Here is a 45,523-nt window from a genome sequence, read left to right on the forward strand (position 1 = left end):
GTGCTCACTGCCGCAGCCACCAGGGCGACGGGGATAAACTCATAAGGCTTGAGGCTCTCGGTCTTGCTGCTCACGGCGGTAATCGCCGCCCTTACCACGATCACTCCAGGGCCAGGGGCATTGGCCACGGGCAATGACTGAGCCAGCTCGCGCTTGAGCGCCTGGTTGTAATAGTCGTTGATTCCCCGCAACGTGCTCTCTGGAATGCGGGAAGTGGCCTGGGGCTTGGGGTAAAACTGGGTGGGCTCGATGTACACCGCCGTGTAACGGTTCAAATCCAGTTGTGGATCAACCCAGCGCATCACCTCAGCCCCCGAGGGTGACTTGGCCTCCTTGAGCTGGCTGTAGTTGGAAAGAAACCCTGAATACTCATTCGGTTGCACCACCTTGCTGGCGCAACCGGCCATACCGAGCGAAGCGACGCACAGTGTGCCGATCATTAGCCTTAATTTCATTATTGAACTCCCTGGCGAGCATCATCGTAAGAACGAGTGGTAGGTATAGCCAATGTTGAGGCATCGCACCTTAATTTAGCGCCGGGTATTGATCAGAAGTGATCGTTGATCAAGGTTATTTGAACTGCTCCGGTGAATTGGCTGGCAACTGCGTATGACTCATCCGCCTTCAATGGGTAAGGTGAAGCCACACTTTTTGTCCGGAGCACCACATGCGCACCATCGGCCTTATCGGCGGCATGAGCTGGGAGTCCAGCGCCGAGTATTACCGCCTTATCAACCAGCGTGTGCGCGACCAGCTCGGCCCGCTGCGGTCGGCGCAAGTGTTGATGTACAGCGTGGATTTCGGCCCGGTGGAACAGGCTCAGCATGCCGGGCGTTGGGACGATACCGCGCTGATCCTGGAAGATGCCGCGCGACGCTTGCAGGCCGGGGGGGCTGATTGTGTGGTGCTGTGTACCAACACCATGCATTTAGTGGCACCGCGCATTGAGGCGGCAGTGTCGATTCCCTTCCTGCATATTGCCGATGCCACGGCGGCTGCGGCCCTGGAGGCCGGGACCTTGACGGTAGGCTTGTTGGGTACCGCGTTCACCATGGAGCAGGATTTCCTTAAATCGCGCCTCGCCGGCCAGGGGCTCACCGTGCTGGTGCCAGACGCGGATGAACGCAAGGCGGTGCACCGAATCATCTATGAAGAGTTGTGCGTGGGCGTCATCAGCGACGCCTCGCGCCAGGTGTATCAGCAGGCGATCCAGACTCTCGCCGCACGCGGCGCTCAGGCGATTATTCTTGGCTGCACGGAAATCTGCCTGCTGATCCAGCCCGAACACAGCGCACTGCCGCTGCTGGACACCACCGCGTTGCACGCGCAGGCCGCGGTGGGGTTTGCCTTGCAGGGCATCTGTACCGGGCGCTGACTCTGTGGGCAATGCATGACCCGTGTGGGAGCTGGCTTGCCTGCGATAGCGGTGGTTCAGTTGAAGATTCAGTGACTGATACTCCGCCTTCGCGGGCAAGCCCGCTCCCACAGTTTTACAGGATCAAGCCGACGTGCGCAGGCGCGCCATGCTCAGGGTGTCGACAAACATACCGTCGCGCAGGGCGTAATCGCGCAGCCGCCCTTCCACTTCGAAGCCGAACTTGCGGTACAGGTTGTGCGCAGGCTCGTTGTCGGCGTAGACCGTCAGCTCCACACGGCGCAGGTTCATCCAGTTGTCGGCCACCTCCAGCGCGGCCGCCAACAGCCGCGAACCGACACCCTTGCCCTGCCACGCGGGCGCCACGCCCATACCCAACGAACCAACGTGGCTCTGGCGTACGCGCAGGTACTGCTCAAGCCCTAATTGGCCAATCACCTCACCGCCCTGCAACGCCACCAGTTGCAGGCGCCGCTCGTTATCCATCACCAGGCGCTTGCGCCACATCTCAACCGACTGAAAAGGCATTTGCAGCACCTGACGGCAAACAGCCGGCTCGTTGTATAGCGAGGCGACGCCCTCCAGGTGGGCCTCGGTAAAACGCTGGATCACGATAGACGGTTCAGGTGGGTGCATTGCATTTCATCCTTTGAAAGACAAGTGGCGGGCCAGTGTAGAGGCTAAGCGCCTGGCTGACGAGTCGGGCGTTTTCTTACCAGCCAACCAGCACCATCCTGCATCTGAACGATGGCGATCCCTATGCGCAGCGCCGATACTCAGCTCAGGCCCTGCCCCGTCAACCCGACACTTCGGCCTTCACCCTGTGACGAGAACAACAAAAAAAGTCCCACAGAGGAATACCCATGAGCCGTCTTGATTACTCGGGCCTGTTGCAGGCCTTCAGCACCCTGACCCTGGACCTGCAACGCTTGGCCCAACACAAGGACATCGAACACTTCCAGTGCCATGCCCTGGCACGCGTCAGCCAATTGCTGGCCTTCGACAGTGCCTGGTGGGGGCGCTCGGCTGTCATCAACGGTCTGCCGCAAGAGCACAACAGCTACCTCTACCAGTTGCCGCCCGACTACCTGGCGGACTGGCAGTCAATCCGCCATCTGGACGTGACCGTTGCACGGGTGCATGCCGCGCCTGGCGAGGCAGTAATTATCAATATGCGCGACCCCGCCAGCGGCAGCGCCTTGAACTGGCTAGCGCATCGCCACGGCCTAGGTGAATTGCTGTGTGTCATCCATATCGACCCGCAAACCCACCTCAGCCACCACCTGACGCTCTACCGCCAGCCCACTGCGCCCACGTTCAACGCGCAGGATTGCCAGTTGCTCAATAACCTGATGCTGCACCTGGTGGCGGCGGTCTCGGCAAACCAGATCCGCACCTTGGTGGCCATGCGTGAAACCCTGGCCAGCCCGCGCAATCTGGCCCTGGCGGTGTGCGACCCCCGGGGTGTGTTGCAATGCGCCGAGCGCGGTTTTGTCGACCTGCTGCTCAGCGAATGGCCGCAATGGTGTGGCCCCACCCTGCCGGTGCCGCTCGATGAGCGCGGGTATGACGGCAAGCGCATCCACATCCAGGCGTCCCCAGTGGGCGACCAATTGCTGTTGGCCGCGCGCCTCAACCGTGCCCTGCCCCAGCTCAGCCCACGGGAAAACGACGTGGCCCAAGGCTTCGGCGAGGGCAAGACCTACAAGGAAGTGGCCCGCGACCTTGGCCTTTCGCCCAATACCGTGCGCCACCATATTCGCGCCATCTACGCCAAGCTCGGCGTCAAGGACAAGGCGCGCATAGCGCACCTGGTGCACGCCCCGCCCGACTGACCCTGCCCGCTTCTCCCACGGTTTTGCCACGGTCGTTTTTTACGGTCACGGGCTGCTGTTGCCCATTTTCCGGCCTCCTCTAACACGAGACGCTTCGCCATGACTTTAACGCGCCTACGTAACCTGACAGTGCTGTGCGCCAGCCTGTTCAGCCTCGACAGCCAGGCTGCCGACCTCAACGCCCGCGATTTTTTCGCCGCCCCACCGGGCACCCGCCTGGGTGTGCTGTACCTGCCCGCCACCCGTGCCAGCGATTTCCATGGCCCCGCCGACAGCACCGGCAAGGCCGACCTCAGGGTCAACGCCGTGGCCTACCGTCAGGTGTATTTCACCGACGCCTGCGGCACGTTGTGCACGCCGCAATTCATCCTGCCCTTTGCCGACATCAGCGCACGCCTTCCCGGCGCCAACCAGCGCAGCCGCGAGCGCGGCCTGGGCGATCCACAGGTGGGCGGCACGCTGTTTTTCGTCAACGACCCGGTGACGCGCACTTACAGCGGCTTGTTGAGCCTGATCACTGTGCCGATAGGTGAGTACCACAGCCAAAACCCGGACGTGTCCCCCGGTGCCAATCGCTGGGGCGCCACCTTTGTCTACAACTACACCCACGGTATCGGTGAGAAATGGGTGCTGGAAGCCAACCTGGAAGCCCAGCTCTATGGCCGCAATGACGATTACTTCGGCAGCGAACTCAAGCAAGCCCCGCTGTATCGCCTGCAGGCTTTTGCCTCGTATGACTTCAGCTCCGCCACTTACGGCGCATTGCGCCTGATCCAGGCCGACGGTGGCGCCCTGCGCCTCAACAACCGTCGCCTCGACGATACCCACAAGCGCTACACCCAAGTCGGCTTCGAACTCGGGCACTGGCTCGACCGGCAGAACCAACTGATGGTCAGCCTTTCGCAACACGTTGCGGCTTCCAATGGTTATGCCGGCACCGAAGCGCTGTTGCGCCTCGTGCATGTGTTCTGACCCCTTTCCCTGGAGCTTGAAAATGCCCATTTCCAACCCTGCGATAACGGCACGGCTGGCGGCGATCGTACTGTTTGCCGCCATCACTCCGACCCTCCTGATGACTGCTCCCGCCGTGGCCGCGCAGTTGGCCAGCCAATGGCAACTGAGCCCGGCGCGGATTGGCGACTTGTTTTCCGTGGAACTGGGCGCCATGAGCCTGGCGACCTTGCCCGCCTGGTGGTGGCTCAAGCGGGTTGACTGGCGCACTGCCGCCCGGGTCGCCGCGCTGCTGTTCATTGCGGCCAACCTGCTGTCGATGCTCGCCGACACCTACGCCGTGCTGCTGGTGTTGCGCGGGGCCAGCGCCCTGGCCGGCGGTTCGTTGATGATCCTCTGCCTGGCCAGTGCCGCCACCACCGCCAATCCCAGCCGAGTCTATGGTTTGTGGGTGATGGGGCAGTTGATCGTCGGTGCCGTCGGCCTGGTGGTGCTGCCTGGTTTGTTCGAACGGTTTGGTTTGAATGCCTGCTACCTGATCCTGGCAGGGTTGATGGCTCTGCTGCTGCCATTGGCGCGGGCTTTTCCCGCCGGTAGCCGTGCGTTGCCCACCAGCCGCGCCCCGGTCTTGCCCGGTTCACGCTGGAAAGCCGCCCTGGGGGTTGGCGCGGTCCTGGCCTTTTATATCAGCTTGGGAGGCGTCTGGACCTTTATCGGTGCCTTGGGCGCCAGTGCCGGGATTTCGGCGCAGCACAGCGGCGACATCCTCGCCATCGCCACCGTGATGGGCATTGCCGGGGCCGCGAGCGCTTCACTGATCGGGACCCGCTTGCCGCGTGGAGTGCTGTTGTTGCTGGGCTACCTGTTGATGGCGGCAGCGGTGCTTCTGTTGTTCGGCCAGCCCGCATTGCTGCGATTTGCTTTGGCGGCGCTGCTGTTCAAATTCACCTGGACCTTCATTCTGCCGCTGATCCTGGCCTGCCTGGCCGACCTTGATCACAGCGGCAAGCTGATGAACGCCTCCAACCTGGTCATCGGCGGCGGCCTGGCCATCGGCCCGGCGCTCGCTGGCCGCCTGATCGAGGCCAGCGGCGGTTTCAGCCTGTTGCTGCTTGGTGCAGCCGCTATCACCTTGCTGTCTCTGGTGATGATCGTCGCCAGCCGTCCCCATTCCCCCACTGAACTGGAACCGGTATGAACCCAACCACCGCATTTTTTTTCGACGAAATGAGCCTGTGGCACAGCGCCGGCGCCCATGCGCTGACCCTGCCCGTGGGCGGCTGGGTGCAGCCGCCGGCCGGCAGCGGGCATGCCGAGTCACCGGAGACCAAGCGCCGCCTGAAAAGCCTGTTGGATGTCTCCGGACTGAGCCGCCAACTACAACTGCATAGCGCGCCGCCCGCCAGTGAAGAGGATCTGCTGCGGGTCCACAGCCGCGCTTACCTGCAGCGTTTCAAGGCCTTGAGCGATGCGGGTGGCGGTGAGCTTGGCCCCCAGGCACCGATTGGGCCGGGCAGCTTCGAAATTGCGCAACTGTCCGCCGGACTGACCCTGGCCGCCGTGGACATGGTGCTCAAGGGCCAGGCGCACAACGCCTATTCGCTGTCGCGGCCACCGGGTCATCACTGCCTGGCAGACAGTGCTATGGGCTTTTGTTTTCTGGCCAACATTGCCATTGCCATCGAGGCCGCCAAGGCCCGCAACGGTCTGGGCAAAGTCGCGGTGATCGACTGGGATGTGCACCACGGTAACGGCACGCAGTCGATCTTCGAAGAACGGGCCGATGTGTTGACGGTATCCTTGCACCAGGACGGCTGCTACCCGCCCGGTTACAGCGGCGAGCAGGATCGCGGCCGCGGGGCGGGCGTGGGGGCCAACATCAATATCCCCTTGCCGCCAGGCAGTGGCCACGCCACCTATCTACACGCCATGGAACGCATCGTAGTGCCCGCGCTGGAGCGCTTCGAGCCGGAGTTGATCATCGTCGCCTGTGGTTATGACGCCAACGCCGTCGACCCGTTGGCGCGCATGCTGTTGCACAGTGAATCGTTCCGGCTGCTGACCCGCGCCCTGCGCCTGGCCGCCGAGCGTCTGTGCCAGGGCCGCCTGGTGCTGGTACATGAAGGCGGCTACAGCGAAGCCTATGTGCCGTTCTGCGGCTTGGCGACCCTGGAGGAACTGAGCGGAGTGCGCACGGCGGTGCAAGACCCGATGCTTGAATTTGTGCAGTTGCAGCAACCCGGTGCGCAGCTACAGGGGTTTCAAGAGCAGTGGGTGGAGCGGCTGGCGCGCGGGGTCAGCGAGTAGCTGCCAGGCGCCATACCCGTGCAACGTCCGAGGCCCGCTCACGCAACAGGCGCGGCGCCTCGTGACAGGCTTGCTCCAGAGACATCGGCCCCGACGGCAAGGCGAACGCTGCATCCACACCGTGGGCGTACATCTGCTCGTAGCCGTCGCCCAAGGTGCCCGCGATCACGACCACCGGCACGCCGTGTCGCCGGGCAATGCGCGCCACGCCAAACGGAGTTTTTCCCCGCAGCGTCTGGGCGTCGAAGCGACCTTCACCGGTGATTACCAGGTCGGCGCCACGCACCGCTTCATCGAGGCCAACCAGTTCAGCGACTACCTCAACCCCTGGACGAAACTGGGCAGCGAGAAACGCCTTGGCAGCAAAGCCCAGGCCACCGGCGGCGCCGCTGCCAGGTTCGTCGCGCACATCCTTGGGCAGCACCTGAGCGCAATGGTCAGCGAAGTGCCCAAGGGCCGCGTCCAGGTGTGCCACTTGCTCGGGACTCGCGCCTTTTTGCGGGCCGAAAATCGACGAGGCACCGTGGGGGCCGCACAGGGGATTGTTGACGTCGGCGGCGATTTCAAAACGCACCTGCGCCAGGCGCGGGTCGAGTTGTTCAAGGCTGATATGGGCCAGGCGTGCCAATGCCAACCCACCCGCCGGCAGTGGCTGACGTTCGCTATCCAATAGCTGCACGCCAAGGGCCTGCATCGCTCCCGCCCCGCCATCGTTGGTGGCACTGCCGCCAATCGCCAGGATGATGCGCTGCGCCCCGGCATCCAGCGCGGCGCGGATCAACTCGCCGGTGCCATAGGTGGTACTGGAACAGGCGTCGCGCTGCCCCGGCGCGACGAGTTGCAGGCCGCTGGCCTCGGCCATCTCGATCATCGCGGTATGGCTGTCGGCCAACCAGCCCCAACGTGCTTCGACGCTGTCGCCCAGCGGGCCTCGGACTGTTTGCCGACGTAATTGCCCCTTACACGCGGCGAGCACCGCATCCACCGTGCCTTCACCGCCATCGGCCATCGGGCATTGAAGCACGTGCGCATCCGGCCAGACCTCGGCCCACCCCTCGGCAATCGCCTGGGCGACGCCTGCGGCACTCAGGCTGTCTTTGAACGAGTCAGGGGCGATCACGATTTTCATGGACGTTCTCCGGTTTTTATAACGCCCATGCTGCCAGTTGGCAGGGGCAATGACGCGGGGCCGATGCACAAGTGTGGGGCGGGATTGTTGTTCATTTCTACAATGCCCGTTGTAGGAGCGAGCTTGCTCGCGCCTACAGGGGGTGGGGCAGCAGTTGTACGCCCAGGTACAAGGCAAGCATCCCATCTAGCGTCAGCGGGTCTACGCCGCTGAGTTCGGCTATGCGTTCCATGCGGTAGCGCAGGCTGTTGCGGTGAATGCCCAAGGCGTCGGCACACGCCTGGCTTTGCCCGTCGTGCTCGCACCAACTGCGCAACGTGGCGAGCAGTTGCCCGTTGCTGTCCTTGGCCAACACCTTGCGCAACGGGTTGAGCAATTCGTCCAGGGCGTCGTCGTTGCGATGACGCCAAAGCATGACCGGCAGGCGATAACGGTTGAGGGTCAACAGGCGTGATTGCGGCAGGATATCGCGGCCATAAGCCAGCAGATCTCCTACCCGGCGGTAACAGCGGCGCAGCCCCGCCAAGCCCTCCGCTTGCCCGCCGATGGCAATGCGCTGGATGTTCCAACCCAGGCCCTCGAGCTTTTCCAGCAAGCGGGGGTTATCGACCTGCACCGCAGCAGGTCGACACCACAGCAAGGAGAACTGCGCAGAGCTGACGCACCAACTGTCCGGGTAGCGGCTGGCGAGCCAGGCGCTCAGGGCCTCCGCCGTTTGGCCCGGGCCCAATTCAAACAGGTACGGCGTGCGCGCCAGTTGTGGCTTGAGCCCCAATTGCTGGGCTTCGTCCACCAGGCGCGGGGAGTCGCTGCTGTCGGCCAACAGCAGGGCCAGCAGATCATCGCAACGCTGGCGCCGCCATTGTTGCTCGGCCTGCTGGTGGCGTTGGCTGACCAGCATTTCAGCGGTCATACGCACCAGTTCGGCGTAGGTGCGTAACCCATCTGGTTCTCCGGTGATACCCAGCACGCCAATCAGGCGCTGATCATGCAACAGCGGCAGGTTGATGCCGGGTTGCACACCCTTGAGATGCTTGGCGGTCTGCCCGTCGATTTCCACCACACGCCCATTGGCCAACACCAATTGCGCACCTTCATGGCGTGTGTTGATACGCTCCGGCTCGCCGCTGCCCAGGATCAAGCCCTGGCTGTCCATGACATTGACGTTATAGGGCAGGATTGCCATGGTGCGATCGACAATCTCCTGCGCCAGGGCATGATCCAGCTCGAACATGGGGCTAATTTCCTAAAAAAGGTTGTTCACCGGCACAGCGCAAAGGCAGCTTGACTGTGCGCCAGCACAAAGACAGCTGCCCGTCACGTCACCGAGACTGTCAGGGCGGTCAACGTTACCCTCGCACCGCGAAAAATCATAATAAAGAGAGAATCCCATGTCACAGAGCGCCACTGCCGCACTGGCCAGCGATGACGATAAGAACGCCATCTACAAGCGCATCACCCTGCGCCTGATCCCCTTCATCTTTATCTGCTATCTGTTCAATTACCTCGATCGGGTAAACGTTGGCTTTGCCAAGCTGCAGATGCTCGATGCGTTGAAATTCAGTGAAACCGTGTACGGCCTGGGGGCCGGGATTTTCTTTATCGGCTACGTGCTGTGCGGCGTGCCGAGTAACCTGGCGCTGACCCGGTTTGGCCCGCGGCGCTGGATCGCATTGATGATGATCGTGTGGGGTACGCTCTCCACATGCCTGCTGTTTGTGACCACACCCACGCATTTCTACGCCCTGCGCCTGCTCACCGGTGCCGCTGAAGCCGGCTTCTTCCCCGGTGTGGTGTTGTACCTTTCGCAGTGGTTCCCGACCTTCCGCCGTGGGCGAATCATGGCACTGTTCATGTCGGCGATCCCGGTGTCCGGTTTGCTCGGCAGCCCGTTTTCCGGCTGGATTCTCAATCACTTTGCCGCAGGCCAAGGTGGCTTGGCGGGCTGGCAGTGGATGTTCCTGCTGCAAGGCATCCCGACCGTGATCCTCGGCGCCCTCGCCTATTTCCTGCTCAGTGACAGTTTCGCCAACGCCAAGTGGCTCAAGCCCCATGAGCGTGCGGTACTGGAAGCTGACCAGGCCACAGACCTGGCAAACAAGCCGAAAACCACCAGCGACTCCCTGGCCCAAGTGTTCAAGAACCCGGCGATCTGGGCATTCGGCCTGATCTACTTCTGCATCCAGAGTGGCGTATATGCGATCAACTTCTGGCTGCCGTCGATCATCAAGAACATGGGTTTCAGCGACAACCTGGTGATTGGCTGGCTCAGCGCGATTCCGTATCTGTTGGCGGCAGTGTTCATGCTGCTGGTGGGCCGCTCTGCCGATTTGCGCAAGGAGCGCCGCTGGCATTTGGTGGTACCGATGTTGATGGGCGCCATTGGCCTGGTGATCGCCGTTAACTTCGCCACCACCCCCGCTATCGCCATTCTCGGCCTGACCATCGCCACCATGGGCGCCCTCACCGGCCTGCCGATGTTCTGGCCGGTGCCCACCGCGATGCTCAGCGCGGGTGCGGCGGCGGGTGGCTTGGCGTTGATCAACTCCATGGGGCAGATGGCGGGGTTTCTCAGCCCGTATATCGTGGGTTTTGTGAAGGATGCTACCGGCTCTACGGATGTGGCGTTGTACCTGCTGGCGGCGGTGATTGTGAGCGGCAGTGTTCTGGCATTGCGGATGACGCGCACGCTCAAGGCCTGACGCCTTCAACGTGGGAGGGATCTGCTCCCTCCCACTTGGGCCATGTATTTACAACAGGCCGCCACCGTCGATATCAACCACCGCACCGGTCATAAAGCCATTTTCCATGGCCAGTACATACCCCGCCGCCACTTCTTCAGCCTGCCCCACCCGCCCAACCGGCAACCCTTGGCCCGCCTTGGCAAACATTGCCAAACGTTGCTCTTGGCCAAGCCCTGCATAGGCCGGTGTGTCTATCACCCCTGGGCTGATCACATTGACTCGACGCGGCGCCAGTTCCTTGGCCAGTTGCTTGCCCAAGGCCTCGGTCGCAGCGTTAATGCCCGTCTTGATGAACTGCCCTGCCGCTAACTTGCGCCCCAACTGGCCCGAGGTCAGGGTGATGCTGCCCTGCTCGTGCAAAAACGGCAGCGCGTGTTGAATGGCGCGTAGTGCGCCCCAGAGCTTTACATCGAAGTTGTCCCGGGCTTCATCCAGGTCTGTTTCGATCAAAGGCTTGGCCCGCACCGAAGGCCCCGAGGTGTAGACCAGATGGTCAAAGCGCCCCACGGTTTCGAACAACTGCTTTAACGAGGCGCTGTCGGTGACGTCCACCGGCTCGTTGCGCAGCCCGCTGTCGGAACCTGGCGCCAAGCGGCGCCCGGCCACGATCACATGCGCGCCTCGCGCCAAGGCTGCCTGGGCAACTGCCGCGCCGATACCGCTGCTGCCACCGATGACGATGATGGTTTTACCGCTCAGAGAAGAGGTCATGAGAAAACTACCTGGGTCAGAAAGTGAACGTTCATCTTCCCAGCTTGGTAATCGATGAAAAATCCGGGTAAAACGACAAGATCTTTAAAGGATTTTTATCAATGAGCTCGATTCTCGACCTTGAAGTCTTCGTGCGCAGCGCCGACACCGGTAGCCTGACGGCCGCCGCCCGTGGCCTGGGCCTCACGCCAGCGGCCGCGAGTATCGCCCTCAAGCGCCTTGAAACCCGTCTCGGCATCCGCCTGCTTGCCCGCTCCACCCGCAGCATGCGCCTGACCGAAGAAGGCCGGCGTTATCTGGACAGCGTGCGGGTAGCGCTGGAAGCCCTGTCCGAAGGCGAACATGCCATCAAGCAACAAGGCCAAAGCCTCAGTGGTTTATTGCAATTGGCCGCTCCCTCGGACTTCGGTCGCAATGTGCTGTTGGGCTGGTTGGATGAGTTCAAGCTGGAGCACCCCACTATCCGTCTGCAACTGTTGCTCAACGACAGCAATGCCGATTTGTTTCGCGACACTGTCGACATCGCCTTGCGCTTTGGCGTGCCGAGAGACTCCAGCCTGGTGGCCCTGCCGGTGGTACCCGATCACCATCGCATTGCCTGCGCCAGCCCCGACTACTTGGCGCGCCACGGCACCCCGCATACGCCCGAAGACTTGGCCCACCACAGCACGCTGCGCTACATGCGCCGGGGCCAGGCCAATAGCACCTGGTATTTCCGCCAGGGGACCTTGCTCCAGGAGGTTGAAGTGAGCGGTGACTATCTCAGCGACGATGGCGAGATTGTCCGCCGCTGGGCGTTGGCGGGGCATGGCATTGCCTATAAAGCCAACCTGGACGTGGCCCGTGATATCCAGGCTGGGCGGCTGGTGCCCCTGCTACTCGACTGGCAAGGCGAACCCACGCCATTCAACCTGATGTGCCCTCACCGCCTGCAAGTGTCAGAACGCGTGAAAGTGCTGCATCGTTTTTTACAGGCCCGTTGCGAGACTTTGCTACGCGCATGAACAAATCCGCTCAGGGCTTGTTCCAGAGCGCTCGGGTCTGGTATTGCATGACTCACGTTTACCTGCCATGAGGAGCTTTGCATGATTTACCGTACATTGGGTCAGTCCGGGTTAAAGGTCAGCGCTCTGACCCTCGGCACCATGATGTTTGGCGAGCAGACCAGTACCGAAGACTCGCTGCGCATCATCGACAAGGCCTGGGACCAGGGCATCAACTTCATCGATACAGCTGACGTGTATACAGGCGGACGCTCCGAGGAAATCGTCGGCGAGGCGATTGCACGCAACCGCCAGGATTGGGTGGTGGCCTCCAAGGTCGGCTTCGGCCCTACCGACGGCGTGCCCAACCGCAGCGGTTTGAGCCGCAAGCGTCTGTTCAACGCGCTGGACGCCAGCCTGGCACGCCTGGATACCGACTACCTGGACATCTACTACCTGCACCGCGAAGACCACCACACTCCGTTGGAAGTGACCGTGTCCGCCATCGGCGACCTGATCCGCCAGGGCAAAGTCCGCTACTGGGGCCTGTCCAACTACCGAGGCTGGCGCATCGCTGAAGTGATTCGCGTGGCTGAACGCCTGGGCGTGGATAAACCCATTATCAGCCAGCCGCTGTACAACATCGTCAACCGTCAGGCCGAGATAGAACAGATCACCGCTGCAGCGGCCTACGGCCTGGGTGTGGTGCCTTACAGCCCGCTGGCCCGAGGGGTCCTTAGCGGCAAGTACGCCCCGGACGTCACGCCCGAGCCCGGCAGCCGTGCCGCGCGCCAGGACAAGCGCATCCTGGAAACCGAGTGGCGGGTTGAATCACTGCGCGTTGCCCAGCAGATCCAGCAATACACTCAAGGGCGTGGCGTGGGGATCGTCGAGTTCGCAATCGCCTGGGTGCTGAATAATGCGGCGGTGAGCTCGGCGATTGTCGGGCCGCGAACCGAGGCGCAGTGGGACGCCTACACCGGAGCGCTGGCGGTGAAGATCAGCGCTGAGGACGAGGCGTTCATTGATTCGTTGGTTACGCCAGGGCATTCGTCCTCGCCGGGGTTCAACGATGTCGGGCATTTTGTATCCGGTCGATTGGCACGCCTGTAGACTACCCGCGCAATAATTGGCTTTCGCGAGGGCAGCGTGTCTAAAGGTGTTGTGTTATCGGTCTTGGCCTCGGTGTTGTTTGCCGTGATGTATTACTTCACATCACTGCTTACGCCCCTGAGTGGCCTGGAGATTTTCGGCTGGCGCATGCTGCTCACCGTGCCCTGCATGACGGTGTTCATGCTCGTCAGCGGCGAGTGGCGCAGGGTCTGGGAACTGCTGCGCATGCTGGCGGCCAAGCCACGGCTGGTCGGCGGCGTACTGGTGTCGTCGGCCTTGCTCGGCGTGCAGTTGTGGTTGTTCATGTGGGCGCCGCTCAATGGGCGCAGCCTGGACGTGTCCGTGGGGTATTTTCTGCTGCCGTTGACCATGGTGCTCACCGGGCGCCTGGTCTACGGCGAGCGCCTGTCGCGGCTGCAACAGATTGCTGTGGTGTTTGCCGCGCTGGGTGTGCTGAATGAGCTGTATCAGGCCGGTGGTTTTTCCTGGGCAACACTGGTAGTGATCATCGGCTACCCGGTGTACTTCGTGGTGCGTAAATACCTGACCACTGATCATCTGGGAGGGCTGTGGCTGGATATGGCGTTGATGCTGCCGGTGGCCTGGTGGTTTGTACAAAGCGGCGAACAAGGCTTTGCCGTACTGGATGGGCATCCAAAGCTCTATGCATTGATTCCCATGCTGGGCCTTATCAGTGCCTCGGCGCTGGTGAGTTACATCATTGCCAGTCGCTTGTTGGCGTTCAGCCTGTTCGGGCTGCTGAGCTATGTGGAGCCGGTATTGCTGCTCGCGGTGGCGTTGCTGTTGGGCGAAGGGATCGAGGGCGGACAGTGGCTGACCTATATTCCGATCTGGCTGGCGGTGATGGTGCTGGTGTATGAGGGATTCAAACATTTGGTGCGTCAGCGCCGGGCTTGATGGGAGGCTGAGAGTGGATGTCGGCTGTGGGGGCGTCCGTACCCCTCTGTCAATTGAGTCAGGTCCTGACTTCGGTTGTCGGCACATCAGGTGTGCCGGCAACTTGTTCAATGACGGTGGCGGTATCTTCCAACCTCTCTCGCCACTTACCGTAATAGGGGATGTTGTGTTGAGCTTGGTTGCCTGCGCTTTCCAGCTTGGCATCCATCTCTTGCTGATCGACACCAAACAGCTTGCCGATACGGTTGTCGCGGTTCAATTCAAGCAACGTTCCTTTGACGGGGTCTTTCGCGATGGTTTCGATGGAGTGGGCTATGTCTTCAGGAACACCCAGCGCTTTCAACGCGGTGGCGAGGCCATGCCCAGGACTTCTGAGTTGCTTCAGGAATTCGTCGTAAAGACCGTTTAGATTATTGGCACCCACATTGCCCAAGGAAACACTGGCTATTTTTTTGCGGAACGCATTGAACGTCATGGGTTCAAGCGGTTTGTTTTCGTTCAACCCATTTTGAACGAAATAGAATCTGCGCTTCTTGGCGCCCATTTTTTGTCCGTCGCCGTGCAAGTTTCCATAAGCGTCGTAGCTATAGACGATGGCTTCTCCATCTGGCCGATATCCGACATAAAACGCCTTGCCATCGGGTTCCAGTTTATAGAGCTGCGTTCGCACCAGCCCGTCGACCTGAGCAGGTGGGATCGAAGTGTCCTTGTTTAAACGCTCGAAGATATCCCCCTTCTCATAACCAAAACTTCCCACCACTGCATTGCTATCGCCATCAGCGAACATGCCAAATTTCTGGTTGACCCGCTCCTCCTGCTTGGGCGCTTGATCATTGGCAAAATGCTTCGTAAATCGCTTGCGCTCAATCGGATCATTGGCCACGTCTTTGAGCCAGTCCGTCATCTGCTGCGCATTATCGAACTCATGAAACGAGGTCACGTCGTCTTCCGGCATGTACAGGACGAAATTAGGCCCCTCTTCTGTAAGCGGCACCCGCTTGATCATTATCAGGTCGTTGGACTGAACACCATCAACGGCAAATGTCGAGACCTGCACCCCTGGACTTCCCGGTTTGTTGGGTGACAGCGCGGCCTCCGTCAGTTGATGCGCTTTGGCGGTGAGTGTGTTGCCCACATACTCGGTTTCACTGTCATCGAGAAACTTTTTACGCGCCTGATCGACCGGGTCTGCATTACCGGCTGAACGAACATTGCGCACAGGCCGTATCTGCTCGGTTGATGTAGATGGGCCAATCGGGCGTTGAAGGGGAGGAGAATTCACATTCATAAGAGGGCCTCTTGATATTGGACACGCAGGGATTGTCTGCGCCCTACCCTCTGAGTGATATTTCAAGAAACGTCTGTTCCCAATAAACCACAGGCCATTTGCAACACGCTGCATCAGGCACAAAACAGCCCGGTAAAAACCGGGCTGTTTTGCTTTAGCCTGTCGATCAATCGGCGGTCAGCACACCACGACGCACCTGGTCGCGCTCGATCGACTCGAACAGCGCCTTGAAGTTGCCCTCTCCAAACCCATCGTCGCCTTTACGCTGGATGAATTCGAAGAACACCGGGCCCATCAGGGTTTCCGAGAAGATCTGCAGCAGCAGGCGCTTGTCACCGGCAACCGACGAGCCGTCCAGCAGGATGCCGCGCGATTGCAATTGATCCACTGGCTCGCCATGGTTCGGCAGGCGACCTTCGAGCATTTCGTAGTAAGTGTCTGGCGGCGCGGTCATAAAGCGCATGCCGATCTTCTTCAGCGCGTCCCAGGTCTTGATCAGGTCGTCGGTGAGGAACGCTACGTGCTGGATCCCCTCGCCATTGAACTGCATCAGGAACTCTTCGATCTGCCCGGCGCCCTTGGACGACTCTTCGTTCAACGGGATCCGGATCTGGCCGTCCGGCGCGCTCATGGCCTTTGAGGTCAGGCCGGTGTACTCGCCCTTGATATCGAAATAACGCGCTTCACGGAAGTTGAACAGCTTCTCGTAGAAATTGGCCCAATAGATCATGCGCCCGCGATAGACGTTGTGGGTCAGGTGGTCGATGACCTTCAGGCCAGCGCCTACCGGATGGCGGTCAACGCCTTCAAGGTAGACGAAGTCGATGTCGTAGATCGAGTTGCCTTCGCCGAAACGGTCGATCAGGTACAACGGCGAACCGCCAATGCCTTTGATCGCCGGCAGGTTCAATTCCATCGGGCCGGTGTCGATGTGGATCGGCTGGGCGCCCAGTTCCAGGGCGCGCTTGTAAGCCTGCTGCGAGTCCTTGACCCGGAACGCCATGCCGCACACCGACGGGCCGTGCTCGGCCGCGAAGTAGGAAGCGAGGCTGTCGGGTTCGTTGTTGAGGATCAGGTTGATCTCGCCCTGGCGATACAGGTGCACGTTCTTGGAACGGTGGGTGGCCACTTTGGTGAAGCCCATGATCTCGAAGATCGGCTCCAGGGTGCCCGGGGTCGGCGAGGCGAATTCGATGAATTCAAAGCCCATCAGGCCCATTGGGTTTGCGTGTTGGTCGGTCATGTTCGATGCCTCATCATTCTTGTAGGTAGCAATTGTTTAGTTGCGAGCAAGGATGAGGCTGGAGGGTGGCGCACAAGAAAGGCCTCGCACGCTGCGGGCGAGAAAGTCACCAAAGATGAGGGGGGAGCCAAGTAGCTTCATGGTGTCATCAGTCTCTGACGGCCGAGGCTTGCGTGAGCGCAAGTCCATATTCTTGTATGCGTAAACTGATTCTACACAGCGTAACCGGGTTTGTCCGTAGTCTTATCAAATCCCCATTACCCTGCCCTGCGCAAGGGGTTTGTTACACAGGTAGATGCCCAGCAGGATGACCGCCCCCCCCACCAACATCGCCATCGTCAGCGGTTCGTCCAGCAGCACCGCGCCGCAAATGACCGCCGTCAATGGGTTGAGCGCGATGAACACCCCGGACCGTGTGGCGCCTATGCGACGAATGCCATCGTAATAGCCGATATACGCCAGCGCCGACCCCATCACGCCCAGGTACATCAGGCTGAGCAGTTGCGGCAGATCAATAGCGTGCAGCCCTGCCATGGTCACGCTGGGTGAAACCAGCGCCGTAACGCTTAGCATCAGCGTGCCCAGCAGCACCGACCAGGTCACGGTCTGCAACGGCCCCAGGCTCTGATTGAGCCCACGGGAGAACAGCGTGTAAACGCCCCACCCCGCCACGCAACCGAGGATCAGCAGGTCACCGGCCCAGGCCATGGTCGCGCCCTGCAATGCCTGGGGATTGCGACTGATGATGACGGTCGCCGCGCCTGCCAGGCACAACGCGATACCGATACATTTGATGCGGCCCAGGCGCTCCTTGAACAACCACCAGGACGCCAGGCCGATCACCGCCGGGTTCAACGCGACAATCAACGAGGCGCGTGACGCATTGGTGTACTGCAGCCCATAAAAGAAGCACAGGTTGTAAAAGAAAATCCCGAAGAACCCCAACACCGCCAATTGGCCCCATTGGCGCGTGCTGGGGCGCACCAGGGCCGTGCGCGAAGCGGCCATGAACAGCAGCAATGCTGCGCTGGCCAAGGTGAAACGCAGAGTGGCGGCCAGCAGCGGGTGGACCTGATCAGCCAGGTAGCGCCCTGCGACAAAGGTGCCGCCCCAGATCATGGTGACAGCGGCAAGCTTCAGATAAGTGAGGCCATCGGCGACGTGACGCATAAGGCGGTGCTCAGGTGAGGGACGAATGGGCGTATTCTTTGGCTAATCACTTCTCATCGTAAAATGAGCCTTTACTCATGACCCTGACCCAACTGGAAATCTTTTCTCTGGTGGCCGAACTGCAAGGTTTTACCAGTGCGGCGCATCGCCTGGGTATCAGCCAGTCGGCGGTGTCCCACGCGATCAAGGCCTTGGAGCAGGAACTGGGGGTGGAGTTGTTTCGGCGCCATCAGACGGCGGTGGAACTGAGCGAAATCGGCGCACAATTGCTGGGACGCGCCCGGGCCATGCTGGGGCTGGCCAACACCTTGCAGCAGGAAGCGGCGGATGCACGCGGCATGAAGCGTGGCACGCTGCGTATCGGCTCGTTCGGGCCGACGGCGTCGGTTCGGTTGTTGCCGCCTATCCTCAGGCGCTTTCGCCAGGTTTATCCGGGTATTGAAGTGCATGTGGATGAAGGGCCTGATCGCCAGGTCATTCAGTGGCTGGATGAGCGCCGGGTGGATATCGGTTTTGTGGTGCTGGAGCAGGAACGCTTCGATACGGTCGCGTTGCTGGAAGATCAACTGGTGGCGCTGCTACCGGCCGGGCACCGGTTGGCCGCCCTTGAGGCCGTGCCCCTGCAAGCGCTCTGCGATGAACCCTTTATTCTGACTGAAGCCGGCTCGTCGGAGCTGGTGATGCGCTTGTTCAGTCAAGCCCGATTGCAGCCCAAAGTCCGGTACCGCTGTGCGCAGTTGCTCAGTACGTTGGAGGCGGTCAGTCGGGGCGATGGTTTGAGTGTGGTTGCGCAGGCCTCCTTGCCGGAACATAGCGACTGGCGTTATGTGGCGTTGCCATTGGCGCCGCAGGTCCCACGCCGGATCGGACTGGCGGTGCTGGATCGACGACAGTCCTCCCCGGCTACCCTGGCATTCATCGAGCTGGCGCAAGGGTTGTACCCCTCGCTCACTTAGTGACCTGGCTATGCGCAGCGTCCTCTCATGCGTCGCACCCTACATAGTCACCCAATGTAGTGAAACGCAGCGTCGGCGACACCCTCCACACTCTGTACTTCAACGGACTTTGCGGGTTCGGGCGGGGGCGGTGCCTGATCCCCGCCACCACTGACCGAACGGCGAGGTCAACCCGCTTGAAACAAGTGAGCAGGCCTGCGTAATGCCATCTATCATCGGCTTATCTCACTCTTTTTCTCGCGACTGACTGCCCCTATGCCCCTGACTGTCAAAGGCCCACGAAGCCGAGCCGCACGCTATTTCATCAGTGCAACCAGCGGCGTGTTGCCCATCTTGCTGGGGGTTGTGATTCTGTACTGGCAAGCCGAGCGCACCCTTGAGCAAAGCACGGCGCAAACCGCTCAAGAAGCGGTGCGCCAGTTCGACCTGATGCTCGACAATACCGCCATCGCTGCCCAGGCTTTGCTGCCGCTGGCCGGTAAACCTTGTGACAGCAGCGCCAAGTTGGCGCTACGTGAACAAGTCACGCGCCGGCCGTTTGTGCGGGCCACGACGCTGTCCTGGCAGAAAAACATCTATTGCAGCTCGTTGTTTGGCGGTCGCTACCAATCGCCCGTCAACCCGGACGACTATGTGGATGGGCGCCTGTGGTTGATGAAAGGTAACCCCGTTACACCCGATACCGCCCTGCTGGTGTACCGCCTGGTGGAAGGCGATCAAGGCGCGTTTGCCTCGGTTGACGGTTACCACCTCACCAACGCCTTGCGCTTGATCAGCCGTTACGCGTACTTGGTATTGCAAGTCGGCCCGAACTGGCTGGGGGCCGACGGCAAGGTGCATCAAGGCGCGTTGCCGGTATTTGCCGTGGCCCCACAACGCCTGGCTTCCGAGCGCTATCGCTACAGTGTCGAAGCCGGGATGCCCCAGGGTGAAGTCTGGCGCTACATGCAGGCGCGGTATCCGGCGCTGTTCAGCCTGGTGGTGTTTTTCGGCATATTGGCGGGGCTGCTCGCTCACTGGCTGCAAAAACGCTCGTCCGCGCCAACCCACGAGTTACAACGCGCCTTGGGCGCCAATGAGTTCATCCCGTATTTCCAACCGGTGGTACGGGGTGACACACGCCAATGGGCCGGCTGTGAGGTGCTGATGCGCTGGAGGCATCCCAAAGAAGGCCTGGTGCGCCCGGACCTGTTTATTCCCCTGGCCGAAGACTCTGGCCTGATCGTGCCGATGACCCGCGCCCTGCTGCGCCAGACCGCCGCGCAACTGGCGCCCCACGCCGCACGTTTCAGCCCCGGCTTTCATATCGGCGTGAACATCACTGCACGCCATTGCCAGGACATGGCGCTGGTGCAGGACTGCCAGGAATTTCTGGCCGCGTTCCCACCCGGCCAGGTCACCCTGGTGCTGGAGCTGACTGAGCGGGAGCTGATCGAACCCACCGAGACCACCCGCCGGCTGTTCGAGGCCCTGCATCAACTGGGCGTCATGATCGCCATTGATGACTTCGGCACCGGCCACTCCAGCTTGGGCTATTTGCGCAATTTCAATGTCGACTACTTGAAGATCGATCAAAGCTTTGTCGCCATGATCGGTGCAGATGCGCTGTCGCGGCATATTCTCGACAGCATCATAGAGTTGTCGGTCAAGCTGGATCTAGGCATTGTTGCCGAAGGTGTAGAAACAGCCCAACAGTGTGAATACCTCGTGGCCCAAGGCGTGGATTTCCTACAGGGTTACCTGTTTGGCCGACCATTACCCTGCGATGAATTCATTAAATCCTTGGGGATCGTTGAATAGCCTTGCGCGGTCTACGATGAAAGATTGGTCTTTCTTTAAAAGACATGATTTACTCGGAATGAATTAACTACTACAATTTTTTCTGCCTGTGCAGAACTCGCAGAAGGGTCTTTTTCGTTGACGTGGCTTAACGTTCTTGGCTTATAGCTTTGTCTGCAGTTGATATCCGCAACTACATTATTGGAGTACAGATTTTGTCCAGACTCGCCGAATTTCGCGCAGCAGAAAAAGCCCTTCAAGAGCAGCTTGCACAGCTGGAATCTTTGAAGAATGACGCTGGCTTGAAGAAAGAAATCGAATTCGAAGAAAAGCTCAAGACGCTGATGGGCAAATACGACAAAAGCCTGCGCGACGTGATCGCTATCCTCGACCCAGCGCCACGCAAAGGCGGCGCACCGGCCGCCGCCGCGCCAAAACAGCGCCGCGCACGGGTGGTCAAGGTTTACCACAACCCGCATACCGGCGAGCTGATCGAGACCAAAGGTGGCAACCACCGCGGCCTTAAAGCCTGGAAAGAACAGTACGGCGCTGCCACTGTAGATTCCTGGCTTCGCGGCTGAAACATGTACTAAAAAAAACCCCCGCATGCGCGGGGCTTTTTTTGCTCTAGCGGTTCGGAATCGAATTTAACTTAGCGTTCACATTGTTCACATTCGCTCAGCTTGAGCGGGTCAAAGTTTCAGACTGTTACGCACCGAACTGATTTCCTCCTTGCTCGCCTCGTACGCTTGCGCTTGGCCCGCGTATGAAAATACATAGGCCTTATCGACATCCAGCGCACCGACTAATGTTTGCGACAATACGTGTCGACCGTTCTCGGTAATCACACAGGTAGTTTCCAGCGCGTCAAGCCGACTCAATGTCGTGGGGTGCATTTTGCTGCACACGCTTTGATAACCGCCACGGGCAAAGTCTTTCTGGATCGACTTGCGCATCTCCAGCAACACGCCGGGAAGATTAACTTTATGGCCGGTTTCTATCGGCGTCCCGGTCAACTCCATCACCATCAACGTGGCGCCATTTTCATCATTCTTGATCGCTCGCTGCCGGGACACTGCTTGGGGTTTGGCAGGGAGTTCGCCGTCAGGCACGACTTCTTCGACCTGCCAACCGCTGGGCCAATGGACCTGCGGGTCAGCTGCCAGCACAAACGGGCTGCCCAACAACACGCACACAGCACTCAACAGCGGCCTACGAAACTCGATCATTGCAAAAAACACCCAAGGTTCCAGCCGCAAAGTGTGCGGCCCGGCGCGCGCTGACCGCAAGGGTTTAGCGCGCTTTTTCATTTGGCGCAGCCGGTGCGCCTTGCGTATCATGGCCCGCCTGCATGGAGGCAGGCCGCAAGCCAATGGACCGCTCATCTCACATTTTTTCTGGAGGGCCCATGAGCCTGCACGAATTGAACACCTTCCCGGGCGTCACTGCCCAACCCGACAACGCTACGGCAAACTTCGTGTTCAACCACACCATGTTGCGGGTCAAGGACATCACCAAGTCGCTGGACTTCTACACGCGCATCCTGGGTTTCTCCCTGGTCGAGAAACGTGACTTCCCGGAAGCCGAATTCAGCCTGTACTTCCTGGCCCTGGTGGACAAGGCCCAGATCCCGGCCGACGCCGCCGAGCGTACCCAATGGATGAAATCGATTCCGGGCATCCTCGAACTGACCCACAACCACGGCACCGAAAACGATGCCGACTTTGCCTACCACAACGGCAACACCGACCCACGCGGCTTTGGCCATATCTGCATCTCGGTGCCGGACATTGTGGCGGCGTGCGAACGTTTCGAAGCCTTGGGCTGTGATTTCCAGAAACGCCTGACGGATGGCCGCATGAAGAGCCTCGCGTTCATCAAGGACCCGGATGCCTATTGGGTTGAGATCATCCAGCCGGCGCCGATGTAATAAGCACTGCGTGACGCGGAGCGTCACCGGATGCATTCCCCCGCGGAGCGTGGGAACGAGAATCCCGCGCCGGGCGTGGGAACGAGAAAAACCCCATGATCGCTCATGGGGTTTTTCATTTTCAGCCCAGGATTACGCCGGAGCAGAGGTGCGGATCAAGTGATCGAACGCGCTCAACGAAGCCTTGGCGCCCTCGCCTACTGCAATCACGATCTGCTTGTACGGCACGGTGGTTACGTCACCGGCGGCGAACACGCCAGGCAGTGAAGTCTCGCCACGGGCATCGACAATGATCTCGCCGCGCGGCGACAGCTCTACCGTGCCTTTGAGCCAGTCGGTGTTGGGCAGCAAGCCAATCTGCACGAAGATGCCTTCCAGGTCGATGGTCTTGAACTCACCGCTGTCGCGGTCCTTGTAGGCAAGGCCGGTGACTTTCTGGCCATCGCCTTTGACCTCACTGGTCAATGCACTGGTAATCACATCCACGTTCGGCAGGCTGTAGAGCTTGCGCTGCAACACGGCGTCGGCGCGCAGCTTGCTGTCGAACTCAAGCAAGGTGACATGGCTGACGATACCGGCCAGGTCAATGGCCGCTTCCACGCCGGAGTTACCGCCGCCGATCACCGCCACACGCTTGCCTTTGAACAGCGGGCCATCGCAGTGCGGGCAGAAGCACACGCCGCGGGCTTTGTATTCCTGCTCACCGGGCACACCCATCTCTCTCCAGCGGGCGCCTGTGGCCAGGATCACGGTCTTGGACTTGAGGGTCGCACCGCTTTCGAAGCGAATTTCGTGCAGCTCCCCGGCATTTTTCGCCGGTACCAGGCTGCTAGCGCGTTGCAGGTTCATGATGTCCACATCGTACTGACGCACATGGGCTTCCAGCGCACTAGCCAGTTTCGGCCCTTCGGTTTCCTGTACCGAGATAAAATTCTCGATGGACATGGTGTCCAGTACCTGGCCACCAAAGCGTTCAGCCGCCACACCGGTACGAATACCTTTACGTGCCGCGTAAATGGCAGCCGAGGACCCGGCGGGGCCACCGCCAACCACCAGGACGTCGAAGGCGTCCTTGGCGCTGATTTTTTCCGCGGCTTTCTCGATACCGCTGGTGTCGAGCTTGGCGAGGATTTCTTCGAGGCCCATGCGGCCCTGGCCAAAGTTGACTCCGTTCAAGTAGACACTCGGGACCGCCATGATCTGGCGCTCATCGACTTCAGCCTGGAACAGCGCGCCATCAATCGCAACGTGGCGGATGTTCGGGTTCAGCACGGCCATCAGATTCAGCGCCTGGACCACGTCCGGGCAGTTCTGGCACGACAGCGAGAAGTACGTCTCGAAGCTGAACTCGCCTTTGAGGGCGCGGATCTGTTCAATTACTTCGACACTGGCTTTCGATGGGTGGCCACCCACTTGCAACAGGGCCAGCACCAACGAAGTGAATTCATGGCCCATAGGGATGCCGGCGAAACGCAGGCTGATCTCAGCACCCGGGCGATTGATGGAGAACGATGGCTTGCGCGCATCATTGCCATCGGTGTTCAGGGTAATCAGCGTTGAGAGGCTGGTTACGTCCTGCAAAAGAGCAAGCATTTCCTGGGATTTCGCACCGTCGTCGAGGGAGGCGATGATCTCGATCGGCTGGGTGACCCGTTCCAGGTATGACTTCAACTGAGCTTTAAGATTGGCGTCCAACATACGGGCGATTTCCTGTTCATTCGGTTTATTGCAGGCAAAAAAACGCCCGAGCGACTCTCGCCCGGGCGTTTTGAGGGCGGATGCAGCTTACTTAAGTGCGGATACCCGCCCTTGATACGCGTTCACAGACTTAGATCTTGCCGACCAGGTCCAGAGACGGCGCCAGAGTGGCCTCGCCTTCTTTCCATTTGGCTGGGCAGACTTCACCCGGGTGGGCAGCGACGTACTGAGCGGCCTTGATCTTGCGCAGCAGCTCGGAAGCGTCACGACCTACACCGCCGTCGTTCAGCTCAACGATCTTGATCTGACCTTCCGGGTTGATCACGAAGGTGCCGCGGTCTGCCAGCCCAGCCTCTTCGATCAGCACGTCGAAGTTACGGGAGATGGTCAGGGTTGGGTCGCCAATCATGGTGTACTGGATTTTGCCGATGGCTGGCGACGTGTTGTGCCAGGCAGCGTGGGCAAAGTGGGTGTCGGTAGAAACGCTGTAGATTTCGACGCCCAGCTTCTGGAATTCGGCATAGTTGTCAGCCAGGTCTTCCAGTTCGGTTGGGCAAACGAAGGTGAAGTCGGCTGGGTAGAAGAAGACAACCGACCACTTGCCTTTCAGGTCAGCGTCGGTCACATCGACGAAGCTGCCGTTTTTGAAAGCGGTGGCTTTAAACGGTTTTACTTGGCTGTTGATGATAGGCATCGTTGACTCTCCGTCAGGGGTTAAGAAGTTGATGAGGTGAATCCTACCGGCTCTTACGGTCGATGGCTCATTGGCAAACCTGATGCTGACGATTGGGTTTCTCTATCAGGTGACGCTATTAATAGAAAAAATCTCAAATCAGCGGTTGGGTTGCCAGGGTCATGCCCAGAAACGGCGTCGCTTCAACATAGCGCATCGCAGATTTCATGTCGTTCCAGCCGACGTAACTCATCAGGGACTTCAAATCCCAACCACTGCGATGCGCCCAAGTGGCAAAGCCCCGACGCAGGGAGTGGCTGGTGTATTGATCGGCGGGGATGCCTGCGCGCTCAAGGGCCTGGCGCAATAACGGGATCACACTGTTGGGATGCAAGCCCTCCTCACCCAGGTTGCCCCAGCGGTCGATGCCGCGAAACACCGGGCCGCGCACCAAAGCCGAGGCGCTGAGCCACTCGCTATAAGCCTGCACCGGGCACAGCCGGAGCAACGCTGGGGTCTGGTAGGTTTTGCCGAGGTTGTCACGGTCACTTTTGCTGCGTGGCAAGTACAGGCTAATGCCTGCGCCTGGCACGGCCTGCACGTGCTCGATGCTTAATCGGCACAGCTCATCACTGCGAAAACCCCGCCAGAAGCCCAACAGAATCAGCGCAGCGTCGCGCTTGGCCCGCAGCAAGCGCGGCTGGTCGTGATGCTCGCTGGCCTGTTTGGCTTCAATGTCCAGGGCGGCGATTACTTGCTCCAACTGCGTGAGCTGCAAAGGCTCGGCCTGCCGCTCCCGCACCGGGTGCAAGGCGCGGATGCCCTTGAGCACCTTGCGTACCACCGGCGCCTTCGTCGGGTCGGCAAACCCTTGGCTGGTATGCCATTGCGCCAAGGCCGAGAGCCGCAGTTTCAAGGTGTTGACTGCCAACACCCCGGCATGCGCCACGAGGTAGCGCGCCACGCTGTCGCTGGTGGCCGGCAGGAACCCTCCCCAACTGACTTCGAAATGCTCGATGGCCGCGCGGTAGCTGCGGCGCGTGTTGTCGCGGGTGGCAGCGTTGAGATATCGGTCCAGGTCGCTCATAGGCGTCTTTTCGTACCGCTGACGGGTGAATGGCTGATGAAAATGCTTATGACACGGGATAATACGTCAATATCCCATCTGTTAAATCATGAATTTCAACGAGTTTTTAATCATGTTATAGTATGTATATACATACCATGTACCACAGTACTTAATCGACGGAGACCCCATGGCTCGCGGTGGCATAAACAAAGCAGTAGTGCAAACGGCACGCCTGGCGATCCTCGCCCGTGGCGAAAACCCCAGCATCGATGCGGTGCGTATCGAAATGGGTAATACCGGCTCGAAAACCACCATTCATCGCTATTTGAAAGAGCTGGACGGAAGTGAGACGCGCCAGACCATCACCCAAGCGCCGATCGACGATGAGCTTGGTGAACTGGTCGCACGCCTGTCCCAACGCCTGAAAGAGAAGGCCCAAGAGCCGATCGACCTGGCCCTGGCGCAATTCGAGCAACAAAAAGCCGCCCTGCTCGCCCAGTTAGAAACCCTGGAAGAAGCGCACACCCAACTCAAACAGCAATTTGATATCCAGGCCGCTGCCCTCGCTGAAGAAAGCGCGGCGCTGCAAACCGCCAGCACCAGCCTGCAGACCGAGCAAACCCGTAACGCCGGGCTGAGCCAGGCGTGCAGCGACTACGAGCTAAGGCTCAACGACAAAGACGAGCAGATTCGCTCACTGGAAGAAAAACACCTGCACGCCCGCGATGCGCTTGAGCATTACCGCACTGCCATCAAGGAGCAGCGTGAACAGGAACAGCGTCGCCATGAGGGCCAGTTGCAACAGGTACAGGCCGAATTGCGTCAGGCCCAGCAAAGCGCTCTGGTGCGCCAGGACGAAATCACCCAACTGCATCGCGACAACGAGCGCCTGCTGAGTGAGCAGCGAGTGACAACCAAGGAATTGAATACGCTGCAGGAGCACGCTCGCCAGGACCAGGCGCTACAGTTGAAACTCAAGGAACAGCTCAGCAAGATCGACAGCGAGCGCACCCTGCTCCAGGAGCGCCTACGGGTTGCCGTGCTGGACAGCCAATCGCGCCAAGCGTCACTGCTTGAATATCAGCAGCACAACAAGGCGCTTGAGCTGGACCTGATCAAGGCCCAGGCAAGCATCGAAGGCCTGCGCCTGGCGACCGTCGTTGCAACGCTGCCAGAGGCAGCAGAGCCAAGCTGATCAGGGCGCCACAGGCGTGCGCATGGTGACGAATTCTTCCGCCGCCGTAGGATGCACGCCGATGGTTTCATCGAAATGCTGCTTGGTCGCGCCCGCCTTGAGCGCGATCGCCAGCCCTTGCACGATCTCACCCGCATCCGGGCCGACCATGTGGCAACCCAACACTTTGTCGGTGTCGGCGTCGACCACCAGCTTCATCAGGGTCTTTTCCTGGCAATCGGTCAGGGTCAGCTTCATCGGCCGGAACCGGCTTTCAAAGATCTGCACGTTGTGGCCATTTTTGCGTGCATCCTCTTCAGTCAGGCCGACTGTGCCGATATTCGGCAGGCTGAACACCGCCGTCGCGATATTGGCGTAATCCACCGGGCGGTATTGCTCGGGCTTGAACAACCGCCGCGCCACGGCCATGCCTTCAGCCAGGGCCACCGGCGTCAGCTGCACACGACCAATCACATCGCCAATCGCCAGGATCGACGGCTCGGCGGTCTGGTAGAGATCATCCACCGCGACGAAACCGCGCTCGTCCAGTTTGACCCCGGTATTTTCCAGGCCCAGGTTATCCAGCATTGGACGGCGGCCAGTGGCGTAGAACACGCAATCGGCTTCCAGCACGCGGCCATCCTTCAAAGTGGCCTTAAGGCTGCCGTCGGCCTGCTTGTCGATACGCTCGATGTCGGCATTGAACTGCAAGTCCAGGCCGCGCTTGGTCAGCTCTTCTTGCAGGTGTTTGCGCACCGAACCGTCAAAGCCGCGCAAGAACAGATCGCCGCGATACAGCAATGACGTTTGGGCGCCCAAGCCGTGGAAGATGCCGGCGAACTCAACGGCGATATAACCACCACCCACTACCAGCACGCGCTTGGGCAGCTCTTTAAGAAAGAATGCCTCATTGGAGCCAATGGCGTGTTCGCGCCCTGGAATCTCAGGGATCTGCGGCCAGCCGCCGGTGGCGATCAGGATGTGCTTGGCAGTGAAGCGCTCACCGTTGATCTCCACCTGATTGGCATCGACCAGGCGTGCATGCCCTTCATGCAGGGTCACGCCGCTGTTGACCAACAGGTTGCGATAGATACCGTTGAGGCGGTTGATCTCACGATCCTTGTTGGCGATCAGGGTCGCCCAATCAAAGTTCGCCTCACCCAGGGACCAGCCAAAGCCGCTGGCCTGTTCAAAGTCTTCGGCAAAATGCGCGCCGTACACCAACAGCTTCTTTGGCACGCAGCCGACGTTCACACAGGTGCCACCCAGGTAGCGGCTCTCGGCCACCGCCACCTTGGCGCCAAAGCCTGCGGCAAAGCGCGCCGCGCGAACACCGCCGGAACCGGCGCCAATTACATACAGGTCAAAATCGTAGGCCATTTCACTCTCCTCGGCAGGACACCAGCATACCGACTTACATGGGGCTAAAAAACGAAAAAGCCACCCGAAGGTGGCTTTCGCTTAAAACGTACCGGCAAGCGTGAATCAGTAAGCCTTGCCCGTCTTGTAGAAATGCTCGTAGCAGAAGTTGGTCGCTTCGATGTAGCCCTCAGCGCCGCCGCAGTCGAAACGCTGGCCCTTGAACTTGTAGGCAATCACGCAGCCGTCTTTGGCTTGCTTGAGCAGAGCGTCGGTGATCTGGATCTCGCCGCCCTTGCCTGGCTCGGTTTCTTCGATCAGCTTGAAGATGTCCGGCGTGAGTATGTAACGACCGATAATCGCCAGGTTCGATGGCGCGTCTTCCGGTGCTGGTTTCTCGACCATGTCGCGTACGCGGATCAGGCCATCGCCAATATCGTCGCCGGCGATAACACCGTACTTATTGGTTTCGGTCGGGTTGACTTCCATTACCGCAACGATGGTGCAACGGTATTTCTGGTAGAGCTTGACCATCTGGGTCAGCACACCGTCGCCTTCCAGGTTGACGCACAGGTCGTCCGCCAGGACCACGGCGAAGGGTTCATCACCGATCAGCGGGCGGCCGGTAAGGATGGCGTGGCCGAGGCCTTTCATCTGAGTCTGACGGGTGTAGGAGAACGAGCACTCGTCGAGCAGTTTACGGATACCGACCAGGTATTTTTCCTTGTCGGTGCCCTTGATCTGGTTTTCCAGCTCATAGCTGATGTCGAAGTGGTCTTCCAGCGCGCGCTTACCACGACCCGTGACGATGGAGATCTCGTTCAAACCGGCATCCAGTGCCTCTTCCACACCGTACTGAATCAGTGGCTTGTTCACCACTGGCAGCATTTCTTTGGGCATGGCTTTGGTCGCTGGCAAGAAGCGAGTGCCGTAACCGGCTGCTGGGAACAAGCATTTCTTGATCATATGAGTCCTTACAAAGGGCTGTGCGTACGGAATTCGGCGCAGTCTAATCAGGCCGCAGTCACCTTACAATGGGGTCCTGCTGGCGTTGCAATGTCATCATAGAGAAAAAATGTCGGCGTAAGTTCCGCTGATGCTGCATAGCGCATCACCAACGGTCGGCCAGAATCCGACTTGGCCCCTTGTTTAGAAGGGCTGCATTGGTTTTAGCACGCTTTGGCGCCCCTGGCACTGACCCGCAACAACTTGCGCCCCGCCCCGGCATTTGGCGCTATCATGGGCGCCTTGAACCAAGACCACGAGATTGCCAACAGATGTCAGAACCCAAAGGTGTAAACGGCTACCTGATCACGAAGCGAGCGGACGGCTGGCACTTGATCAATTTTCACGGTGACAGCGTTGCCGGCGTATTCGAGACCGAAAGCATGGCGATCGCCGTCGCCGAAGTGTTTGTAGATGAGGCAGGCCATGCATCGAGCAAGCGGCCGAAAACCAAGTAAGCCTCGTTGCACCGCTTTTAAAGCCCCGTTAAGCGGGGCTTTTTTGTTTGTCTGTACCTAGATGGCAGTTCGCTATAACCTTCAACAACGCCACGACAGTGTCAGCGCGCCCTTCCAATACCCTCGATGACGAACCTTTATGAAAAAAATCCTGGCACTGACCGCAGTACTGGCACTCGCCGGCTGCACCACCGCTTCCGACACCTTGCTGAAAAATGGTGAACAAGGTTTGACCATCGACTGCTCGGGTGAGGCCAATTCATGGGCCAGTTGCTACGAAAAGGCGGACGCATCCTGCGCCGGCACCGGTTACCGCATCGTTGGCACCAATGGCACGCCGGCACTCAAGGAAAGCGACAAGACCCTGGGCCAGGACGTGGGCAACTTCAAAGGCCGCAGCGTGGTGGTGGTCTGCAAGTAACGCTGCTACAGGTGCACTTCAGCGAACTTGATCCCCAGGCCACGCAGGGTTTCGATCAAGTCATCCAGGCGAGCAAATGATTCGACCTCATCCTGTTCGTCCACCAGGAAGTAGCTGCGCCCGCCGCTCTTCTTGAAAAACACGATCCACTCGCCCAGATCGGCGGGGTTCTGGATGACATGGGTGGCCGAGATCTGCCCTTCGGCATGGCGGGCTTTGACGTGTTCTCGTTTCATAACGGGCTTTCCAGAAAAACAAATGCCGCTCAAACCCAGGGTTTGAGCAGCATCTTTGTAGTGAATGCCCGACAGTTTAACGGATGCAGGCCGTCCCTGCAGGGTGATGGCTTTTTTTATCGGGTTTGAGGGGTGGGCCTGTGGCTCAACCGGAAATGCACTCTTCCCCTGCCTTCTTCACGTCGCCCGGGCGGATCGGCACATTGGACATGCTTTCATAAAGCTTGATGCTGCTACCGCTGGAGCGGTCTTCAATTTCAAAGATCGCCGACGGGTCTGCCGAGAACTTCTGCGGCACGATCACCTGAATGCCGTCTTTATGGGGCTCGATCTGCGGCGGCCGACGGGTCGCCTCCAATTTGCGCACCACGCACGCCGCATATTCCTGCGGCTTCTTCCCTGAGATGACCACCAATGTTGGCGGGGTCTGCTTGATATCTGCAACCGAAGCACACCCACCTATTGCCAAGGCCAGCACCAACACACTCCACTTCATACAAAAACCTCCGATAAAGACCCTACGACAGCGGGGATGGTAATTTTCTCCCACCAACGTAGGATTTATCTGTGATAACTCGGTAAATAACTGTTTTAAATTGTCGAAGTCGTCGACGACGGCCCGATAATAAACGCGCTGGGGCTGATAAACTCCATCTTAACCTACGTATCGTTCTGATTTTTCAGAAAAAGCCCTTCTGGAGACACCCCATGAAATTCATCCACCAGCGTGAGCACCTCAACGAGGGAGACATTGTCGTCATCGAATGCTCGCAGACCTGCAATATTCGCCTGATGAGCGATGCGAACTTTCGCAGCTTCAAAAATGGCGGCCGCCATACCTACCACGGCGGCGCATTTGATAAATTCCCGGCCAAGATCACCGCGCCCAGCACCGGCTTCTGGAACATCACCCTGGATGTGGTGACCCGTCGCGCCATCAGCGTGACCCGCAAGCCTGCGTTGTCCCACAAGATTCGTATCGTTCGTCGTACCAGCAGCAAGCTGAGCTGACCCGACCACCTGACAGGAAAAAAGCTGTGACCACCACAACCAAATACGTCATCAAGTACAAGCTCAACGGCGAACGCCGCTTTGAATTTGCCCAGTTGCAAAACAACAGCGTCGAAGAAGCCAAGCAAGCCTTGGCAAAAATTCATGATGCCAGCGACGAAATCACCGACATCAACGTGAGCAAGGCGCTGTAAGCCATGCCAGGCCCTACCGCCGATTTGTTTGCCGATGAGGCCCTGCAACAGCCTGCCGGGCGCGAGCAAATTGGCGAAGAGTCGTATGTACTGAGGGGCTATGCCTTGCCCTGGATCGAGCGGTTATTGCCTGAACTGCGGCGTGTCCTGGCTCAATCACCGTTTCGGCAGATGGTCACCCCCGGCGGCTTTACCATGTCGGCGGCGCTGAGCAGTTGCGGCGAGCTGGGCTGGACCACCGACGCCCGTGGCTATCGCTACAGCCCATTCGACCCGCGCAACCAGCAGCCCTGGCCCGCCATGCCCGAGACGTTGCGCCAACTGGCCGTGACAGCGGCAATCGAGGCCGGCTTCAGCGGTTTTCTACCCGATGCCTGCCTGATCAACCGTTACGTACCGGGGGCGAAAATGTCCCTGCACCAAGACAAGAACGAGCGCAACTACAGCGCGCCCGTGGTCTCGGTGTCCCTGGGGCTGCCGGCGATTTTCCTGTTCGGTGGGCATGCGCGCAGCGACAACACCCAAAAGGTCTCGCTGTTTCATGGTGATGTGGTCGTGTGGGGCGGCGTTGATCGCCTGCGCTTTCATGGCGTGATGCCGATCAAAGACGGCCTGCATTCGATCATGGGCCCGCAGCGCATCAACCTGACCTTTCGCACCGCGGGCTAATTTGACCGCAAGCTTCGGAGTGTCGATGACGAGCGGCAGGCTTAATCTGCTCCTGAACCGTCAAGAGTGCAGGCCATGAACAACGAACACGATCCGCGCTGGGCTGCCATTATTGCCCGTGATGCCAAGGCTGACGCCTTGTTTGTCTACGGCGTGAAAACCACCGGCGTGTATTGCCGCCCCAGCAGCGCTTCGCGTTTGCCGCGCCCGGAGAATGTCGAGTTTTTCGACACGCCGGCGCAGGCCGAAGCCGCCGGCTATCGTCCCAGTAAACGCGCTGCCGGCGACCAGACCCAGTTGGCCGCTCACCATGGGCAATTGGTGGCCGAAGCCTGCCGGCAAATCGAACAAGCCGAAACCCCGCCTAGCCTGGACGCGCTCGCCCGATCCGCCGGGCTGAGTCCGTTTCACTTCCACCGCGTATTCAAAGCCAACACCGGGTTGACCCCCAAGGGTTACGCCAGCGCCCTGCGTTCGCGCAGAGTGCGCGACGGCCTCAAGGGCCAGCATTCGGTGACAGACACCCTGTACGACGCGGGCTTTAATTCCAATAGCCGCTTTTATGAAGCCGCCGACCAGGTGCTCGGCATGAAACCGCGAGATTACAAAGGCGGCGGCGCCAATAACACCATCCGCTTTGCCGTTGGCCAGTGCTCGCTGGGGGCGATTCTGGTGGCGCAAAGCCAACGTGGCGTGTGTGCGATTTTATTGGGTGATGATCCGGACAAACTGGTGCGCGACCTGCAAGACCAGTTTCCCAAGGCTGAGTTGATCGGCGCGGATCAGGGGTTCGAACAACTGGTGGCCCAGGTCGTTGGCTTTGTCGAGGCCCCTGCCGTGGGCCTGGATTTGCCCTTGGACCTGCGCGGCACGGCCTTTCAGGAGCGGGCGTGGCAGGCGTTGCGCGAAATCCCTGCGGGCAGCACCGCCAGCTATGCGCAGATTGCCGAGCGTATCGGCGCACCCTCCTCCTTTCGCGCCGTGGCCCAGGCGTGTGGTGCCAACCACCTGGCGGTGGCGATTCCCTGTCATCGCGTGGTGCGCAGCAATGGCGAGCTGTCGGGCTACCGCTGGGGCGTAGAGCGCAAGCGCCAGTTACTTGAGCGCGAAACCCAGCCCCACAAAACGCCGCTCCCGTCCAGTGAATAAAACAGACTGGCCGGGTGCTGATTGCCCTGCTAAAACAGCGAAAAGCCCTACTAACGCTGGAGAAGCAACCCATGAGCACCTGGCCAGACACCCGCATTCTTGACCTGTTGGGCATTGAGGTGCCGATCATCCAGGCGCCGATGGCTGGCGCGACGACCACCGCCATGGTCATCGCCGCTCAGCAAGCCGGTGCCCTGGGCTCCATGCCTGCGGCGGCGCTGAGCCTGGAGCAACTGCGCGAGGCCTTGGCCCTCATTCGCCAGGCCAATCATGCGCCGCTGAACGTCAACTTCTTCTGCCATCAACCGTCCGATGCCGATGAAGCGCGGGATCAGGCTTGGAAGGCCTTGCTGCAACCTTACTACCATGAGCTGGGCGCCGACTTTGATGCGCCAACCCCGGTGTCCAACCGTGCGCCGTTCAATGACGCAGCCTGCCAGGTGGTGGAAGCGTTTCGGCCAGAAGTGGTGAGCTTTCATTTTGGCCTGCCAGAGAAGTCTTTGCTGGACCGGGTAAAAGCCACCGGTGCCAAGGTGCTGTCATCGGCCACCACCGTCGAGGAAGCCGTGTGGCTGGAACAGCACGGCTGCGACGCGATCATCGCCATGGGCATCGAAGCGGGTGGGCACCGTGGCCTGTTTCTCAGCGATGACCTCAATAGCCAGATCGGCTTGATGGCGCTGCTGCCACAGATCGTCGACGCGGTCAGCGTGCCGGTGATTGCTGCGGGCGGAATCGCCGATGCACGCGGCATCGTTGCGGCCTTTGCCCTCGGCGCTTCGGCGGTGCAGATCGGCACGGCGTACCTGTTCACGCCCGAAGCCACTGTAAGCGCCGCCCATCACCATGCGCTGCGCCATGCCCAGGCCAGCGAAACCGCGCTGACCAACCTGTTCACCGGCCGCCCGGCGCGGGGCATCGTCAACCGGGTGATGCGTGAACTCGGCGCAATCAACCCAGCGGCGCCGGCGTTCCCCAAAGCCGGAGGCGCATTAATGCCACTCAAGGCCAAGGATGAAGCCGGTTTCAGCAACCTGTGGGCGGGCCAGGCCCTGAGGCTGGGCAAAAACCTGTCCACCTATGACCTGACCCGCGAATTGGCCGAGCACGCGATAGCCAGATTCACCCGCGACTGACATGAGCAGCAACTTGGTGCTGTACCGGCAATAGCCTACCGCTATATATTCCCATACATAGCGGTAAGCCTTTTTACCTACAACCTGCCGTACACCTTCAAGGAGTTGCTTCATGATGACCCGCGTTTCGCGCCTGGCCCCCCTGCTTGCCGCCTTTGCCTTGGGTACGGCCCATGCCGACGAAGTGCAGGTGGCCGTGGCCGCCAACTTCACTGCCCCGATACAGGCGATTGCCGCCGACTTCGAGAAAGACACCGGCCATAAACTGGTCGCGGCCTACGGTGCCACCGGGCAGTTCTACACCCAGATCAAGAATGGCGCGCCGTTTGAAGTGTTCCTCAGCGCCGATGACACCACCGCGCAAAAACTCGAAAGCGAAGGCGCTACCGTCAAGGGTTCACGCTTCACCTACGCGGTCGGCACCCTGGCGCTGTGGTCGGCCAAAGAAGGCTATGTGGATGCCAACGGTGATGTGCTGAAGAAAAACCAATTCAAGCACTTGTCCATCGCCAACCCCAAAACAGCGCCCTACGGCCTGGCCGCCACCCAGGTACTGGCCAGGGAAGGCTTGACTGACAAGGTCAAGGACAAGCTCGTCGAGGGCCAGAACATCACCCAGGCTTATCAGTTTGTGTCTACCGGCAACGCCGAGCTGGGTTTTGTGGCCTTGTCGCAAATCTACAAAGACGGCAAAGTCACCGGCGGTTCGGCGTGGATTGTTCCGGCCTCCCTGCATGACCCGATCAAACAGGACGCCGTAATCCTCAACAAGGGCAAGGACAGCGCCGCCGCCAAGGCCCTGGTGGACTACCTCAAAGGCCCGAAAGCGGCTGCCGTTATCAAATCCTACGGTTACGAGCTGTAAATGCCCCTGACAAGTGCTGATGTTTCTGCGATCTGGTTGACCCTCAAACTGGCCTCACTGACCACCCTGATCCTGTTGATCATCGGCACACCGATCGCCCTGTGGCTGTCGCGCACCCGTTCCAAGTGGCGCGGCCCCATCGGCGCAGTGGTCGCACTGCCGTTGGTGTTGCCGCCAACGGTCATCGGCTTTTACTTGTTGTTGGCCATGGGGCCCAATGGGTACGTCGGCCAATTCACGCAGTGGCTGGGCCTGGGCACCCTCACCTTCAGTTTCGCCGGGCTGGTGATTGGCTCGGTGATCTACTCCATGCCCTTCGTGGTGCAGCCGTTGCAGAATGCGTTTTCTGCCATCGGCACGCGCCCGCTGGAAGTGGCCGCGACCTTGCGCGCCAACCCGTGGGACACGTTTTTCACGGTGATCCTGCCGCTGGCACGCCCTGGGTTTATCACCGCCTCGATTCTGGGCTTCGCCCATACCGTTGGTGAGTTCGGCGTGGTGCTGATGATCGGCGGCAATATCCCGGACAAGACCCGTGTCGTCTCGGTGCAAATCTACGACCACGTCGAAGCCATGGAATATGCCCAGGCCCATTGGCTGGCTGGGGCCATGGTGGTATTCGCCTTCCTCGTGTTGCTGGTGCTCTATTCCAGCCGTAAAACCAAGATGGGCTGGAGTTGATCGCGATGATGGATATACGCCTGCACCTGAAATACTCCGCCTTCGCACTGGATGTGGACCTGCAATTGCCCGGCCGTGGCGTGAGCGCGCTGTACGGACATTCCGGTTCAGGCAAGACCACCTGCCTGCGCTGCATCGCCGGTCTGGAACGCGCCGAACACGGTTTTGTGCAAATCAACGACGAGGTGTGGCAAGACAGCCGCAAAGGGCTGTTTGTGCCGCCGCATAAACGCGCCCTGGGCTATGTGTTCCAAGAGGCGAGCCTGTTTCCTCACCTGTCGGTGCTCGCCAATCTGGAGTTCGGCCTCAAACGTATCCCACGCCCGCAACGGCGCGTGGACATGGCCCAGGCCACCGAACTGTTGGGTATCGGGCACTTGCTTGAGCGTCATCCGCAACACTTGTCCGGCGGCGAGCGCCAGCGCATCGGCATCGCCCGCGCCTTGCTCACCAGCCCCAAGTTGTTGTTGATGGATGAACCGCTGGCGGCCCTGGACAGCCAGCGCAAAAGCGAGATATTGCCTTACCTGGAACGCCTGCACGACGAGCTGGATATCCCGGTGCTCTACGTCAGCCATGCCCAGGACGAAGTGGCGCGACTGGCCGACCATATCGTCCTGCTCAGCGACGGCAAGGCCCTGGCCAGTGGCCCGATCGGCGAGACCCTGGCGCGCCTCGACCTGCCCTTGGCGCTGGGCGACGATGCCGGCGTGGTGATCGCCGGCAGCGTCGTTGCCTACGACGCGCACTATCAGTTGCTCACTCTGCAGTTGCCCGATTGCCCGTTGCAGATGCGCGTGGCCCATGTCCCGCTGGCGGTGGGCAACCCGCTGCGGGTCAAGGTCCAGGCGCGGGATGTAAGCCTGAGCCTGCAGGCCCAAGAACACAGCAGCATCCTCAACCGCTTGCCGGTGACCGTCACCCAGACTATCGGCGCGGACAACAGCGCCCATGTGCTGGTGCGCCTGGACGCCGGCGGCACGCCGTTACTGGCGCGCATCACGCGCTTCTCCCGCGACCAATTGCAACTGCATCCGGGCCAGACGTTGTGGGCGCAAATCAAGGCGGTGGCCGTACTGGCTTAAGCATTTGGCACGACCGCAGGGCGCTGCGGTCAATCAGACATACCGGCCTGATTTGTTGCCAAGGAACCCGCCCCATGCCTGACTCTTCGTTACCCGCCGACCTGCCTCGCGACCTGCATTATGTGGATGACACCCAGCCCGGCATCCGCCGTAAAAAAGTGCGAGGCAAGTTCCAGTATCTGAACGCCAAAGGCGAGCGCATTACCGACGCGGACGAAATCAAACGCCTGAACGCCTTGGCGGTGCCACCCGCCTACACCGATGTGTGGATCTGCGCCGACCCTCGCGGCCACCTGCAAGCCACCGGCCGCGACGCCCGTGGCCGTAAGCAGTACCGTTACCACCCACGCTGGCGCGAGGTGCGCGACAGCGACAAGTACTCGCGCTTACAGGCTTTTGGCGCCGCTTTGCCCAGATTGCGCAAACAGCTCGAAGCACAAATCGCCGAGCCGGGGTTTACCCGCGAAAAGGTGTTGGCCACGGTGGTGATGTTGCTGGACGCCACGCTGATCCGCGTCGGCAATACCCAATATGCCCGTGAAAACAAATCCTACGGCCTGACCACCTTGCGCAACCGCCATGTGGACATCAAGGGCAGCGAGATCCAGTTCCAGTTTCGTGGCAAGAGTGGCGTGGAGCACCAAGTCAGCGTCAAGGATCGGCGCCTGGCCCGGGTGGTCAAGCGTTGCATGGAATTGCCAGGGCAAAACCTGTTCCAGTACCTGGACGAAGACGGTGAGCGGCATACCGTCAGCTCCCAGGACGTCAACGACTACCTGCACCGCCTGACCGGCGAAGACTTTACCGCCAAGGACTACCGCACCTGGGCCGGCACAGCAATGGCGCTGGCGGTGTTGCGCGAGTTGGCGTGGCAGCCCGAATCGGACGCCAAGCGGCATGTGGTGGCGATGGTCAAGGATGTCGCCCGGCAGCTGGGCAACACGCCGGCGGTGTGCCGCAAGTGCTATATCCACCCGGCGGTGCTTGAGCATTTCAGCCTCGGTGAACTGTCGAAGCTGCCCAAGCCGCGAGTGCGTAAAGGCCTGAAAGCCGAAGAAGTCGCGCTGGCAATGTTCCTGGAAAAACTGGCCGAAGACTTGCCGCACAAAGTTAAGGTGGGTTAGGCTCTGCCTCCCTTCTGACTCACGGGATGACCGCCGACGTGAACAACTAAGCCTTCCAAAATGTATCTGCAACGAGCCGCCTGGCGCGCTTGTTGGCCTGTTCGACATTTTTTTGGAGGTGCTGATGACTGACGTCAAACGGCTGCCCGCACTTGTTTCCCTGCAACACCTGTCTTTCCAGTTCGCCAATGGCGAAACCTTGCTGGCCGACGTGAACCTGTCCATTGATCAAACGCCTACCGGTATCGTCGGGCGCAATGGACGGGGCAAAAGTATCCTGGCCAAGTTGATGGCCGGCGTGCTGCTGCCCTCCTGCGGGACGTTGAAAAAACCGGCCCATGTTGCCTATGTGCCCCAGGCCATCACGGCTCAACCAGGGCAAACCATCGCCGATATCACCGCAACTGCCGCGGCCTTGGCTGCCCTTGAGCGAATGGGCCAGGGCGATGCACGCCTCGGTGACCTGGAACTGATCGACGATCGCTGGGACCTCGCCGAACGCCTGCGTCAGGCACTGGATGCAGCGGGTTTGCAGACTCTCAGTGGCAGTACCCCGGCCGATCAACTCAGCGGCGGCCAACTTGCCAGGGTCGCGCTGATCGGGGCGTTGTTGGCGGCGCCGCAGTTGCTGATTCTGGATGAGCCCAGCAACCATCTTGATGCTGACGGGCGCGACTGGCTGTTGCGTGTGTTGCGCGATTGGCGCGGTGGCCTGGTGGTGGTCAGCCATGATCGACAGTTGCTCAATGCCATGGGCCGCATCATCGAGCTGTCGCCCCTGGGCATTCAAGTGTATGGCGGCAACTACGATGCCTATCGCCAGCAACGCGACACTCATCAGCAGGCCGCGATTGCTGCGTGGGAACAGGCGCGTCTGGCCCGCAGCCGCGAGCGTCGGCGCCTGCAAAAAGATCACGACGACCTGCAGCGCCACGCCGCACGCGCACGTAAACAGGCCGAGACCGCAAACGTCGACCGTTTTACCAAGGCCCGCTGGAAAAGCGCAGCCAAGGAGATTGTCAGCACGGTACGCAGTGCCCATCACGAACACAAAAACCAACTCGACGCCCAAGTGCGCCAAGCTTACGAGCGCGTGGCGGATGAGACGCCCACACTGCTCGCATTACCAGGCTCAACCGTCCCGAATGGCCGCCAGGTGCTGGTGCTGGAACAGGCGCAATTACCCTGGCTTGATCCCCAAGCACCCGCCAGCTACCTGACGCTCAACCTGACAGGCCCGGCTCGCGTTGCCGTACGTGGGCCGAACGGTTGCGGCAAATCGACCTTGCTCAAAGTGCTAGCCGGCCACTGGCAGGCGGTCAGTGGCGAGTGCAGCGTCGCGGTGCCCAGCGCCTATATCGATCAGCACCTGGCGCTGCTGGACGACCGTCGCAGCCTTGTCGAGCAACTCAACCTGCTCGACACGCCCCTGGCCGAAGCCGAACTGCGCACACGTCTGGCGTTGTTGCAGTTGGACGCGCTGCGGGTTACGCAGCCGGCAGGGCAACTCAGCGGCGGCGAGCGCTTGAAAGCCGCGATGGCCGTAGCCTTGTGGCGTGAGACACCGGCGCAATTACTGTTATTGGATGAAACCACCAATCACCTGGACCTGGAGTCGGTGCTGGCGTTTGAGCAGGCATTGAAGGGGTTTGCCGGCGCGCTGCTGGCCGTATCACACGATGAGGCATTCTTGCAGGCGATCGAGCCGACTCACCATCTGACGTGGCACGCCACCGGCTGGCAACTGGAGCGTGTCTGAGGTTATTGCGCAGACAGGCAAAGCGTCCTACGGTAGTGGCCGGATAATCTCACCGAGGAAACCGGCCCCATGCTGCCTTCGTCTCGCAAGCTTTACACCAATGCCACGCTCGCCCATCGACAGCGCTGGCGCGGGCGGGTGGGCTTGATGCTGGTGGCTTGTCTGTCGGTGCTGGCGGGTATGACCGATGCCATCGGCTTTATGGCCAGCGGCGATTTCGTCTCGTTCATGAGCGGTAACACCACGCGCCTGGCGGTGGCCATCAGTGCGGGCGACCTGGGGCTCACGGGGCGGCTGGTGCTCCTGGTCGCCACCTTCGTGGTCGGTAATGCCTTGGGCGTGCTGGTCAGCCGTTTCAGCAAGCGCCATGCGTTGCCCTTATTGCTGTGCATCGGCGCCTTGCTCTGTGCTGCGGCGTTGTGGCCATCGACCGATACCTTGCCCGCGTTGCTCGCAGCGATCATTGCCATGGGCATGCTCAATGCGGCCGTCGAAGAGGTGAACGGGTTACCGGTGGGGCTGACCTACGTCACCGGAGCGCTGTCACGCTTTGGTCGCGGGCTGGGCCGTTGGTTATTGGGCGAGCGCCGCAATGGCTGGCGCGTGCAATTGATTCCGTGGGGCGGAATGTTCATTGGCGCTGTGATCGGTGCACTGCTGGAACAGCAGATGGGCCTGCGCGCATTGTGGGTCAGTGGTGCGTTGGCTGGGGCCTTGGGGGTGGCGACACTGTTGATTCCGCGACGCTGGCACTTGGGTTTCATGCCCCGTTGAGGTGGGGTTGAGGAGCTCGTTCGACGTTTAAGCCTCGACATCCGTGTACCGGTAAAGAGCCATCACGTCGAACGAGCGAGTGAATCATAAGCCAATGCCCGGCGGCTGTCCCGCCAGGCGTTTCGGAATATGACTAAGGCAACCGACTTACAGACAAGTGGCCAGTGCTGCCAGGCGACGTTTGGCTGGCATCGTGTCCTGAGCGGCGTAGTAGTTGACCGTAGAACCCGCGCCGGTGCTGAGTACATCGACAAAGTAATCGCCACCGGTGGTGTACACCGTAAAACCACCCGCCTCGGTCGCTTCCTTGAAGCCGCCGGCATCGATGCCGAACACGCTTTCATCCTGCCAACCGAACTGGATGCATTGGGCAACCACCAGAGTGGCCTTGTCCGATGCCAGGGTCTTGTAGGGGCTGCCTGCGCGCGCCTCTTTCATCTTGGAACCTGCACAACCGGCCAGTGCCGCCAGTATCAATGCGCCTATTACCACTTTGTGCATGCCATTGCTTCCTTGGAAAAACCGTGACTCTACCACTGTGCGAAAGCCAACTGACGCGCCCGTGAACTTTGTTTCACTGTGAAAGGCAAACACGCCGCCTATAGTGGCCAGGCTCATTTTTTGGAAGTCTCCCTTCTGCCCGCCACCCCGCGGGCTTTTTTTGCCTGGGTATCAAAACCACCAACGGAACAGATAGAACAGCGCCATGCTCAATAGCACGGTGGTCAATACGCTGCGCGTCCAATACATCAACGCCACGGCGCAGATGCCGGCCAGCAGGTAAGGGTTGCTCGGGCTCAGGTTAAGCCGATGGTCAGCCAGAAAAATAATCGGCCCGCAGATCGCCGTGAGCATGCCCGGCACGGCGAAGCCCAAAAATTCACGCGCGCCGCGATTGAGCCGTACCGGCAAGCGTGGCTCGATAAACAGGTAACGGTTGAAGAACACCACCAGGCCCATGGCCACAATCATCAGGTAAATCATCGTTGCCCCACTCCCAGCCGTTTACAAGCAAACCCCGCGCTCATCCCCAACACACCCGAGACCACCACCGCCGACTCCCAGTGCAGATAACTCAACCAGACCGAGCTCAGCAGTGCCACGGCAACGCATACCACCGTGGGCACGTCGCGCACCACGGGGGTGATCAAGGCGATAAAGGTGGCGGCAATCGAAAACTCCAGCCCCAATTGATCAAGGCCGGGAATGCTCTTGCCCAGCACAATGCCGGCGAGGGTGAAGAGGTTCCAGATCAGGTAAAACGTCAGGCCGACGCCCAGGGCGTACCAGCGATTGAAGGTCTGGCGGTCATAGTGGTTGACCAGGGCAAAGAATTCATCGGTCAACAAAAACCCCAGGCTCATGCGCCAGCGGGTGTTGAGCGAAGACAGTGTGGGACGCATATGCATGCCATAGAGCAGGTGCTGGGAGGTCAGTAGCAAGGTGGTCAGCACGATGGAAATCAGGCTGGCACCACTCTTGACCATGCCGATGGCCACCAGTTGTGCGGCACCGGCAAACACAATGGCAGACAAGCCTTGGGCTTGCAGCGGGGTAAATTGCGCGTCGATGGCCATGGAGCCGGCCAGCAACCCCCAGGGCGCACAGGCCAGGGATAAGGGAATGACGGCGATGGCGCCGCGGGTGAAGGCGTAATGAGGCAATGCAGTGGGCATGGAAAACGGCTCATCGACAGACAGTCGACAAGCATGCCAGCACGAACGAAGGCTTGTCTTGAACGATCTTGCTCAGGCGAGCTTGACTGATACCTGCTCCACCGAATCCCGCGCTTCGCGCAATTCATACGCATCCTGGTTCAGCCGGTGGATGGTATTGAGCAGGCGCTGGCGCAGCACTTCATCGCCGAGTTTTTCCACGGCGCGCATCAGGTCAAAGGCCGCGGTTTCGTTATTTTCCGCGACGGAATCCAGGGTCTTGCGCAGGTTGCGGGTGGCTCGGGTCACGCGGGGTCTTCCTTCATCAGCAATGGGCAGGCACGTTAGGACATTTGTGTTTCATTTTAATTTCAAACAGTTGTGGCGGTTTCAAAGGCCTTTGATCCATATCAATTGAAACAAGATTTGACCTATATATATGGAAATACGTATATTCGAATATATTCACTTGAAAAGTCCTTGATCATGTCAGACCTCCTCATCCCGACCGCCCTGTTCAAGTGCCTGGCCGATGCCACCCGTGCACGGGTGACCTTACTGATCCTGCGCGAAGGCGAACTTTGTGTGTGTGAGTTGATCCATGCCTTGGACGACAGCCAGCCAAAAATCTCCCGTCATCTCGCGCAATTGCGTAGTTGCGGGCTGCTGGTGGACCGACGTCAAGGGCAATGGATCTACTACCGCATCAATCCGGCACTGCCCGCCTGGGTTACTCAGGTGCTGGACACCACTCTGCAAGCCAACCAGCCATGGTTGCAGGATGACGCACTGCGTCTGAACGCAATGGGCGACAGACCACAACGGGCCAGCACCTGCTGCTGAGCCATCGGAGCTTTTATTCATGCTTGTCGCAATTGCGATTTTCCTCGTCACCATCGTGCTGGTCATCTGGCAACCCAAGGGTCTGGGCGTCGGCTGGAGTGCCACACTGGGGGCGATCCTGGCGCTGGCCTGTGGGGTGATCAGCCTGGCGGACATCCCAGTGGTGTGGCACATCATCTGGAACGCCACCGGTACTTTTGTCGCGCTGATCATCATCAGCCTGTTGCTGGACGAAGCCGGCTTCTTCGCCTGGACGGCCCTGCATGTGGCGCGCTGGGGCCGTGGCCGCGGCCGGCGGTTGTTTGCCTATATGGTGTTGCTGGGTGCGCTGGTATCGGCGCTGTTTGCCAACGACGGTGCGGCGTTGATCCTGACGCCTATCGTGATGTCGATGCTGTTGGCCTTGCGCTTTTCCCCGGCGGCGACCCTGGCCTTCGTCATGGGCGCCGGGTTTATCGCCGATACGGCGAGCCTGCCGTTGGTGGTGTCGAACCTGGTGAATATCGTTTCGGCGGACTATTTCAAGATCGGCTTCAACGAATATGCTGCCGTGATGGTGCCGGTGAACCTGGTCAGCGTGGCCGCGACCCTGGCAGTGCTGCTGTGGTTTTTTCGCCGGGACATTCCCCAAACCTACGACCCGGCTGACCTGGAAGACCCCAGCAGTGCCATCCATGACCCTGCGACGTTCCGCGCCGGTTGGTGGGTACTGGGTATTCTGCTCATCGGCTGTTTCGCCTTGGAGCCTCTGGGTATTCCCATCAGTGCGATTTCCGCCGTCTGCGCCGTGCTGCTGCTGGTGATTGCCGCCAAGGGCCATAAGATTTCCACGCGCAAAGTCCTCAAGGAAGCGCCTTGGCAGATCGTGATTTTTTCCTTGGGCATGTACCTGGTGGTGTATGGCCTGCGTAACGCCGGCCTGACCGACTACCTGGCCACCTGGCTCGACACCTTCGCCACCTATGGTGTGTGGGGCGCGGCCATGGGCACCGGGTTGCTGACGGCGCTGCTCTCATCGGCGATGAATAACCTGCCGACGGTACTGATTGGCGCATTGTCCATCGAGTCCAGCCATGCTGTGGGCGTGGTCAAGGACGCGATGATCTACGCCAACGTGATTGGCAGCGACCTGGGCCCGAAAATCACCCCCATAGGCAGCTTGGCCACTTTGCTGTGGCTGCATATCCTGGCGCGCAAAGGCATCACTATCACCTGGGGTTACTACTTCAAGGTCGGGATCGTGCTGACCTTGCCCGTGCTGCTGATCACCCTGGCCGCCCTCGCCTTGCGCTTGAGTTTCTAAAGGAACGCGCCATGAAAGTCCTGTTCATGTGTACCGCCAACAGTTGCCGCAGCATCTTGTCCGAAGCGATGTTCAATCACCTGGCGCCAGAGGGTTTCGAGGCGGTCAGCTCGGGCAGTTTTCCCAAGGGCCAGGTGTTGCCCCGTAGCCTGAGCACGCTGCAGGCGGCGGGCATCAACATCGAAGGTTTGTACAGCAAGGGCAATGACGCCTTTCAAGGCTGCCCGCCGGATGTGGTCATCACCGTGTGCGATAAAGCAGCCGGTGAAGCGTGCCCGGTGTATTTTGGCCCGGCGGTGAAGGCCCATTGGGGCTTGGAAGACCCCTCCGAGATGCAGGGTGATGAGGCGCAAGTAGAGGCAGCATTCAAGGCCACCCTCGACATTATCACCGCACGCTGCGAAGCGTTTTTTGCGCTGCCCTTTGCACGTCTATCGCCGGATGAATTGAAGGCTGCAGTCGACCGCATTGCCTCAACACCGCATCCTTTTTAGGAACGAGCTTGCTCACTCCTACAGGGTCCTGTGACAGGCGCTGACTCTGTGGGCAATGCATGACCAGTGTGGGAGCTGGCTTGCCTGCGAAAGCGTTGGTTCAGTAAAAGATTCAGTGGCTGACACACCGCCATCGCGGGCAAGCCCGCTCCCACAGGGGATCTGCGCCGGGCGTTGATTCTGTGGGCAGTACATAACCAATGTGGGAGCTGGCTTGCCTGCGAAAGCGTTGGTTCAGTAAAAGATTCAGTGGCTG

The 45,523-nt window shown here is 60.0% G+C and carries 50 protein-coding genes (1 of these 50 only partly in view); 30 read left to right on the top strand and 20 right to left on the bottom strand.

Annotated elements, in window-relative coordinates:
• Positions 1-455 carry the 5' portion of a DUF3313 domain-containing protein gene (locus tag AC4PS6_RS20180; protein ID WP_014718489.1) on the bottom strand. The gene continues 217 nt to the left of window position 1, outside the view, so the window shows 455 of its 672 coding nt (coding positions 1-455); it begins with the start codon at positions 453-455; its stop codon lies beyond the left edge, outside the window.
• A gap of 212 nt (positions 456-667) precedes the next feature.
• Here AC4PS6_RS20180 and AC4PS6_RS20185 point away from each other — a divergent pair, with 212 nt between their 5' ends.
• Positions 668-1,375, top strand: coding sequence for an aspartate/glutamate racemase family protein (locus AC4PS6_RS20185; protein WP_032903051.1), 708 nt, complete (start codon positions 668-670; stop codon positions 1,373-1,375).
• Positions 1,376-1,498: 123 nt separating this feature from the next.
• Here the strand turns inward: AC4PS6_RS20185 and AC4PS6_RS20190 are convergent, their stop codons facing one another.
• Positions 1,499-2,011, bottom strand: coding sequence for a GNAT family N-acetyltransferase (locus AC4PS6_RS20190; protein WP_492180944.1), 513 nt, complete (start codon positions 2,009-2,011; stop codon positions 1,499-1,501).
• A gap of 227 nt (positions 2,012-2,238) precedes the next feature.
• Between AC4PS6_RS20190 and AC4PS6_RS20195 the strand changes: the two genes are divergently transcribed.
• The 4 genes from AC4PS6_RS20195 to AC4PS6_RS20210 all read left to right on the top strand — a co-directional run bounded on the left by AC4PS6_RS20195 (position 2,239) and on the right by AC4PS6_RS20210 (position 6,468).
• On the top strand, positions 2,239-3,210 hold the full coding sequence (locus tag AC4PS6_RS20195; protein WP_102666207.1) for a helix-turn-helix transcriptional regulator: 972 nt from the start codon (positions 2,239-2,241) through the stop codon (positions 3,208-3,210).
• Between the two features lie 99 nt (positions 3,211-3,309).
• Complete coding sequence (locus tag AC4PS6_RS20200) at positions 3,310-4,182, top strand: transporter (RefSeq protein WP_122299686.1); 873 nt, start codon at positions 3,310-3,312, stop codon at positions 4,180-4,182.
• 22 nt (positions 4,183-4,204) lie between these two features.
• Positions 4,205-5,359, top strand: coding sequence for an MFS transporter (locus AC4PS6_RS20205; protein WP_336826613.1), 1,155 nt, complete (start codon positions 4,205-4,207; stop codon positions 5,357-5,359).
• Complete coding sequence (locus AC4PS6_RS20210) at positions 5,356-6,468, top strand: class II histone deacetylase (protein WP_019817066.1); 1,113 nt, start codon at positions 5,356-5,358, stop codon at positions 6,466-6,468. Before AC4PS6_RS20205 ends, AC4PS6_RS20210 begins: the two co-directional genes overlap by 4 nt.
• Here AC4PS6_RS20210 and AC4PS6_RS20215 read toward each other — a convergent pair.
• Together AC4PS6_RS20215 and AC4PS6_RS20220 are read right to left on the bottom strand one after the other, a co-directional pair.
• Complete coding sequence (locus AC4PS6_RS20215) at positions 6,458-7,597, bottom strand: glycerate kinase (protein WP_019817067.1); 1,140 nt, start codon at positions 7,595-7,597, stop codon at positions 6,458-6,460. The two genes, AC4PS6_RS20210 and AC4PS6_RS20215, sit on opposite strands and share 11 nt — an antisense overlap.
• 133 nt (positions 7,598-7,730) lie before the next feature.
• Positions 7,731-8,831, bottom strand: a complete 1,101-nt coding sequence (locus AC4PS6_RS20220) for a sugar diacid recognition domain-containing protein (protein WP_032903043.1) — start codon at positions 8,829-8,831, stop codon at positions 7,731-7,733.
• A gap of 157 nt (positions 8,832-8,988) precedes the next feature.
• Between AC4PS6_RS20220 and AC4PS6_RS20225 the strand changes: the two genes are divergently transcribed.
• On the top strand, positions 8,989-10,299 hold the full coding sequence (locus AC4PS6_RS20225) for an MFS transporter (protein WP_032903042.1): 1,311 nt from the start codon (positions 8,989-8,991) through the stop codon (positions 10,297-10,299).
• Between the two features lie 48 nt (positions 10,300-10,347).
• On the opposite strand, the gene AC4PS6_RS20230 is transcribed toward AC4PS6_RS20225, so the two are convergent.
• Entirely contained in the window at positions 10,348-11,052 is a 705-nt protein-coding gene (locus AC4PS6_RS20230) for an SDR family oxidoreductase (RefSeq protein WP_014718499.1), read from the bottom strand.
• A gap of 101 nt (positions 11,053-11,153) precedes the next feature.
• Here AC4PS6_RS20230 and AC4PS6_RS20235 point away from each other — a divergent pair, with 101 nt between their 5' ends.
• The 3 genes from AC4PS6_RS20235 to rarD all read left to right on the top strand — a co-directional run bounded on the left by AC4PS6_RS20235 (position 11,154) and on the right by rarD (position 14,066).
• Complete coding sequence (locus tag AC4PS6_RS20235; protein WP_014718500.1) at positions 11,154-12,056, top strand: LysR family transcriptional regulator; 903 nt, start codon at positions 11,154-11,156, stop codon at positions 12,054-12,056.
• Positions 12,057-12,137: 81 nt separating this feature from the next.
• Positions 12,138-13,148 (top strand): aldo/keto reductase, encoded by a 1,011-nt coding sequence (locus tag AC4PS6_RS20240; protein WP_492180947.1) that lies wholly within the window; start codon positions 12,138-12,140, stop codon positions 13,146-13,148.
• Between the two features lie 36 nt (positions 13,149-13,184).
• Positions 13,185-14,066 (top strand): EamA family transporter RarD, encoded by an 882-nt coding sequence (rarD, locus tag AC4PS6_RS20245; RefSeq protein ID WP_014718502.1) that lies wholly within the window; start codon positions 13,185-13,187, stop codon positions 14,064-14,066.
• Positions 14,067-14,124: 58 nt separating this feature from the next.
• Here rarD and AC4PS6_RS20250 read toward each other — a convergent pair whose 3' ends face one another.
• The 3 genes from AC4PS6_RS20250 to AC4PS6_RS20260 all read right to left on the bottom strand — a co-directional run bounded on the left by AC4PS6_RS20250 (position 14,125) and on the right by AC4PS6_RS20260 (position 17,767).
• Entirely contained in the window at positions 14,125-15,285 is a 1,161-nt protein-coding gene (locus AC4PS6_RS20250; protein WP_336826682.1) for a dermonecrotic toxin domain-containing protein, read from the bottom strand.
• Between the two features lie 235 nt (positions 15,286-15,520).
• On the bottom strand, positions 15,521-16,597 hold the full coding sequence (gene hppD, locus AC4PS6_RS20255; protein WP_014718504.1) for a 4-hydroxyphenylpyruvate dioxygenase: 1,077 nt from the start codon (positions 16,595-16,597) through the stop codon (positions 15,521-15,523).
• Between the two features lie 246 nt (positions 16,598-16,843).
• Positions 16,844-17,767 carry a DMT family transporter gene (locus AC4PS6_RS20260; RefSeq protein WP_060767795.1) on the bottom strand — a complete coding sequence of 308 codons (924 nt, stop codon included), beginning with the start codon at positions 17,765-17,767 and terminating at the stop codon, positions 16,844-16,846.
• A 77-nt stretch (positions 17,768-17,844) separates the two neighbouring features.
• Here AC4PS6_RS20260 and AC4PS6_RS20265 point away from each other — a divergent pair, with 77 nt between their 5' ends.
• The 3 genes from AC4PS6_RS20265 to AC4PS6_RS20275 all read left to right on the top strand — a co-directional run bounded on the left by AC4PS6_RS20265 (position 17,845) and on the right by AC4PS6_RS20275 (position 21,083).
• Positions 17,845-18,723 carry a LysR family transcriptional regulator gene (locus tag AC4PS6_RS20265; protein ID WP_014718506.1) on the top strand — a complete coding sequence of 293 codons (879 nt, stop codon included), beginning with the start codon at positions 17,845-17,847 and terminating at the stop codon, positions 18,721-18,723.
• Positions 18,724-18,978: 255 nt separating this feature from the next.
• Positions 18,979-20,523, top strand: a complete 1,545-nt coding sequence (locus tag AC4PS6_RS20270) for an EAL domain-containing protein (protein ID WP_020302760.1) — start codon at positions 18,979-18,981, stop codon at positions 20,521-20,523.
• A gap of 194 nt (positions 20,524-20,717) precedes the next feature.
• Positions 20,718-21,083, top strand: a complete 366-nt coding sequence (locus AC4PS6_RS20275; protein ID WP_014718508.1) for a histone-like nucleoid-structuring protein, MvaT/MvaU family — start codon at positions 20,718-20,720, stop codon at positions 21,081-21,083.
• A gap of 111 nt (positions 21,084-21,194) precedes the next feature.
• Here AC4PS6_RS20275 and AC4PS6_RS20280 read toward each other — a convergent pair whose 3' ends face one another.
• A complete protein-coding gene (locus AC4PS6_RS20280; protein ID WP_032872390.1) occupies positions 21,195-21,731 on the bottom strand; it encodes a DUF4946 domain-containing protein in 537 nt (178 codons plus the stop codon).
• Positions 21,732-21,910: 179 nt separating this feature from the next.
• On the opposite strand from AC4PS6_RS20280, the gene gloA reads away from it, so the two are divergent.
• Positions 21,911-22,432, top strand: coding sequence for a lactoylglutathione lyase (gene gloA, locus AC4PS6_RS20285; protein WP_003191301.1), 522 nt, complete (start codon positions 21,911-21,913; stop codon positions 22,430-22,432).
• Between the two features lie 132 nt (positions 22,433-22,564).
• On the opposite strand, the gene ahpF is transcribed toward gloA, so the two are convergent.
• The 3 genes from ahpF to AC4PS6_RS20300 all read right to left on the bottom strand — a co-directional run bounded on the left by ahpF (position 22,565) and on the right by AC4PS6_RS20300 (position 25,890).
• Positions 22,565-24,130, bottom strand: a complete 1,566-nt coding sequence (ahpF, locus tag AC4PS6_RS20290; protein WP_020302758.1) for an alkyl hydroperoxide reductase subunit F — start codon at positions 24,128-24,130, stop codon at positions 22,565-22,567.
• Between the two features lie 130 nt (positions 24,131-24,260).
• On the bottom strand, positions 24,261-24,824 hold the full coding sequence (ahpC, locus tag AC4PS6_RS20295) for an alkyl hydroperoxide reductase subunit C (protein WP_003191303.1): 564 nt from the start codon (positions 24,822-24,824) through the stop codon (positions 24,261-24,263).
• Positions 24,825-24,957: 133 nt separating this feature from the next.
• Positions 24,958-25,890 carry a site-specific integrase gene (locus AC4PS6_RS20300; RefSeq protein ID WP_108538532.1) on the bottom strand — a complete coding sequence of 311 codons (933 nt, stop codon included), beginning with the start codon at positions 25,888-25,890 and terminating at the stop codon, positions 24,958-24,960.
• Between the two features lie 169 nt (positions 25,891-26,059).
• Here AC4PS6_RS20300 and AC4PS6_RS20305 point away from each other — a divergent pair, with 169 nt between their 5' ends.
• The gene (locus tag AC4PS6_RS20305; RefSeq protein ID WP_492180948.1) at positions 26,060-27,067 is read left to right on the top strand and encodes a DNA-binding protein; all 1,008 of its coding nucleotides are present in this window, start codon (positions 26,060-26,062) and stop codon (positions 27,065-27,067) included.
• On the opposite strand, the gene gorA is transcribed toward AC4PS6_RS20305, so the two are convergent.
• Together gorA and galU are read right to left on the bottom strand one after the other, a co-directional pair.
• Entirely contained in the window at positions 27,068-28,426 is a 1,359-nt protein-coding gene (gene gorA / locus AC4PS6_RS20310) for a glutathione-disulfide reductase (RefSeq protein ID WP_336826629.1), read from the bottom strand. It lies immediately after the preceding gene.
• Positions 28,427-28,531: 105 nt separating this feature from the next.
• Positions 28,532-29,371 (bottom strand): UTP--glucose-1-phosphate uridylyltransferase GalU, encoded by an 840-nt coding sequence (gene galU / locus AC4PS6_RS20315; protein WP_003173830.1) that lies wholly within the window; start codon positions 29,369-29,371, stop codon positions 28,532-28,534.
• Positions 29,372-29,682: 311 nt separating this feature from the next.
• Between galU and AC4PS6_RS20320 the strand changes: the two genes are divergently transcribed.
• Both AC4PS6_RS20320 and AC4PS6_RS20325 read left to right on the top strand, forming a co-directional pair.
• Positions 29,683-29,868 (top strand): hypothetical protein, encoded by a 186-nt coding sequence (locus tag AC4PS6_RS20320; RefSeq protein WP_003191311.1) that lies wholly within the window; start codon positions 29,683-29,685, stop codon positions 29,866-29,868.
• Between the two features lie 139 nt (positions 29,869-30,007).
• On the top strand, positions 30,008-30,289 hold the full coding sequence (locus AC4PS6_RS20325; protein ID WP_003191312.1) for a hypothetical protein: 282 nt from the start codon (positions 30,008-30,010) through the stop codon (positions 30,287-30,289).
• A gap of 5 nt (positions 30,290-30,294) precedes the next feature.
• Here the strand turns inward: AC4PS6_RS20325 and AC4PS6_RS20330 are convergent, their stop codons facing one another.
• Together AC4PS6_RS20330 and AC4PS6_RS20335 are read right to left on the bottom strand one after the other, a co-directional pair.
• Entirely contained in the window at positions 30,295-30,525 is a 231-nt protein-coding gene (locus AC4PS6_RS20330; RefSeq protein ID WP_003191314.1) for a hypothetical protein, read from the bottom strand.
• A gap of 145 nt (positions 30,526-30,670) precedes the next feature.
• Entirely contained in the window at positions 30,671-31,021 is a 351-nt protein-coding gene (locus AC4PS6_RS20335; protein ID WP_003191317.1) for a hypothetical protein, read from the bottom strand.
• 212 nt (positions 31,022-31,233) lie between these two features.
• On the opposite strand from AC4PS6_RS20335, the gene AC4PS6_RS20340 reads away from it, so the two are divergent.
• From AC4PS6_RS20340 to AC4PS6_RS20390, 11 genes are all read left to right on the top strand, one after another.
• A complete protein-coding gene (locus AC4PS6_RS20340; protein ID WP_003191319.1) occupies positions 31,234-31,536 on the top strand; it encodes a DUF1883 domain-containing protein in 303 nt (100 codons plus the stop codon).
• Between the two features lie 26 nt (positions 31,537-31,562).
• Positions 31,563-31,730 (top strand): hypothetical protein, encoded by a 168-nt coding sequence (locus AC4PS6_RS20345; RefSeq protein ID WP_014718516.1) that lies wholly within the window; start codon positions 31,563-31,565, stop codon positions 31,728-31,730.
• Positions 31,731-31,733: 3 nt separating this feature from the next.
• On the top strand, positions 31,734-32,399 hold the full coding sequence (alkB, locus tag AC4PS6_RS20350; RefSeq protein ID WP_020302754.1) for a DNA oxidative demethylase AlkB: 666 nt from the start codon (positions 31,734-31,736) through the stop codon (positions 32,397-32,399).
• A 75-nt stretch (positions 32,400-32,474) separates the two neighbouring features.
• A complete protein-coding gene (gene ada / locus AC4PS6_RS20355) occupies positions 32,475-33,548 on the top strand; it encodes a bifunctional DNA-binding transcriptional regulator/O6-methylguanine-DNA methyltransferase Ada (RefSeq protein ID WP_336826632.1) in 1,074 nt (357 codons plus the stop codon).
• Between the two features lie 71 nt (positions 33,549-33,619).
• Positions 33,620-34,684, top strand: coding sequence for an NAD(P)H-dependent flavin oxidoreductase (locus AC4PS6_RS20360; protein WP_014718519.1), 1,065 nt, complete (start codon positions 33,620-33,622; stop codon positions 34,682-34,684).
• A gap of 112 nt (positions 34,685-34,796) precedes the next feature.
• Positions 34,797-35,549 carry a molybdate ABC transporter substrate-binding protein gene (gene modA, locus AC4PS6_RS20365; RefSeq protein ID WP_032903034.1) on the top strand — a complete coding sequence of 251 codons (753 nt, stop codon included), beginning with the start codon at positions 34,797-34,799 and terminating at the stop codon, positions 35,547-35,549.
• Entirely contained in the window at positions 35,550-36,230 is a 681-nt protein-coding gene (modB, locus tag AC4PS6_RS20370) for a molybdate ABC transporter permease subunit (protein ID WP_019817081.1), read from the top strand.
• Between the two features lie 5 nt (positions 36,231-36,235).
• Positions 36,236-37,315 (top strand): molybdenum ABC transporter ATP-binding protein, encoded by a 1,080-nt coding sequence (gene modC, locus AC4PS6_RS20375; protein ID WP_020302752.1) that lies wholly within the window; start codon positions 36,236-36,238, stop codon positions 37,313-37,315.
• A gap of 74 nt (positions 37,316-37,389) precedes the next feature.
• Complete coding sequence (locus tag AC4PS6_RS20380) at positions 37,390-38,439, top strand: DNA topoisomerase IB (protein WP_020302751.1); 1,050 nt, start codon at positions 37,390-37,392, stop codon at positions 38,437-38,439.
• Positions 38,440-38,563: 124 nt separating this feature from the next.
• On the top strand, positions 38,564-40,198 hold the full coding sequence (locus AC4PS6_RS20385) for an ATP-binding cassette domain-containing protein (protein WP_336826637.1): 1,635 nt from the start codon (positions 38,564-38,566) through the stop codon (positions 40,196-40,198).
• A gap of 69 nt (positions 40,199-40,267) precedes the next feature.
• Positions 40,268-40,972 carry a YoaK family protein gene (locus AC4PS6_RS20390; RefSeq protein WP_336826639.1) on the top strand — a complete coding sequence of 235 codons (705 nt, stop codon included), beginning with the start codon at positions 40,268-40,270 and terminating at the stop codon, positions 40,970-40,972.
• Positions 40,973-41,119: 147 nt separating this feature from the next.
• Here the strand turns inward: AC4PS6_RS20390 and AC4PS6_RS20395 are convergent, their stop codons facing one another.
• The 4 genes from AC4PS6_RS20395 to AC4PS6_RS20410 form a co-directional block, all read right to left on the bottom strand.
• Positions 41,120-41,473 carry a hypothetical protein gene (locus AC4PS6_RS20395; RefSeq protein ID WP_032903026.1) on the bottom strand — a complete coding sequence of 118 codons (354 nt, stop codon included), beginning with the start codon at positions 41,471-41,473 and terminating at the stop codon, positions 41,120-41,122.
• Positions 41,474-41,644: 171 nt separating this feature from the next.
• Positions 41,645-41,956, bottom strand: a complete 312-nt coding sequence (locus AC4PS6_RS20400; RefSeq protein WP_014718527.1) for an AzlD domain-containing protein — start codon at positions 41,954-41,956, stop codon at positions 41,645-41,647.
• Positions 41,953-42,648: an AzlC family ABC transporter permease gene (locus tag AC4PS6_RS20405; protein ID WP_014718528.1), complete on the bottom strand. Its 696-nt coding sequence runs from the start codon at positions 42,646-42,648 to the stop codon at positions 41,953-41,955. Before AC4PS6_RS20405 ends, AC4PS6_RS20400 begins: the two co-directional genes overlap by 4 nt.
• A gap of 72 nt (positions 42,649-42,720) precedes the next feature.
• A complete protein-coding gene (locus tag AC4PS6_RS20410) occupies positions 42,721-42,936 on the bottom strand; it encodes a hypothetical protein (RefSeq protein ID WP_003191339.1) in 216 nt (71 codons plus the stop codon).
• Between the two features lie 177 nt (positions 42,937-43,113).
• Between AC4PS6_RS20410 and AC4PS6_RS20415 the strand changes: the two genes are divergently transcribed.
• The 3 genes from AC4PS6_RS20415 to AC4PS6_RS20425 are packed head-to-tail and all read left to right on the top strand — an operon-like array spanning position 43,114 to position 45,267.
• A complete protein-coding gene (locus AC4PS6_RS20415) occupies positions 43,114-43,470 on the top strand; it encodes a metalloregulator ArsR/SmtB family transcription factor (protein ID WP_014718529.1) in 357 nt (118 codons plus the stop codon).
• 19 nt (positions 43,471-43,489) lie between these two features.
• Positions 43,490-44,773, top strand: coding sequence for an arsenic transporter (locus AC4PS6_RS20420; protein ID WP_014718530.1), 1,284 nt, complete (start codon positions 43,490-43,492; stop codon positions 44,771-44,773).
• Positions 44,774-44,784: 11 nt separating this feature from the next.
• Positions 44,785-45,267 (top strand): arsenate reductase ArsC, encoded by a 483-nt coding sequence (locus AC4PS6_RS20425; protein WP_336826643.1) that lies wholly within the window; start codon positions 44,785-44,787, stop codon positions 45,265-45,267.
• Positions 45,268-45,523 lie beyond the last annotated feature (256 nt).

Source organism: Pseudomonas sp. DW-iso17 (assembly GCF_058725345.1).

Bases quoted from the DNA above. Each gene is read 5' to 3' on its own strand.
- AC4PS6_RS20185 (WP_032903051.1), top strand. From the start codon at position 668: ATGCGCACCATCGGCCTTATCGGCGGCATGAGCTGGGAGTCCAGCGCC.
- AC4PS6_RS20190 (WP_492180944.1), bottom strand. From the start codon at position 2,011: ATGCACCCACCTGAACCGTCTATCGTGATCCAGCGTTTTACCGAGGCC.
- AC4PS6_RS20195 (WP_102666207.1), top strand. From the start codon at position 2,239: ATGAGCCGTCTTGATTACTCGGGCCTGTTGCAGGCCTTCAGCACCCTG.
- AC4PS6_RS20200 (WP_122299686.1), top strand. From the start codon at position 3,310: ATGACTTTAACGCGCCTACGTAACCTGACAGTGCTGTGCGCCAGCCTG.
- AC4PS6_RS20205 (WP_336826613.1), top strand. From the start codon at position 4,205: ATGCCCATTTCCAACCCTGCGATAACGGCACGGCTGGCGGCGATCGTA.
- AC4PS6_RS20210 (WP_019817066.1), top strand. From the start codon at position 5,356: ATGAACCCAACCACCGCATTTTTTTTCGACGAAATGAGCCTGTGGCAC.
- AC4PS6_RS20215 (WP_019817067.1), bottom strand. From the start codon at position 7,597: ATGAAAATCGTGATCGCCCCTGACTCGTTCAAAGACAGCCTGAGTGCC.
- AC4PS6_RS20220 (WP_032903043.1), bottom strand. From the start codon at position 8,831: ATGTTCGAGCTGGATCATGCCCTGGCGCAGGAGATTGTCGATCGCACC.
- AC4PS6_RS20225 (WP_032903042.1), top strand. From the start codon at position 8,989: ATGTCACAGAGCGCCACTGCCGCACTGGCCAGCGATGACGATAAGAAC.
- AC4PS6_RS20230 (WP_014718499.1), bottom strand. From the start codon at position 11,052: ATGACCTCTTCTCTGAGCGGTAAAACCATCATCGTCATCGGTGGCAGC.
- AC4PS6_RS20235 (WP_014718500.1), top strand. From the start codon at position 11,154: ATGAGCTCGATTCTCGACCTTGAAGTCTTCGTGCGCAGCGCCGACACC.
- AC4PS6_RS20240 (WP_492180947.1), top strand. From the start codon at position 12,138: ATGATTTACCGTACATTGGGTCAGTCCGGGTTAAAGGTCAGCGCTCTG.
- hppD (WP_014718504.1), bottom strand. From the start codon at position 16,597: ATGACCGACCAACACGCAAACCCAATGGGCCTGATGGGCTTTGAATTC.
- AC4PS6_RS20260 (WP_060767795.1), bottom strand. From the start codon at position 17,767: ATGCGTCACGTCGCCGATGGCCTCACTTATCTGAAGCTTGCCGCTGTC.
- AC4PS6_RS20265 (WP_014718506.1), top strand. From the start codon at position 17,845: ATGACCCTGACCCAACTGGAAATCTTTTCTCTGGTGGCCGAACTGCAA.
- AC4PS6_RS20270 (WP_020302760.1), top strand. From the start codon at position 18,979: ATGCCCCTGACTGTCAAAGGCCCACGAAGCCGAGCCGCACGCTATTTC.
- AC4PS6_RS20280 (WP_032872390.1), bottom strand. From the start codon at position 21,731: ATGATCGAGTTTCGTAGGCCGCTGTTGAGTGCTGTGTGCGTGTTGTTG.
- gloA (WP_003191301.1), top strand. From the start codon at position 21,911: ATGAGCCTGCACGAATTGAACACCTTCCCGGGCGTCACTGCCCAACCC.
- ahpF (WP_020302758.1), bottom strand. From the start codon at position 24,130: ATGTTGGACGCCAATCTTAAAGCTCAGTTGAAGTCATACCTGGAACGG.
- ahpC (WP_003191303.1), bottom strand. From the start codon at position 24,824: ATGCCTATCATCAACAGCCAAGTAAAACCGTTTAAAGCCACCGCTTTC.
- AC4PS6_RS20300 (WP_108538532.1), bottom strand. From the start codon at position 25,890: ATGAGCGACCTGGACCGATATCTCAACGCTGCCACCCGCGACAACACG.
- AC4PS6_RS20305 (WP_492180948.1), top strand. From the start codon at position 26,060: ATGGCTCGCGGTGGCATAAACAAAGCAGTAGTGCAAACGGCACGCCTG.
- gorA (WP_336826629.1), bottom strand. From the start codon at position 28,426: ATGGCCTACGATTTTGACCTGTATGTAATTGGCGCCGGTTCCGGCGGT.
- galU (WP_003173830.1), bottom strand. From the start codon at position 29,371: ATGATCAAGAAATGCTTGTTCCCAGCAGCCGGTTACGGCACTCGCTTC.
- AC4PS6_RS20320 (WP_003191311.1), top strand. From the start codon at position 29,683: ATGTCAGAACCCAAAGGTGTAAACGGCTACCTGATCACGAAGCGAGCG.
- AC4PS6_RS20325 (WP_003191312.1), top strand. From the start codon at position 30,008: ATGAAAAAAATCCTGGCACTGACCGCAGTACTGGCACTCGCCGGCTGC.
- AC4PS6_RS20330 (WP_003191314.1), bottom strand. From the start codon at position 30,525: ATGAAACGAGAACACGTCAAAGCCCGCCATGCCGAAGGGCAGATCTCG.
- AC4PS6_RS20335 (WP_003191317.1), bottom strand. From the start codon at position 31,021: ATGAAGTGGAGTGTGTTGGTGCTGGCCTTGGCAATAGGTGGGTGTGCT.
- AC4PS6_RS20340 (WP_003191319.1), top strand. From the start codon at position 31,234: ATGAAATTCATCCACCAGCGTGAGCACCTCAACGAGGGAGACATTGTC.
- alkB (WP_020302754.1), top strand. From the start codon at position 31,734: ATGCCAGGCCCTACCGCCGATTTGTTTGCCGATGAGGCCCTGCAACAG.
- ada (WP_336826632.1), top strand. From the start codon at position 32,475: ATGAACAACGAACACGATCCGCGCTGGGCTGCCATTATTGCCCGTGAT.
- AC4PS6_RS20360 (WP_014718519.1), top strand. From the start codon at position 33,620: ATGAGCACCTGGCCAGACACCCGCATTCTTGACCTGTTGGGCATTGAG.
- modA (WP_032903034.1), top strand. From the start codon at position 34,797: ATGATGACCCGCGTTTCGCGCCTGGCCCCCCTGCTTGCCGCCTTTGCC.
- modB (WP_019817081.1), top strand. From the start codon at position 35,550: ATGCCCCTGACAAGTGCTGATGTTTCTGCGATCTGGTTGACCCTCAAA.
- modC (WP_020302752.1), top strand. From the start codon at position 36,236: ATGATGGATATACGCCTGCACCTGAAATACTCCGCCTTCGCACTGGAT.
- AC4PS6_RS20380 (WP_020302751.1), top strand. From the start codon at position 37,390: ATGCCTGACTCTTCGTTACCCGCCGACCTGCCTCGCGACCTGCATTAT.
- AC4PS6_RS20385 (WP_336826637.1), top strand. From the start codon at position 38,564: ATGACTGACGTCAAACGGCTGCCCGCACTTGTTTCCCTGCAACACCTG.
- AC4PS6_RS20390 (WP_336826639.1), top strand. From the start codon at position 40,268: ATGCTGCCTTCGTCTCGCAAGCTTTACACCAATGCCACGCTCGCCCAT.
- AC4PS6_RS20395 (WP_032903026.1), bottom strand. From the start codon at position 41,473: ATGCACAAAGTGGTAATAGGCGCATTGATACTGGCGGCACTGGCCGGT.
- AC4PS6_RS20400 (WP_014718527.1), bottom strand. From the start codon at position 41,956: ATGATTTACCTGATGATTGTGGCCATGGGCCTGGTGGTGTTCTTCAAC.
- AC4PS6_RS20405 (WP_014718528.1), bottom strand. From the start codon at position 42,648: ATGCCCACTGCATTGCCTCATTACGCCTTCACCCGCGGCGCCATCGCC.
- AC4PS6_RS20415 (WP_014718529.1), top strand. From the start codon at position 43,114: ATGTCAGACCTCCTCATCCCGACCGCCCTGTTCAAGTGCCTGGCCGAT.
- AC4PS6_RS20420 (WP_014718530.1), top strand. From the start codon at position 43,490: ATGCTTGTCGCAATTGCGATTTTCCTCGTCACCATCGTGCTGGTCATC.
- AC4PS6_RS20425 (WP_336826643.1), top strand. From the start codon at position 44,785: ATGAAAGTCCTGTTCATGTGTACCGCCAACAGTTGCCGCAGCATCTTG.